Origin of the sequence: Thalassospira sp., from assembly GCF_030690045.1 — a bacterium.
In the GTDB taxonomy this organism is placed as follows: Bacteria; Pseudomonadota; Alphaproteobacteria; order Rhodospirillales; family Thalassospiraceae; genus Thalassospira.
In genome coordinates this window covers 516,851-574,521 of the sequence record NZ_JAUYHK010000011.1, presented here as the reverse complement: position 1 = coordinate 574,521, position 57,671 = coordinate 516,851, and the positions used below count along the sequence as shown (strand labels likewise).

50 protein-coding genes (1 of these 50 cut by a window edge) are annotated in these 57,671 nt (G+C 54.6%); 37 read left to right on the top strand and 13 right to left on the bottom strand.

What is annotated here, in order from left to right; all coding sequences use genetic code 11:
- The first annotated feature begins 13 nt into the window (after positions 1 to 13).
- Positions 14 to 973: a PaaX family transcriptional regulator C-terminal domain-containing protein gene (locus Q8O73_RS08610; protein ID WP_305557579.1), complete on the top strand. Its 960-nt coding sequence runs from the start codon at positions 14 to 16 to the stop codon at positions 971 to 973.
- Between the two features lie 64 nt (positions 974 to 1,037).
- Positions 1,038 to 1,910 (top strand): hypothetical protein, encoded by an 873-nt coding sequence (locus Q8O73_RS08605; protein ID WP_305557577.1) that lies wholly within the window; start codon positions 1,038 to 1,040, stop codon positions 1,908 to 1,910.
- Between the two features lie 6 nt (positions 1,911 to 1,916).
- Here the strand turns inward: Q8O73_RS08605 and Q8O73_RS08600 are convergent, their stop codons facing one another.
- Complete coding sequence (locus Q8O73_RS08600) at positions 1,917 to 3,365, bottom strand: PLP-dependent aminotransferase family protein (protein WP_305557575.1); 1,449 nt, start codon at positions 3,363 to 3,365, stop codon at positions 1,917 to 1,919.
- 79 nt (positions 3,366 to 3,444) lie between these two features.
- On the opposite strand from Q8O73_RS08600, the gene Q8O73_RS08595 reads away from it, so the two are divergent.
- The 10 genes from Q8O73_RS08595 to Q8O73_RS08550 all read left to right on the top strand — a co-directional run bounded on the left by Q8O73_RS08595 (position 3,445) and on the right by Q8O73_RS08550 (position 15,732).
- Positions 3,445 to 3,732, top strand: coding sequence for a DUF1127 domain-containing protein (locus Q8O73_RS08595; RefSeq protein WP_305557573.1), 288 nt, complete (start codon positions 3,445 to 3,447; stop codon positions 3,730 to 3,732).
- Positions 3,733 to 3,817: 85 nt separating this feature from the next.
- Positions 3,818 to 4,798: a threonine dehydratase gene (locus Q8O73_RS08590; RefSeq protein ID WP_305557571.1), complete on the top strand. Its 981-nt coding sequence runs from the start codon at positions 3,818 to 3,820 to the stop codon at positions 4,796 to 4,798.
- Entirely contained in the window at positions 4,779 to 6,185 is a 1,407-nt protein-coding gene (locus tag Q8O73_RS08585; RefSeq protein ID WP_305557568.1) for a pyridoxal-dependent decarboxylase, read from the top strand. The genes Q8O73_RS08590 and Q8O73_RS08585 overlap by 20 nt, the downstream gene beginning before the upstream one ends.
- A complete protein-coding gene (locus Q8O73_RS08580; protein ID WP_371135062.1) occupies positions 6,182 to 7,012 on the top strand; it encodes a PhzF family phenazine biosynthesis protein in 831 nt (276 codons plus the stop codon). The genes Q8O73_RS08585 and Q8O73_RS08580 overlap by 4 nt, the downstream gene beginning before the upstream one ends.
- Before the next feature lie 224 nt (positions 7,013 to 7,236).
- Positions 7,237 to 9,078, top strand: coding sequence for an SLC13 family permease (locus Q8O73_RS08575; RefSeq protein WP_305557566.1), 1,842 nt, complete (start codon positions 7,237 to 7,239; stop codon positions 9,076 to 9,078).
- 75 nt (positions 9,079 to 9,153) lie between these two features.
- Positions 9,154 to 10,335, top strand: coding sequence for a phosphoserine transaminase (locus Q8O73_RS08570; protein WP_305557564.1), 1,182 nt, complete (start codon positions 9,154 to 9,156; stop codon positions 10,333 to 10,335).
- Positions 10,336 to 10,447: 112 nt separating this feature from the next.
- Positions 10,448 to 11,614 carry an ATP phosphoribosyltransferase regulatory subunit gene (locus tag Q8O73_RS08565; protein ID WP_305557562.1) on the top strand — a complete coding sequence of 389 codons (1,167 nt, stop codon included), beginning with the start codon at positions 10,448 to 10,450 and terminating at the stop codon, positions 11,612 to 11,614.
- 33 nt (positions 11,615 to 11,647) lie between these two features.
- Complete coding sequence (locus Q8O73_RS08560; protein ID WP_305557558.1) at positions 11,648 to 12,943, top strand: adenylosuccinate synthase; 1,296 nt, start codon at positions 11,648 to 11,650, stop codon at positions 12,941 to 12,943.
- Positions 12,944 to 13,113: 170 nt separating this feature from the next.
- On the top strand, positions 13,114 to 15,246 hold the full coding sequence (locus Q8O73_RS08555) for a protein kinase family protein (protein ID WP_305557555.1): 2,133 nt from the start codon (positions 13,114 to 13,116) through the stop codon (positions 15,244 to 15,246).
- 9 nt (positions 15,247 to 15,255) lie between these two features.
- Positions 15,256 to 15,732 (top strand): hypothetical protein, encoded by a 477-nt coding sequence (locus Q8O73_RS08550; RefSeq protein ID WP_305557552.1) that lies wholly within the window; start codon positions 15,256 to 15,258, stop codon positions 15,730 to 15,732.
- 69 nt (positions 15,733 to 15,801) lie between these two features.
- Here the strand turns inward: Q8O73_RS08550 and rpoH are convergent, their stop codons facing one another.
- Together rpoH and Q8O73_RS08540 are read right to left on the bottom strand one after the other, a co-directional pair.
- A complete protein-coding gene (gene rpoH / locus Q8O73_RS08545; RefSeq protein ID WP_305557549.1) occupies positions 15,802 to 16,668 on the bottom strand; it encodes an RNA polymerase sigma factor RpoH in 867 nt (288 codons plus the stop codon).
- 115 nt (positions 16,669 to 16,783) lie between these two features.
- Positions 16,784 to 17,773, bottom strand: a complete 990-nt coding sequence (locus tag Q8O73_RS08540; protein ID WP_305557546.1) for an RluA family pseudouridine synthase — start codon at positions 17,771 to 17,773, stop codon at positions 16,784 to 16,786.
- A gap of 26 nt (positions 17,774 to 17,799) precedes the next feature.
- On the opposite strand from Q8O73_RS08540, the gene Q8O73_RS08535 reads away from it, so the two are divergent.
- Both Q8O73_RS08535 and Q8O73_RS08530 read left to right on the top strand, forming a co-directional pair.
- The gene (locus Q8O73_RS08535) at positions 17,800 to 18,144 is read left to right on the top strand and encodes a hypothetical protein (protein WP_305557543.1); all 345 of its coding nucleotides are present in this window, start codon (positions 17,800 to 17,802) and stop codon (positions 18,142 to 18,144) included.
- Positions 18,144 to 18,593 carry a Mov34/MPN/PAD-1 family protein gene (locus tag Q8O73_RS08530; protein ID WP_371135061.1) on the top strand — a complete coding sequence of 150 codons (450 nt, stop codon included), beginning with the start codon at positions 18,144 to 18,146 and terminating at the stop codon, positions 18,591 to 18,593. The genes Q8O73_RS08535 and Q8O73_RS08530 overlap by 1 nt, the downstream gene beginning before the upstream one ends.
- Before the next feature lie 32 nt (positions 18,594 to 18,625).
- Here the strand turns inward: Q8O73_RS08530 and hppD are convergent, their stop codons facing one another.
- Positions 18,626 to 19,729 carry a 4-hydroxyphenylpyruvate dioxygenase gene (gene hppD / locus Q8O73_RS08525; protein WP_305557537.1) on the bottom strand — a complete coding sequence of 368 codons (1,104 nt, stop codon included), beginning with the start codon at positions 19,727 to 19,729 and terminating at the stop codon, positions 18,626 to 18,628.
- 179 nt (positions 19,730 to 19,908) lie between these two features.
- Between hppD and Q8O73_RS08520 the strand changes: the two genes are divergently transcribed.
- On the top strand, positions 19,909 to 20,376 hold the full coding sequence (locus Q8O73_RS08520) for an Lrp/AsnC family transcriptional regulator (RefSeq protein ID WP_305557534.1): 468 nt from the start codon (positions 19,909 to 19,911) through the stop codon (positions 20,374 to 20,376).
- Here the strand turns inward: Q8O73_RS08520 and Q8O73_RS08515 are convergent.
- On the bottom strand, positions 20,373 to 21,566 hold the full coding sequence (locus Q8O73_RS08515; RefSeq protein ID WP_305557531.1) for a glycosyltransferase family 4 protein: 1,194 nt from the start codon (positions 21,564 to 21,566) through the stop codon (positions 20,373 to 20,375). The genes Q8O73_RS08520 and Q8O73_RS08515 overlap by 4 nt on opposite strands.
- Positions 21,563 to 22,063, bottom strand: a complete 501-nt coding sequence (locus tag Q8O73_RS08510; protein WP_305557528.1) for a MarR family winged helix-turn-helix transcriptional regulator — start codon at positions 22,061 to 22,063, stop codon at positions 21,563 to 21,565. Before Q8O73_RS08510 ends, Q8O73_RS08515 begins: the two co-directional genes overlap by 4 nt.
- Before the next feature lie 328 nt (positions 22,064 to 22,391).
- Here Q8O73_RS08510 and Q8O73_RS08505 point away from each other — a divergent pair, with 328 nt between their 5' ends.
- The 16 genes from Q8O73_RS08505 to rfbC all read left to right on the top strand — a co-directional run bounded on the left by Q8O73_RS08505 (position 22,392) and on the right by rfbC (position 42,788).
- The gene (locus tag Q8O73_RS08505; protein ID WP_305557524.1) at positions 22,392 to 24,176 is read left to right on the top strand and encodes a type I secretion system permease/ATPase; all 1,785 of its coding nucleotides are present in this window, start codon (positions 22,392 to 22,394) and stop codon (positions 24,174 to 24,176) included.
- Positions 24,173 to 25,555 (top strand): HlyD family type I secretion periplasmic adaptor subunit, encoded by a 1,383-nt coding sequence (locus Q8O73_RS08500; RefSeq protein ID WP_305557521.1) that lies wholly within the window; start codon positions 24,173 to 24,175, stop codon positions 25,553 to 25,555. Before Q8O73_RS08505 ends, Q8O73_RS08500 begins: the two co-directional genes overlap by 4 nt.
- A 351-nt stretch (positions 25,556 to 25,906) precedes the next feature.
- On the top strand, positions 25,907 to 26,701 hold the full coding sequence (locus tag Q8O73_RS08495; protein ID WP_305557519.1) for a calcium-binding protein: 795 nt from the start codon (positions 25,907 to 25,909) through the stop codon (positions 26,699 to 26,701).
- A gap of 150 nt (positions 26,702 to 26,851) precedes the next feature.
- A complete protein-coding gene (locus Q8O73_RS08490) occupies positions 26,852 to 29,011 on the top strand; it encodes a glycosyltransferase (RefSeq protein WP_305557518.1) in 2,160 nt (719 codons plus the stop codon).
- Positions 29,008 to 29,865: a class I SAM-dependent methyltransferase gene (locus Q8O73_RS08485; RefSeq protein ID WP_305557516.1), complete on the top strand. Its 858-nt coding sequence runs from the start codon at positions 29,008 to 29,010 to the stop codon at positions 29,863 to 29,865. Before Q8O73_RS08490 ends, Q8O73_RS08485 begins: the two co-directional genes overlap by 4 nt.
- Positions 29,862 to 31,127: a glycosyltransferase family 4 protein gene (locus Q8O73_RS08480; protein ID WP_305557513.1), complete on the top strand. Its 1,266-nt coding sequence runs from the start codon at positions 29,862 to 29,864 to the stop codon at positions 31,125 to 31,127. Before Q8O73_RS08485 ends, Q8O73_RS08480 begins: the two co-directional genes overlap by 4 nt.
- Before the next feature lie 15 nt (positions 31,128 to 31,142).
- Positions 31,143 to 31,913, top strand: a complete 771-nt coding sequence (locus Q8O73_RS08475; RefSeq protein WP_305557510.1) for a hypothetical protein — start codon at positions 31,143 to 31,145, stop codon at positions 31,911 to 31,913.
- Between the two features lie 10 nt (positions 31,914 to 31,923).
- Positions 31,924 to 32,832 carry a sugar nucleotide-binding protein gene (locus Q8O73_RS08470; protein ID WP_305557507.1) on the top strand — a complete coding sequence of 303 codons (909 nt, stop codon included), beginning with the start codon at positions 31,924 to 31,926 and terminating at the stop codon, positions 32,830 to 32,832.
- Positions 32,829 to 33,809, top strand: a complete 981-nt coding sequence (rfbA, locus tag Q8O73_RS08465; RefSeq protein ID WP_305557504.1) for a glucose-1-phosphate thymidylyltransferase RfbA — start codon at positions 32,829 to 32,831, stop codon at positions 33,807 to 33,809. Before Q8O73_RS08470 ends, rfbA begins: the two co-directional genes overlap by 4 nt.
- Positions 33,806 to 35,998 (top strand): hypothetical protein, encoded by a 2,193-nt coding sequence (locus Q8O73_RS08460; protein ID WP_305557501.1) that lies wholly within the window; start codon positions 33,806 to 33,808, stop codon positions 35,996 to 35,998. The genes rfbA and Q8O73_RS08460 overlap by 4 nt, the downstream gene beginning before the upstream one ends.
- Positions 35,985 to 37,307: a glycosyltransferase family 4 protein gene (locus Q8O73_RS08455; protein WP_305557498.1), complete on the top strand. Its 1,323-nt coding sequence runs from the start codon at positions 35,985 to 35,987 to the stop codon at positions 37,305 to 37,307. The genes Q8O73_RS08460 and Q8O73_RS08455 overlap by 14 nt, the downstream gene beginning before the upstream one ends.
- 43 nt (positions 37,308 to 37,350) lie before the next feature.
- Positions 37,351 to 38,538 carry a polysaccharide pyruvyl transferase family protein gene (locus Q8O73_RS08450; protein WP_305557495.1) on the top strand — a complete coding sequence of 396 codons (1,188 nt, stop codon included), beginning with the start codon at positions 37,351 to 37,353 and terminating at the stop codon, positions 38,536 to 38,538.
- Positions 38,539 to 38,622: 84 nt separating this feature from the next.
- Positions 38,623 to 39,618 (top strand): UDP-glucose 4-epimerase GalE, encoded by a 996-nt coding sequence (gene galE / locus Q8O73_RS08445; protein ID WP_305557492.1) that lies wholly within the window; start codon positions 38,623 to 38,625, stop codon positions 39,616 to 39,618.
- A gap of 79 nt (positions 39,619 to 39,697) precedes the next feature.
- On the top strand, positions 39,698 to 40,903 hold the full coding sequence (locus Q8O73_RS08440; protein ID WP_305557490.1) for a polysaccharide pyruvyl transferase family protein: 1,206 nt from the start codon (positions 39,698 to 39,700) through the stop codon (positions 40,901 to 40,903).
- Position 40,904: 1 nt separating this feature from the next.
- Positions 40,905 to 42,119, top strand: a complete 1,215-nt coding sequence (locus tag Q8O73_RS08435; protein ID WP_305557487.1) for a hypothetical protein — start codon at positions 40,905 to 40,907, stop codon at positions 42,117 to 42,119.
- Between the two features lie 12 nt (positions 42,120 to 42,131).
- On the top strand, positions 42,132 to 42,788 hold the full coding sequence (rfbC, locus tag Q8O73_RS08430; protein WP_305557484.1) for a dTDP-4-dehydrorhamnose 3,5-epimerase: 657 nt from the start codon (positions 42,132 to 42,134) through the stop codon (positions 42,786 to 42,788).
- Here rfbC and Q8O73_RS08425 read toward each other — a convergent pair.
- The 6 genes from Q8O73_RS08425 to proV all read right to left on the bottom strand — a co-directional run bounded on the left by Q8O73_RS08425 (position 42,734) and on the right by proV (position 49,414).
- On the bottom strand, positions 42,734 to 43,864 hold the full coding sequence (locus Q8O73_RS08425) for an HD-GYP domain-containing protein (protein ID WP_305557481.1): 1,131 nt from the start codon (positions 43,862 to 43,864) through the stop codon (positions 42,734 to 42,736). The two genes, rfbC and Q8O73_RS08425, sit on opposite strands and share 55 nt — an antisense overlap.
- A 91-nt stretch (positions 43,865 to 43,955) precedes the next feature.
- A complete protein-coding gene (locus tag Q8O73_RS08420) occupies positions 43,956 to 44,981 on the bottom strand; it encodes a glycine betaine/L-proline ABC transporter ATP-binding protein (protein ID WP_305557478.1) in 1,026 nt (341 codons plus the stop codon).
- On the bottom strand, positions 44,978 to 45,844 hold the full coding sequence (locus Q8O73_RS08415; protein WP_305557475.1) for a proline/glycine betaine ABC transporter permease: 867 nt from the start codon (positions 45,842 to 45,844) through the stop codon (positions 44,978 to 44,980). The genes Q8O73_RS08420 and Q8O73_RS08415 overlap by 4 nt, the downstream gene beginning before the upstream one ends.
- Before the next feature lie 214 nt (positions 45,845 to 46,058).
- Positions 46,059 to 47,072: a glycine betaine/L-proline ABC transporter substrate-binding protein ProX gene (gene proX / locus Q8O73_RS08410; protein WP_305557472.1), complete on the bottom strand. Its 1,014-nt coding sequence runs from the start codon at positions 47,070 to 47,072 to the stop codon at positions 46,059 to 46,061.
- 31 nt (positions 47,073 to 47,103) lie between these two features.
- Positions 47,104 to 48,216, bottom strand: a complete 1,113-nt coding sequence (gene proW, locus Q8O73_RS08405) for a glycine betaine/L-proline ABC transporter permease ProW (RefSeq protein ID WP_305557469.1) — start codon at positions 48,214 to 48,216, stop codon at positions 47,104 to 47,106.
- Positions 48,206 to 49,414: a glycine betaine/L-proline ABC transporter ATP-binding protein ProV gene (gene proV, locus Q8O73_RS08400; protein WP_305557466.1), complete on the bottom strand. Its 1,209-nt coding sequence runs from the start codon at positions 49,412 to 49,414 to the stop codon at positions 48,206 to 48,208. The genes proW and proV overlap by 11 nt, the downstream gene beginning before the upstream one ends.
- A gap of 227 nt (positions 49,415 to 49,641) precedes the next feature.
- Here proV and Q8O73_RS08395 point away from each other — a divergent pair, with 227 nt between their 5' ends.
- On the top strand, positions 49,642 to 50,121 hold the full coding sequence (locus tag Q8O73_RS08395; RefSeq protein WP_305557464.1) for a MarR family winged helix-turn-helix transcriptional regulator: 480 nt from the start codon (positions 49,642 to 49,644) through the stop codon (positions 50,119 to 50,121).
- A 13-nt stretch (positions 50,122 to 50,134) separates the two neighbouring features.
- Here Q8O73_RS08395 and Q8O73_RS08390 read toward each other — a convergent pair whose 3' ends face one another.
- Positions 50,135 to 51,175 (bottom strand): ABC transporter substrate-binding protein, encoded by a 1,041-nt coding sequence (locus tag Q8O73_RS08390; protein WP_305557462.1) that lies wholly within the window; start codon positions 51,173 to 51,175, stop codon positions 50,135 to 50,137.
- 244 nt (positions 51,176 to 51,419) lie between these two features.
- Here Q8O73_RS08390 and Q8O73_RS08385 point away from each other — a divergent pair, with 244 nt between their 5' ends.
- The 5 genes from Q8O73_RS08385 to Q8O73_RS08365 all read left to right on the top strand — a co-directional run.
- A complete protein-coding gene (locus Q8O73_RS08385) occupies positions 51,420 to 52,250 on the top strand; it encodes a 3'-5' exonuclease (protein ID WP_305557460.1) in 831 nt (276 codons plus the stop codon).
- Between the two features lie 252 nt (positions 52,251 to 52,502).
- Positions 52,503 to 53,519, top strand: a complete 1,017-nt coding sequence (locus Q8O73_RS08380) for a Fe(3+) ABC transporter substrate-binding protein (protein WP_305557457.1) — start codon at positions 52,503 to 52,505, stop codon at positions 53,517 to 53,519.
- A gap of 248 nt (positions 53,520 to 53,767) precedes the next feature.
- Positions 53,768 to 55,477: an iron ABC transporter permease gene (locus tag Q8O73_RS08375; RefSeq protein WP_305557454.1), complete on the top strand. Its 1,710-nt coding sequence runs from the start codon at positions 53,768 to 53,770 to the stop codon at positions 55,475 to 55,477.
- 63 nt (positions 55,478 to 55,540) lie between these two features.
- On the top strand, positions 55,541 to 56,839 hold the full coding sequence (gene glp, locus Q8O73_RS08370; RefSeq protein WP_305557451.1) for a gephyrin-like molybdotransferase Glp: 1,299 nt from the start codon (positions 55,541 to 55,543) through the stop codon (positions 56,837 to 56,839).
- An 83-nt stretch (positions 56,840 to 56,922) separates the two neighbouring features.
- Positions 56,923 to 57,671: the beginning of an MBL fold metallo-hydrolase gene (locus tag Q8O73_RS08365; protein ID WP_305557448.1), read on the top strand. It continues 826 nt past the right edge of the window; 749 of the gene's 1,575 nt are visible here — the first part of the coding sequence; the start codon lies at positions 56,923 to 56,925; its stop codon lies beyond the right edge, outside the window.

The window sequence follows — 57,671 nt, the reverse complement described above, 5'->3', positions numbered from 1 at the left end:
ACCGAGGGTGGCGATGGTACGATCCAAAATGGTCCGGGATCAGGGTGCGGACAGTCCGGTACAGCGAATTTGCGACGATATCCTGGCAAAGATTGATGTGCCGGGGCGAGCGATTATCGTGACCTTGCTGTGCGATGTTTTGCGCCCGCGCGGCGAGACGATTTACCTGTCCTCGCTGATTGGCATGTTGTCGGTTCTGGGGGTAAATGAACGGCTGGTGCGTACGGCGGTTTTTCGTCTGGCCCGCGATGGCTGGCTGGATGCCAGCCGCACGGGACGCAAGGCGGTTTATCGGGTCACGCAACAGGGATGGGGGCGAATTGATCCGGGTTGCTGTCAATTTTATCAGCCGGTCGGGTCGGACTGGGATGGTAAATGGACCCTGATTTTTCTCGATAATCAACGGACAACTGCGGAACAACGTCGGGCGGCTGCCCGTATTCTGGGCTGGCGCGGCTTTGGCATGGTGGCGGGCAATGTGTTTGCCCATCCGGGAATCGACCTGACACTGACTGGCGATATTCTGGGCGAAACCGGGCTGACCGGGGTGGCGATTGCCTTGCGGGCGGAGTCGCAGGATATTTCATATACAGCGGCTTTGGGCGATATGGTTGCCTCGACCTGGAAACTGGACTGGTTGCAGGCGGAATATGTGCGGCTTTTGGACCTTTTTGCGCCACTGGCGACCTGTGATCTGACGCGGGAATGCACGCCCGGCCTGGCCTTTACCGTACGTCTTTTGTTGATGCATGGTTTTAAGGAAGTCGTCTTGCGCGATCCGGGATTGCCGCCCCATTTGTTACCCGATGACTGGGCTGGATATCGTGCCAGAACCCTGATTCGCGATTTGTATTGGCGACTGGTGCCATTGTCCGAACCCTTTGTTACCCGGATGCTGGTCGATGGTAATGATGAAACTGCCAGAAAACCCGCCGAATGGTTCCATGACCGGTTGGGTGGTCCTGCCTTGTAATTTTAAATCACCATACCCATTAAACTTATAAGAATGATTTTGACAGTTGATCAGGATGCGCAGCATGTGGATGCGTATGGTGTGCGGATTCTGGATGGTAATGATGGTTGTGCCTGTTATTCAGGCGCAGGAAGTCGTTCTGACCTATCGTCCTTATTCCGATCAGGATGTGCGGTATCACTATCCCGAAGAATTGCTGCGTCTGGTGATGGCCCGAACCGAAGAAAAATATGGCGCAGCCATTGTGGTGCAATCGGACTTTTCCTTTTCCCGTGACCGGACAAAACTGGAAATCGAAAAAGGCCAATATCTCCATGTCATTGCCGAAGCCCCCAAGCCCGGCTGGGAAGAGGATTTGCTGCCGGTCAGGATTCCCATTCGTAAGGGCATTCAGGGATACCGGCTGTTTTTGATTCACAAGGATAATGTCGATGCCCTGAAACAGGTTCGGACATTGGAGGAGCTTAAGGCCTTTCCGACCGGATCAGGGGTGCAATGGTCTACACAGGTCGTTATGGAGCAGGCAGGTTTTGATGTTGTTGTCGGGGCCAGCTACGAAGGGCTGTTTCAAATGCTTGATATCGGGCGGTTTGTGACATTTGGTCGTGGGATGAACGAGATTTTTGACGAATATGACGCTCAGAAAGACATGTTTCCCGATCTGAGAATCGAAGAAACGCTGGCACTCTATATTCCCCTGCCGACCTATTTTTTCGTCACCCCGACTCGTCCTGAACTGGCACATCGCATCGAAGAAGGGCTGTTGGCGATGATTGCCGATGGCAGTTTTGATACGTTCTTTTTGCAATATCATCAGGAAATGATCGACAAAGCGCAATTAAGTCAGCGCCGAATATTCAGGCTGCCCAACTCCAATCTGAGCAATGAAACACCGTTGCTGAACCCGCAATTCTGGTATTTTCCCCCACAAAGCTAAGCGGGATTACATCACCGCAGCATCGCTGAATTCGCTGGTTTGCATCAGGCGGTCCAGAATCAGGGCCCCTTGTTTCAGGCGTTCGGTCGATTGTTCCGCCCCGAAGCTCAGGCGTAACCCACGCGGGGGGATGCCAACTGCAAATTGTTGGGCCGCTGTCAGTAAAACCCCGTTATTGGCGGCATTCATCACCAGTTCGCTGGTGTCGATATGGGTGGGCAGGGTCAGCCAGATGTGATAATTGGTTGGGTGAAAGCGTACATCATATCCCTTGAGCGTCCCAAGGATAACGCCCAGACGTCGGGCGGCTTCTTCGCGGTGCCAGGCTTCGTAGCGTGCAACACTGCCATCCTGAATTAGGCGCGATACCAGTTCGACATTAATTCCCGATGCCATCCAGCAGGTGGTACGGATGCCGCTGGCCAATTTGGCGGTCAGTTCAATCGGAGCATGAATATAGCCAACCCGCAGGCCACCACCGACACTTTTGGATACACCATCCAGATAAATCGCGCGTTCCGGTACAAAACATGACAGCGGCGGTGGGGCGTCCGGGTTCAAAAAACTGTAAATGCCGTCTTCGATCAGGATCAGATCATATTTGCGCAGGATTTCAGCAATCCGCATACGGCGTTCGTGGCTCATGGTGCAGCAAAGCGGATTGTGCAAGGTTGGCATCAGGTAGATGGCGCGCGGCGACTGGGTGCGACAGACAAGTTCCAGTGCGTCGGGGCAAATGCCTTCGTCATCCATGGTTATTCCACGCAGGCGGAACTGAACCATCGCCGCCAGACTGCGCAAATTCGGATAGGTCAGTTCTTCGCACAGGACCAGATCGCCGGGGCGGACAATCGTCATCAGCGATACCGTCATGCCATGCTGAACCCCGGCCGTTGGCAGGATGCGTTCCGGATTGTCATCCAGCCCAAGTTTCCCGGCCATGCTGGCAAGGGCGCGACGGTGATGGGGCATGCCATATTCGGTTTTATAGGCAATCAGATCATCAAGCGGTACCGTGCGCGACATGTCGCCCAGAACGTCGCGGATATGGTTTTCCCGCGGCGGCAGGGGGCAATTCATGCGGAAATTGATCGGGCCGCTTTCGGCCAGATTGTCATTACCCGCCACATCGTCGCGGGCTGAGCGTTTGCCGTGTTCGTTGCTGAATTGGGCGGCCTGTTGCGGTGTCATCATCGGTAACGTTACACCGGGATCGCCCAGAATATATGTCCCGCGACCAACTTCACCTGCCGCCAGCCCCAAACGTTCGGCCTCGCGATAGGCTCGGGTTACGGTGCCGACGGTCACCCCCAAATGATAGGCAAGGTCACGATGGGTCGGCAGCCGGTCGCCGGTGCGCAATTGCCCCTGTTCGACGGCATTTCGGATGGCATGGGCAATCTTGCGATAAACCGGACCATTGCCCGCCGGAAGCTCTGGAAATGACATTGTCATGGTGACAATGTTTAAATTGACACAATCGCGATGTCAATGACAAAAGGAAATCGATACAATTATTCGACAGGAGGATGTTATGGCAAATTGTAACGATACAATATCGGCGCCCGAAATCATGATCCGGGGCGCATCGCAGACCGCAACCACCGATGCGCAAGTGCGCAAATCCGGTTACATCGCGATTGCCAGCATTGTCACCTTTTTGGTCGCAGCATTGTATCATTGGCAAAAAAAATCGCGTGACCGCAATATGATGTCGCGTCTGGATGACCGGATGCTGAAAGACATTGGCATGACTCGCGCCGATCTGGATGGTGAATTATCGCGTTCGCTCTGGTCTGATTTTCCAGAGCGTCGACGGTAATTCCGGTTGGGCGGAAACGTTGCTCCCTCGCGTTTCCGCCCTTTTTTGTTTGGTGCCAGTTATCTCAAAAAAGGATACAATTGTGATGTTTGATCGCGCTGCTCTGATTGAAGCAACGGAATTTGTCCATCGTCACATCCTGCCAACTCCGACAATTCGCTGGCCGCTTCTGGATCGGGAAACCGGATTGTCCCTGTATGTCAAACATGAAAATCATACCCGGCTAGGGGCGTTCAAGCTGCGGGGTGGTTTGACCTTTTTACGTTATTTGCGCAGTTCTGTCGAAATTGGTTCTGGCATCGTCAGTGCGACCCGTGGCAATCACGGGCAAAGCCTGGCCCATGCCGCCAGCCTGTTTGGCATGCGGGCGATGATAGTCGTGCCCCGTGGCAACTCCGTTGAAAAAAATGCTGCCATGCGTGCCTGGGGTGCCGAGGTGATCGAATATGGGGATGATTTTCAGGATGCTGTTGGTCATGCCCGCGATCTGGCAACACAGCAAGACCTGATTATGGTGCCCGCCTTTCACCCGGAACTGATCCGGGGTGTTGCGACCTATGGTATGGAACTGTTTTCGGCCATTGACGGTATTGATCGGATTTATGTGCCGATTGGCATGGGGTCGGGCATTTGCAGTCTGATTACGGTGCGCGATGCCTTGGGTCTGAAAACTGAAATTATCGGCGTAGTTGCCACCGGTGCCGATGCGGTATTGCAGTCTTTCCGGCAGGGGAAGATTGTTGAAACCGTATCGGTCGCTACATTTGCCGATGGTATGGCGTGCCGTTGCCCCGATCCGGATGCTTTTGATATTATTAAAAAAGGGGTGGCTGATATCATTGCCGTCCGTGACGATCAAATCGCGGACGCGATCCGGCTTTATTTCAGTTGTTGCCATAACATCGCCGAAGGGGCCGGGGCTGCATCGCTGGCTGCCGCCATTGCAGATCGTGACCACAATATTGGTAAGAAAGTGGCCGTGATCCTCAGCGGCGGCAATATTGACCGCGCCCTCTATGCCCGCATTCTGGCCGGAGAAAATCCCGATGGCACACATGTTCGATGATTTGGCGCATCTTGATGACATTCTGGATGCGACCCGCAAAATAGCCCGCGACTATGTAAGGGGCGGTGATGACGCCCCGGTTACCTGTCGCGATATTTCGGCATTCGACCTTGAACGGCCTTTGCCCAATACCGGAACGGGGACGATGTCTGCCCTGCAACGGATCAAAGATGACATCGTGCCGTTACTAGCCTGTTCGATCGGGCCGCGGTATCTGGGCTTTGTGACCGGTGGAACAACGCCTGCCGCCCTTGCCGGAGACTGGCTTGCCAGTGCAATCGATCAGAACGCCACCGGACCGGAAGGCAGTGTGACCTCATCGGTCGAACAACAGGTGATCAACTGGATATGTGACATGGCCCGGCTGCCGCGCCACATTTTTGACGGCACCCTGACCACCGGGGCAACGGCGTCCAATCTTTTGGGAATTGTTACCGGGCGTCAGTGGTGCGGTGAGCAGATCGGAATTGATGTGGATGATAACGGGGCGGTGGCGTTGCCATCCTTTGCCGTTTTTGCCGCTACCCCGCACGCCAGCATGGTCAAGGATTTGTCGGTGGCCGGTGTGGGGCGCAATAATGTGATCAAAATTGCGACCCTGCCGGGAACCGAGGCGACCGATATCGCAGACTTGGCTCGAAAACTGTCCCAAAGTGATGCCAAGGCGAAGCTGGTGATTGCCAGTGCCGGGACAGTCAATGCCACTGATTTTGATGATCTGGTGGCAATTGCCGATTTGTGTGCTGCACATGGGGCATGGTTGCATGTCGATGTCGATGCCGCCTTTGGCATGTTTGCGGCCCTTGATGACCGCCGGGTCCATCTGATTGCTGGACTGGAACGTGCCGATTCCATTACATCGGACGGGCATAAATGGCTGAATGTACCCTATGACTGCGGTATTTTCCTGACCCGGCATATAGGCATTCTGGAAAAATGTTTCCGCGCCTTTGCGCCCTATCTGGATACCGGAACGGCGGGGAATCATTACATCAATCGCGGGGTGGAAAATTCCCGCCGGTTTCGGGCCTTGCCCTTGTGGCTGGCGATTGAGGCCTATGGTCGTGATGGTTTTGCCGGAATTATCCGACGTAATTGCGATCAGGCGTGCGATCTTGCCAATTGGGTGGCACAACACCCGAAGCTGGATTTGTTGCGCACACCACAACTTAATGTCGTGATGTTTTGTGCCAAGGGGAACGATGCCGCCAATCGTGCCTTGTTGAATCGAATCAATGCGACGCAAAAACTGTTTTTAACTCCGACGGTTTATGAAGGACGTTTTGGCTTTCGTGCTGCCTTTTCCAACTGGCGCACCGGTGCCAATGATCTTGCAATTGTGGTATCCACCCTTGAAGCTCTTTTATCAGATCAGGATGACGCATGATGACCCGTTATAATTTGCCAATTTATCAGGTGGATGCCTTTACCCCGAAAATGTTTGCCGGAAACCCGGCGGCGGTGGTGCCGTTGCTGGCATGGTTGCCCGATGCGGTTTTGCAGGCGATTGCGTTGGAAAATAATCTGTCGGAAACGGCCTTTATTGTGAAACTGGGCCCACAGGAAAATGCCGATTATCACATTCGCTGGTTCACTCCGACCGTTGAGGTGCCATTATGCGGTCACGCGACGCTGGCCAGTGCCTTTGTGCTGTTCACCGAATTGGGCTGCGCATTATCGACTCTGCGTTTGCGCAGCAAAAGTGGCATTTTAACCGCGCAGCGCGATGGGGATGCGATCATTCTGGATTTCCCGAAACAGCCGGTTGTACCTGTCACGGTAGCCGATAAGATCATTGCAGCCCTTGGTCCGGATCAACCATCGCAACAATTTCGGGTGCAGAGCCGCGATACCGATTTTGTTCTGGTTTATGATCATGCCGATGCGGTGCGCAAGATGACGCCTGATATGTCGGCATTGGGGAAACTGGCCGAACGCGGGGTGATCGTCACCGCCCCGTCGGACTGTGCGCAATATGACATGGTATCGCGGTATTTCCTGCCTGCCCTTGGCATCAATGAAGACCCGGTGACTGGTTATATGCATTGTGTCGTTGCCCCTTATTGGGCGCATCGTCTGGGCAAGGAAAGTGTCACCGGTTATCAGGCGTCGCAACGCGGTGGGGTAATCGAATGTCGTATTGCCGGTGAACGGGTCCATCTGAAAGGGGTCGCTGTTCTGTATCTGAAAGGCGAAATATATATCGATATTTGATCATAAATGCGGAATGTCATTTAAATAACAATGGGATAAGTGCGTGCGAAAAATTTGCAGGCTACGGGCTTTTGGAGCCCCTTGTCTTTTTTGTTGACCATGTCGTGGGCCTTTCGTCTAAGTAAGGACAAAATTCTGGCGGTGAAACCGTCACGGCCATGTACGGCAGGGGAGTTTAAAGTGTGCTAGACAGCGTTGTTGCAAATTCTGCGACGCCCCTTCAGATGTGGGTCGTTCTTGCGCTGGTTGTGGGGTCCCTCGTATTTTACGGATGGGAACGCATTTCGCTTGAACTGACCTCGATGACGATCATTGCCATTTTGCTGGTGTTTTTCCATCTGATGCCGCTTGATGATGGCGCGGGCAATAATTTGTTGGGTGCGGATACGCTGATGTCGGGATTTGCCAATCCGGCATTATTGACGGTTCTGGCGCTTTTGGTGGTCGGGCAGGGCATGGTTCTGACCGGTGGGGTCAGTTACGTGGCCGGGCTGGTGACCGAACATGGCGGCAAAAATCCCGGTGTTGCGATTCTGATCGGGTTGCTGGCGGTGATGTTGTTGTCTGCCTTTCTTAACAATACCCCCGTGGTGGTGATTTTTATTCCGATCATTCAGGCGCTGTCGGAACGAATTCAACGTTCACCCAGTGCCTTGATGATCCCGTTATCCTATGCCGCGATTCTGGGCGGGATGACGACGCTGATCGGGTCCTCGACCAACCTTCTGGTGTCCAGTTCCCTGATCGAACTGGGGATGCCTGCGCTGGAATTTTTTGAATTTACCGTGATCGGCACGGTTCTGGCCCTGTCAGGTTTCGCCTATGTGATGCTGGTTGCGCCCCATTTGTTGCCCGCCATGGCGTCAATGCGCAGCAAGCTGGCCGCACCGGATGGCAGCGGCAAACAGTTTATCGCCCAGATTACAGTCGGCCCGGCATCCTTGATGATCGGCAGTAAACCGGTGGCGGGTTTCTTTAAAAACTTGCCCAATGTAACCATTCAGATGATTGTCCGGCGCGAACATGCCGATTTACCCCCCTTTGATGAAAACATGGAAATCCGCCCCGGCGATGTTCTGGTGGTGGCGGCGACCCGCAAGGCATTGACTGAGGCCTTGCAAAAAGACCTAGGCCTTTTGCATGCCGAGGCTGCGGCTGTTTATGAAGAAGGCGGCGATGAAGGGGCAAACCGGGCCAGCCAGCTTTTGGCTGAAGTCATGGTGCCGCCGGGATCGCGCCTGATCGGGTTCAATCTGGAACAGATCGGGTTTCGCTATCAGTACAAATGTCTGGTTCTGGGTATTCAGCGCCGGTCGCGGATGATCCGCACCCAGATGACCGAAATCCGGCTGGAGGCAGGCGATGTCTTGCTGGTGCAGGGGCGGGCTGATGATGTCGAGGCGTTGCGCGTGATCCGTGATGTCGTGTTGCTGGAATGGTCAACCCGCGCCTTGCCGCGCCCCTTTCATGCCCGGCGGGCGGCATTCATCTTTTTGGGGGTGATTGCGGTTGCGGCGACCGGCATCTTGCCGATCATGGTTTCAAGCTTTATCGGTGCCGGTTTGATGATTGCATCCGGGGCGCTGAATTTGCGGCAGGCGTCGCGATCAATTGATCGCAAGATTGTCCTTCTGGTGGCCGCCGCTCTTGCTTTGGGTAATGCCCTGCAACTGACCGGCGGCGCATCCTTTGTTGCCACTCAGATGCTGGACGCGCTGAGCGGGGCACCAGCCCCGGTGATTTTGTCGTTGTTTTTTCTGGTGGTGGCGGTCTTTACCAATGTGCTGTCGAACAATGCCTGTGCGGTGCTGTTTACGCCGATTGGCATTGGTATGGCGCAGAAACTGGGCGTTGATCCGCATATTTTTGCCATTGCGGTTTTGATGGCGGCAAACTGTTCCTTTGCCTCCCCTGTCGGATATCAGACCAATCTTTTGGTGATGGGGCCGGGGCATTACCGGTTTGTTGATTTTCTGCGGGCGGGAACGCCGCTGATCATCTTGCTGTGGATCGTTTTTAGCCTGTTTGCGCCGTGGTATTATGATTTGCCGATGTCGGCGGGTTAGACACATTACCTTATGACAAGATTAATTTTGTTTGCTTTTGGGGGATATTTCCCCGGTTTTCCAGGAAAAAATCTGATGGTTGCGACCCCTGCCTTTGCCAAACCTGTCCAAAAACCGCAAAGCCCGCATTTTTCGTCGGGTCCATGCAAAAAACGTCCGGGTTGGTCGGCAGATGCGCTTGATGTGCGTGTTCTGGGGCGTTCGCACCGGTCCAAATTTGGTAAAACCCGGATGGCAGAGGTTATTGACCGGTCCCGCGATCTGTTGAACCTGCCCGAAGGCTATGTTCTGGGCGTGGTACCAGCATCAGATACCGGGGCGGTTGAAATGGCGCTGTGGTCGCTTTTGGGGCCGCGCGGTGTGGATTTGCTGGCATGGGAAAGTTTCGGGGCGACCTGGGTTTCAGATGTGAAAGTGCAACTGAAACTGGATGATATCCGTGTGCTGGAGGCCGATTACGGCAAACTGCCCGATCTGGGTGCTGTTGATTTTAACCGCGATGTCGTCTTTACGTGGAATGGCACGACATCCGGAGTGCGGGTGCCCAATGGCGACTGGATTGCCGATGATCGCAAGGGATTGACGATTTGTGATGCCACATCGGCGATTTTTGCCATGGAACTGCCGTGGCAGAAACTCGACGTTGTGACCTATAGCTGGCAAAAAGTTCTGGGCGGCGAGGGTGGCCACGGGATTATCATCCTCAGCCCTCGGGCGATTGAACGTCTTGAAAATCATGAACCGGCATGGCCGATGCCGAAAATATTCCGCATGACCAAGGGTGGCAAGTTGATGGATGGTATTTTCCGGGGTGAAACCATTAATACACCTTCGATGCTGGTGGTTGAAGATGCGATTGATGCTCTGAAATGGGCTGAAAGTCTTGGCGGATTGCCGGGGCTTTTGAAACGGACCCGCGAATCCCATGCCATTTTGCGGGCGTGGCTGACGGATAGTGACTGGGCGACCAATCTGGCCGATTTGCCAGAAACGGAATCAAATACATCGATGTGTGTGCGGATTTCCGATCCGTGGGCGCTGTCGCAAGATGAAGCGACGCAAAAATCCTTGCCCAAACGCATTGCACAGTTGCTGGAGGACGAAAATGTTGCCTTTGACATCAATGGTTATGTCAGTGCGCCGCCCAGCCTTCGTATTTGGGGCGGGGCGACGGTCGAACCGGACGATATTCGTGCCCTGTTACCGTGGCTTGACTGGGCTTATGGTGTTGCCAAGGCCGAGATTCAGAACGCCTGATACGTAATATTTGCGTATTTCGGGATTTACCGTTGCTCTGTCCGGTACAACGCGGTAGTAACCGCTACCGGACGCACCATTTCGTGCGTACAGTCCGGAAAGTCTGACACATATGACCGAACTCGCCAGGAAAGCGCTTCTCCCCGCCGGTTTGCAGGATGTCCTGCCTGTCGTTGCTGCGCGTGAATCCGAAATCCGTGAAAAGCTGATGGCAAGTTTTGGCCTTGCCGGATACGACCGGGTGAAAACCCCGTTGGTCGAGTTTGAGGAAAGCCTGCTGGATGGGGCCGCCCCCGAACTGGCACAACAAACCTTTCGTTTGATGGACCCGGTATCGCGCCGCATGATGGGTGTGCGATCCGACATGACCCCGCAGGTTGGCCGTATTGCAGCCACCCGCCTGAAAGATGCGCCGCGTCCGTTGCGGCTGTCTTATTCTGGCGATGTGTTGCGAATTCAGGGTACGCAATTGCGCCCGGAACGGCAATTTGCCCAGGTCGGCGCCGAACTGATTGGTGTTTCCAGTGCGGCGGCGGACACTGAAATCGTTTTTCTCGCCCTTGAGGCGCTTGAGAATATCGGCATGCCCGATGTGTCGGTTGATCTGAATTTGCCGACCCTGCCGGTGCGCCTGTTCGAGGCGTTTGGCGTTGCGCCCGATGACCGTGAACATCTGATCGAGGCACTGGAACGGCGTGATGTTGCCGCCCTCAGGGCCGCCAGCGGTCCGGTAACCGATGTTCTGGTGACCTTGCTGGAGGCCGCAGGCCCGGCGACAACCGCCTTGCCGCGGTTGAAAAAACTGGAATTGCCGCAAGGTGCGGCCGAGGAATTATACCGCCTGATTGAGGTTGCCGAACGCATTCTGGCATCCGATCATGATGCGGCATTGACGATCGACCCGGTTGAAATGGCCGGTTTCCGGTATCAGAGCGGCGTCAGTTTTACGATTTTCGGCAAACATGTCCGGGGTGAACTGGGCCGTGGCGGGCGCTATCGTGCCGGTGGTGCATCGGGCGAAGCGGCAACAGGCATGTCGTTGTTTATGGATACGGTTTTGCGGGGCCTGCCGGACCCGGAACCGGTTGCACGGGTTTATCTGCCGCTGGGTGTTGCCCAGCACGCGGCGCGGCAATTGCGTCGTGACGGCCATGTGACGGTTGCCGCCCTTGAGGGAGCCGCCGAGGCCAAAACTGCCGATGCGGCACGCAAGGAAGCAAAACGCATGGGCTGTGATTTCATTTATCTGGATGGCAGGGTAGAGCCGCTGTCCGCGTAAGACGCACACATATATCGCTTAAGGAGTTTTGCGATGACCAATGTCGCCGTGGTCGGTTCCCAGTGGGGAGACGAAGGCAAAGGCAAGATCGTTGACTGGCTGTCGGAACGTGCCGATGTCGTTGTGCGTTTCCAGGGCGGGCACAATGCCGGTCATACGCTGGTGATTGACGGTACGACCTACAAGCTTAGCCTGCTGCCGTCAGGCATCGTGCGGAAAAACAAATTGTCGGTGATCGGCAATGGTGTGGTGGTTGATCCTTGGGCCTTGCTGGCGGAAATTGACCGTCTTAAGGGGCAGGGGGTCAATATCACCCCGGAAAATCTGCGTCTGGCCGAAAATGCCTGTTTGATTTTACCGCTGCACAGCAATCTGGATAAGGCCCGCGAGGCCGCCGCTAGCGGTGGCAACAAGATCGGTACCACCGGTCGCGGCATCGGTCCTGCTTATGAAGACCGGGTGGGGCGCCGTGCGATCCGGGTGGGCGAACTGGCCGATCCCGAATTGCTGGAAGCCAAGGTTGCCAATCTTTTGACTCATCACAATGCGCTGTTGCGCGGTCTGGGTCAGCCCGAAGTGGACGGGGCGGAACTTCTGGCGCAGCTCAAGGAAATTGCGCCGAAAATCCTGCCGTTTTCCGATACGGTGTGGAAATCCCTGAACCAGTTCAAGGAAGCGGGCAAACGCATTTTGTTTGAAGGCGCACAGGGTACGATGCTGGATATCGATCATGGCACCTATCCCTATGTAACGTCGAGCAATACGGTGGCCGGTCAGGCCGCAGCCGGTTCAGGACTTGGCCCGTCGGGTGTCGGTTATGTTCTGGGCATTACCAAGGCCTATACCACCCGTGTTGGCGAAGGTCCGTTCCCGTCAGAACTGTTTGATGCGGATGGCGAAACACTGGGCGCACGCGGCCATGAATTTGGCGTCGTCACCGGGCGTAAACGCCGGTGTGGCTGGTTTGATGCCGCTCTTGTGCGTCAGTCGGTCAAGGTCAACGGCATTCATGGTATTGCCCTGACCAAGCTTGATGTTCTTGATGGCTTCGATGAAATCAAGATTTGTACCGGCTATGACATTGACGGCGAAATTTATGATTATCTGCCCGCCAATCAGCGTCTTCAGGCCAAGGCAAAGCCGGTTTATGAAACCATCGAAGGCTGGCCGGGGACGACACAGGGGGCACGCAGTTGGGCCGACCTGCCTGCGGCGGCGATTAAATATGTTCGCCGTATCGAAGAACTGATCGAAGCACCGGTGGCCTTGCTGTCCACCAGCCCGGAACGTGACGACACTATTCTGGTACATGATCCTTTCAGCGCCTGATTTGGCGTTGCGATGACATCTTCAAGCCGCCCGGTGCCTGCCGGGCGGTTTTTTGTTGTGATTGAAAGATTTAAGCGAAAACTGGCGGTTAGCCGAAATGCATAACAGCTTGCCCCGCTTCGCTATCAGAAGTATCGTTCCGCATTAAAACAAGAACGGTTGCGGGACCGATGGCCGAAAAAGCTGAGGCAATTTCTGATGAGGATTCGGTAACAGGCTCCGATGAGGCCGATCAGGATGATCGGGCCGAAGAGGATGCTGTTCTGAGACCCATATTGCCGCCCGATCTTCAATCCGGGGGCGGTGCTGCAGGCGCACGCCATATCGAGATTGGCAATTTCCGGGTTTTTAGCGAATTACGCCTGCCTGAATTTGATATGGGCGGTGGCAAGGCTTTTGTCGCCGAAAGCAACCGCCGCGATGAAGGGCAGGCTTTTGCTCTGGTCGCCGATCCAACCTTGCCATCGCGGGCCGATTTGTTGAAATTCCTGGTCGGGGTTCATGTCGGCGGACAGATCGACCTTCTTGATTATGAAGTTACCTATTGGCCGTTGCTGGGTCGCAATACCATTGTCTATTTTTATGAAAAGCCGGGCGGGGCAAGGGTTTTTGTCGAAGATCAGAAAAAACCGCCGATTGACGAACATGATATCGCAACGGTTGCCGTCATCCCGATTCTCAATACGCTAAGCGCCTTGGCCGACAAGGGCATGACGCACCGCAATGTGCGGGCGGACAATTTGTTTTTTTCCGATCCTGCGCGAACCGGGGTAGTTCTGGGCGAATGTCTGGCGACACCGCCGGGCTATATGCAGCAACTGGTCTATGAACCGATCAGCCGGATGACGGCAGAACGGGCCGGACGGGGAACCGGGTCCATTCTGGATGATCTTTATGCGCTTGGCATGACAATGGCTGCCCTGGGGATTGGTCATACGCCGCTTCGGAAATTGAACGAGAATGAAATGATAGAAATGAAACTGGCCAAGGGGTCATTTCAGACAGTCGTTTCAAACGAAAAATTACCGCTGACCCTGATCGAACCTGTTCGGGGGTTGTTATGTGACGATCCCGAAGAACGCTGGGGCCTGACGGAACTCAATAGCTGGATCGACGGGCGTCGGGCCAAGCCGGTTCATGGCAATACGGACCGTCGGGCGGCGCGGTCGCAAAATATTGCAGGCAAGGATTATTATACGGCGCGGGCGCTGGCCAATGGCATTTCCAATAACTGGGCCAATGCACTGGCACCGATCCGGGACGGGGTTGTCGAGGTCTGGTTGCGGCGGGGGCTGTCCGATAATGACCGGGCCAAGGCATTGGGCGATGCGATGCGTCAACTGACCTGGTCAGGCAGTGACAAACGCACCAGCGAGGATGTTCTGGTATCTCGAACCATCACCATTCTGGACCCGGCGGGGCCGATCCGTCACAAGGGTTTTTCGGCGATGGTGGACGGAATGGGCGGTATTTTGTCCTATGATGTTCAGCATGGCAAAGGCCCGCAACGGTTTGTCGAGGTGGTGTTGCGTGAAATTCCGGTTCACTGGTTCGCCCGCCAACAAGGTTACAAACCGGAATTACAACCCTATCAGCAGGCTTTCAAAAGCCTGAAATATTATCTTCAGCAACAAAGTGCCGGTTATGGATATGAACGGTGTCTTTATACGCTCAATCGAAACCAGCATTGTCTCAGTCCGCTGGTCGAACCCGAATATGTCATTCATATTTCGCAGCTTTTACCTGCGCTGGACAAAATTGCGGGCAAGGCACCGCAGGATAGCTGGCCGGTGGATCGGCATATCGCGGCCTTTATCGCTGCCCATTTGCAAGATGATGTCGAGGCACAATTGAATGCCTTGCAAAATCCGGGGGATGAGGTGGAATACAGCCGGGCCGTGATCAGCCTTTTGGCGCTAGTGCAATGGCGGCACGGCCCGGACAGTTTGCATCATCTGTCCCTGTGGGTGTCGCGTCTGATGGACCCTGCGGTCAAAGTATTTCATAGTAAGACCCGCCGGGAAAAGGTGGAAAAGGAAATCCCCAAACTGGCAAAGCGCGGCAATCTGGTCGAGCTTTACAACCTGATTAATGACGAAGAAGAACGCCGCAAGGATCAGGATGAATTCATCAAGGCGGTCGAGGAATATTCATCCTCCGAAAGCGAGGTGTTTGAACTTGATTCGTCTGGCCCCGCCCGTATGGAACTGGCCGAACAGATTGGACAGCAGGCCGCCGCATTTGCCTCGACGATGATTGCACTTTTGACGGTGTCCGCACTTTTTCTGATGTATATCTGGTAAGGACAGGCAATGGCGAGGCAGCGGGGCGGCGGACAAAAGGGACGTAGCGGAATGTCCGGGGTGGCGGTGATTGCCTCGGCCGTATTGCTGTTCATGGTGGCCTTGCCAACCTTTGTGATGCTGGCGGTCGGGCTTTTACCGTCCATGGTGGCTTTTATGTTTGACCGCGGGCCGGGACGCTATATGTCGCGCTGTATTTTCGGCCTGAATTTTTCCGGCGTTGCGCCCTATATCCTTGAAGTCTGGCAGAATGGAGGGCAAAGCGTATCGGTTGCTACCCAGCAATTGATCGATCCCTTGACGATTTCGATCATGTATGGGGCGGCAGGGTTGGGCTGGATCATGTATCTTGCGATGCCGCCAATTGTTGCCAATATTCTTAATCTGGCCGCACAACGCCGGATGTCGGAACTGCGCAAAAAACAGCGCGAACTGATCAAAAGCTGGGGCGACAGTCTGATCAAGGAAGTTGAAAACAGGGGATGATCCCGCAAACACACATATCAAAAAAAACGGACGGCATATGCCGTCCGCAGGTGTTCTCTGGCGGGAGATTCAGTGAGGCAATTCCACATGGATGGATTTGCGAATTTTTTCAAAGGCGCGTACTTCGATCTGGCGGATACGTTCGCGTGAAATACCATACGCCATGCTGAGATTTTCAAGGGTCACGGGGGATTCTGTCAGACGGCGTTGTGTCAGGATATCGCGTTCCCGATCATTAAGATGCGACATCGCCGATTTCAACATATTCATCCGCAACAAAAATTCTTCCCGCTTGCCATAAGAGGTTTCCTGACTGTCTTCGTCACTTTCAAGCCAATCCTGCCATTCGCCTTCACCGTCCATGCGGACAGGCGCATTCAGGGAATGGTCCGGGCCGGCAAGGCGGCGGTTCATCATGATAACATCGTCTTCGGAAACATTCAGTTTGGTGGCGATCAGCTCAACCTGTTCGGCCCGAAGATCACCATCATCAATGGCCTGCATCTGGCTTTTGAGGCGGCGCAGATTGAAAAAAAGCTTTTTCTGCGAGGCAGTCGTACCCATTTTGACCAGCGACCACGAATGCAGGATATATTCCTGAATGGCAGCGCGGATCCACCACATGGCATAAGTCGCCAGCCGGAAACCGCGATCCGGATCAAACCGTTTGACTGATTGCAGCAGTCCGACATTGCCTTCGGAAATCAGTTCATTGATTGGCAAGCCATAGCCGCGATATCCCATGGCGATTTTTGCGACCAGACGTAAGTGGCTGGTGATCATTTTTTCAGCGGCCGTTTCGTCACCATTGTCGCGATAGCTTTCTGCGAGTGACGTTTCCTCTTCAGGGGGCAGCATCGGATAACTGCGAATGCGTTGCAGATAGCCAGTTAGCCCATCCTGGGAAATGACCGGAATTGCGTTGCCCTGTTTCATCGGAAGCCTCCCAATTCGCTTCGTTCAAGTGCTGATATCCTTCTGCACTTGAAAAATCCTATACGGGAGTATTATGCCCCGTCAACAGGATTTTGCGAAATTAGGATAGTTGTTGTCACCTTTGGTATAGGTTTAGGGACCTGAGTACTTCCATAAGAGGGGTAGGGATCGGGGCGCTCAGTGAAATAAAGTTACCCGTTATGGGGTGTAAAAAGCCAAGAGTTTGCGCGTGTAGCGCCTGTTTTCCGAAGGCATTGAGGACGGATTTGGCCTCGTCATCCAGCCCCTTGAGAGAGCGGGTACTGCCATAAGCCGGATCACAAACAAGTGAGTGCCCGATATGGGTCATATGCACGCGGATCTGATGGGTGCGCCCGGTTGCAAGGCGACATTCCACCAATGATGCCAAGGAGTCGTCACGGCTTTTGATTGTTTTATACCGGGTCAGGGCATATTTGCCACCATGGGCGACCACGGCCATTTTCTTGCGATTGCGCGGGCTACGGCCAATAGCACCTTCGATTTCACCGGTAAGCGGGGTCGGACGGCCCCAGACGGCGGCGATATAGGTGCGTTCGATATTGTCTTTGTCTTCGGCAAACAGGGTGGACAGGGCGCGATGGGTGATGTCGTTTTTCGCCACCACCATCGCCCCGCTGGTATCTTTGTCCAGGCGATGGACAATGCCGGGGCGTTTGACCCCGCCAATCCCTGACAGGCTGTCACCGCAATGGGCCAGCAACGCATTGACAAGGGTGCCGGTCTGGTTCCCGGCGGCGGGATGAACAACCATTCCGGCCGGTTTGTTGATCACCAGCAGGTCGTTATCCTCATACAGGACTTCCAGTGTGATGCTTTCTGCTTCGGGTACGGCGGGTTCGGGCGGGGGAATGCGCAAGATTGCACGGTCACCCGGTTTGACGCGATAGGAGACGTCGGTTAAGGTCCGCCCGCCGATAGCAAGATGACCCGCCTCGATCAGACTTTTGAGACGTGAACGCGATTGATCGGGCCAGGCTTGTGCCAGTGCCTTGTCCAGACGCTGCCCGCCCTCATGCGATGGGATCGTGTAAACAAGCAGGTCGGATGATATGGTATCGGTCATCGTTTCAACATTTGTCCGGATTTATAATGCGCGTCGTCAAAGCACTGGTTGCAGTTATGGGCTTGCTGATTGTTATCGGCATCGCCTTGGTAGCGTACGGCCTGACACAGGAAAAGAACAAAACTGTTTCCGGGATGGCAAATCAGCCGGAAGTTTCAGTGCCGGTTACCGGTCAGAAAGATATATCGGCAGCAGTTGAGCCGTTTGGCACCATCAATATTGATCTTGTTAGCGGTGAAGAACTGAAATCCTTCACGATTGAAAGCGCGCGTGCTTATTTGCACATAGAAGGGCCCGATGGTGGGCGTCTGGTGGTGGTTTCCTTGCCGGATCGTCGAATGTTGGGGCAAATTCTGCTGGTTCAGCCGTGATGGGGAAAGGCGAACCTATCGATATTCCTGCCGGTTTAATGGTGGAAATGGGTCGGATCGCCACCGATTGCTGGCCGCAGGAATGTTGTGGTTTGCTGATTGGGTTGAAGGATACACCCGATTGCATTATGCGTTTTGTCGCGGCGGTCAATATCGCCGCCAGCCCGGGCACTGCGTTCGAGATCGACCCCGCAACCTTGCTGGCGACGCATCGGGAGGTGCGCACATGGGGAGAACGCATTGTCGGCTGTTTTCATTCCCATCCCGATGCCCCGGCAATTCCGTCGCGAACCGATTTGGCCCGTGCTGAAGAACCCGGGTTTTTGTGGCTGATTTTTGCCAGTTCTGCGAAAGGCGTTCGCGATGCGGCCCTGTTTCAGCGATTGCCTTTAACGCAGGATGGTGTGGGCGACCGGTACTTTATCGAACGTCCGATCCGTCAGGGTTAGCGCAGGTGGTAAGAAAAGCCGGATCCGGCTTGTTATGCGGTCTTGCCGTCCAGAACGCCGCGCCGGATTTGATCCAGTTCGATGCTTTCAAACAATGCCTTGAAGTTTCCCTCGCCAAAGCCGTCATTGCCCTTTCGCTGGATGATTTCATAGAAAATCGGGCCGATGCAGGTTTTGGTGAAAATCTGTAACAGCAATCCCTGATCATCGGGTGCGCCATCTATCAGAATTTGGTCTTTTTGCATCCGTGCCACATCTTCGCCATGGCCGGGGATACGTTTGTCGATCAGTTCGTAATAGGTATCGGGTGTGCTGAGAAATTCGATACCGCGTTTGCGCAGGGCTTCGACGGTTGCGAAAATATCATCGCTACCCAAGGCGATATGCTGTATGCCTTCGCCTTTATAGGCATCAAGATATTCCTGAATCTGACCTTTACGGTCTTTGGCACCTTCTTCGTTGATTGGTATGCGAATGGCACCGCACGGGCTGGTCATGGCGCGTGATTTCAGGCCCGATACCTTGCCTTCGATATCGAAATAACGAATTTCGCGGAAATTGAACAAATTTTTGTAATAATCCGCCCATTTATTCATATTCCCGAAAAAGACATTGTGGGTGACATGATCCAGCCCAGTCAGACCGGCCCCTTTGGGATGTTGGTTGACGCCGGGCAAAGGTGTGAAATCGACATCGTAAATCGATGTATCGCCATAACGGTCCACCAGATAAATTAACGCCCCGCCAATGCCGCGAATGGCGGGAATGTTCAGTTCCATCGGCCCAGCCCCGGCCTGCACCGGTTCGGCACCTCGTTCGATGGCATGGGCAAAGGCCAGTTGCGCATCAATCACCCGAAACGCCATCGCATTGACCGACGGGCCGTGGTCACGGGCAAAGCTGCTGGCCTGACTGTCGGGTTCCATATTCAAAATGAAATTGATGTCGCCCTGACGAAACAGCATCACATTTTTACGTCGATGGCGGGCGATGGCGGTAAAGCCCATCAATTCAAACAATGCTGCCAGTTTTTGCGGTTCGGGTGAGGCATATTCGATAAATTCAAAACCATCGGTTCCCATTGGATTTTCCCACAAATCATCGTGGTTTTTGCTGCGATTGATTGCCGTTCCCATGATGTTCCTCCGTCCTGATGGCCACAACCTGCTCTTTGCGATGATGGGGCGGTTGTGGTCCGGTTATGGTTGCAATCGCAATCATAACGCAGTTTGCGGGCGCAAAGTTTGCATTTTAGGCCCCGGATGACGTAATATATGCAGGAAAAATGCGTATAATCTAAAAGCAGGATGGAATCATGCATGATGCCAGATTGGATGATACAGACCGCCGGATTTTACGGGTGATGCAACGTGACGCCCGGATCAGCCATGTTGAATTGTCCGAGGCCATCAATCTGTCCGCCAGCCAGTGCCAGCGCCGGTTAAAGCGGCTGGAAGACCTGGGCGTGATTGATCGTTATGTCGCCTTGCTGGATGAGGAAAAGGCCGGGTTCGGGGTGATGGCCTTTGTCAATATCACGCTGGACAAACATGGTGAAAATCCTGCCCGTGCCTTTAATGAGGCGATTGGCCGATATCCGGCAATTCTGGAATGCTGGGCAGTAACCGGCGAGGCTGATTATGTCCTGCGGGTAGTGGCACAGGATTTAAAATCATTTTCCGGGTTTTTGATGCATGATTTGCTGGGCCTGTCGATGGTGGCCAGTGTTAAATCCAACATCCTGCTGGAAAAGGAAAAATTCACAACGGCCCTGCCGGTTTAGGTTTTGCACAGCCGTTCCAGCAATGCGGTTTGCCGGTCCAGACAATGCGAGAGGGCAAAATTTTCAACAATCGTTCGTCGGGCGGCCTTGCGGATGTCGATAAAACGGTCAGGCATATCTACGGCCTCAATCATCTGTTCAGTCAGATGTTCGGTATCGGCAAACTCGGTCAAAAGGCCGTTTTTGCCAGACCGGATGATCTCTTCGACCGGGGGGGTTTGTGATCCGATCACCAGTGCGCCACATGCCATTGCCTCCAGAACCGACCATGACAGCACAAACGGATATGTCAGATAGACATGCGCCCGGCTGATTTGGAACAGTCGGACCAGTTGATCATGCGGAATTTGCCCCAGAAAAATGATCCGTGCCGGATCGATACCGGTTTCCGTCATCATGACTTCGCGCCACGGGCGACCATCGGGGGCGGGTGTGCCGTAACTGACACCATCCCCCCCGGCAATGACAAACAACATATCGGGGTGCCGGGTGGCGGCCAGTGCGGCGGCGCGCATGAATTCCGGGAAACCGCGATAAGGTTCCAGATCGCGAGCGACATAGGTGATTACGGGTGTCTCGCGTGTCAACACCCGGCCATCGGGCAGGGGCAGCCGTGCTGTATCGTCCGGGCGGCAGCGATGTACGTCAATACCATCATGGCAAACACCAATGCGCGGTTGATAGGCAGCAGGATAAGCCGATTTTTGCCAGCGGGTCGGGCTGATCCCGGCATCAAGCTGATCAAGGGTCAGAAGCTGCCCGGCATTGCGCAACCGAAGATGTGTTCGTTTTGACAAGGGGATAGCTGCATCGGTAGCAAAGCCGACATCGCGGCCCTCGGCGTGATAATAATGTTCGCAATATCCGAGCAACGGCGTTGTCGGCAGGACATCGCGGATAAACATCATGCTGCCCCAGCCGATATGGCCAAAAACGATATGCGGTGCGCCTTCCTGTGTGACGAGGTTTTCCAGCGTGGTTGCGGCGTTCATGCCGACCGCACTGTGATATTCCGGGATTTGCGTTGCAGGCAGGACCGGGGCCGTTCGGTGTCGCAAGACGCGCACGCCGGGCAATTTGACATTCATCGTTTCGCATAGAAAGGATACCTGCCATCCGGTATTCGCCAGATGGCAGGCTAGATGTACAAATTGTCCCGGTCCACGACGATGGACAAAGACAATTTTCATCGGCGGTCGCGAGTGTCTTGCATCATTGCGGTTTCCGGCATTGGTATACCGCCGTAGCGCAATGTCAGGGTCCAGAATTCCTCCAGACGCCTGAGGGTACGAAGCGCAGTTTCCATTTCCTCTTCTGATTCGCGGCCATTTGACATGGCCTGATGGTACTCCTTGTGGAATTCCTGCAAGGAACGACACAGATCATGACCTTTTTCCGCCAGTTTGATTTTTGCCGACCGCCGGTCACGGGCAAGAACATGGCGTTCGATATAACCGGATTCTTCAAGTTGCTTCAGGTTATAGGATGCATTCGACCCCATGTAATGACCGCGATCCAGAAGATCGCGGACAGAAAGTTCGTCATTTCCGATGGTGAACAGTAAAGCCACCTGTGCGGGGCTGATATCGTCTTTGCCGAGTCGAATAAGATCCACACGCAAAAGGTCGGAAAACCGACGGTAGATCCGTTCGACTGTATTGGCGAGTTCAAGATGCGTTACGGTCATGACATTTGATCCGTTATCTGGTCCCAAAAGAGAGTGGCCTTCCCTGTCTGTGCAGGAAATTTGCCATTCATGATGAGAAGGATAACAGGGCATTGACCGTAAATGAATTTTACCAACAACCCATTCTCCTTCTGCAAATTTGCTCGTAATTTTGAAGTATTTTTGTTTTGTTTTGTAATTTTATATACTTCAAAATTTTATTTTTTATTTTGTCTAACCAAGAACATTAGATCGACATATTTGAGTTTATTTTACAGTCTCGTAGTTTCACGATTATGTGAGCAGATTACGGAAAAACTATGACTTTTTTCAAATTGGATGAAATTGCATGCATTTTCCCCGGAAAAGCGCGCCAAGTGCGTCCGTAGGTTCCACAGGTAATACTGTTCTGGATGCCCCGACATTGATCCGCGAAGTCCGGTTCACCTTTATTCGGGGGTTGACCTGGGCCGGTGTCCTCAGCGGTTTTATCAATGTTCTGCAACTGACTGTTCCCTTGTTCATGTTGCAGGTGCATGATCGCGTTATCAACAGTCAAAGCCTTGATACGCTTTCTCTTTTGCTGGTCATCGCTCTTGGGGCCATCATCCTGTATGGCATTCTGGATTTTATTCGCGCCATCACTTTTCAGGCGATGGCAAAATCGTTATTGCGACGGTTAAACCTGCCTGCGATTTCGGCAGCGATGAGTGTGGCGCTTGAAAAAGGATCGGTTCAGGGTACGCAGGTTTTACGTGATCTGAGCGATATACGCGGTTTTATCAATGGCAATACGGTTGCGGCTCCGTTGGAGGCAATGTGGGCTCCGATTTTCCTTGGCGTGATGTTCGCCCTCCATCCCTATTACGGTCTGGCCGGAACGGTGGCGGTAATCGTTCTGATAGGGCTTAGCCTGCTGGCTGATTTGCTGGTGCGGCGGGTAACCAAGGAAGCCAATGACGCCAATCTGAAAAATATTGGTGAAATCGGCGCGACAGTGTCCCATGCCGAGGCGATTGAGGCGATGGGCATGATGCCGGCTCTTGCGATGCGGTGGCGGTCGGCACAGCAACATGCCAGTGATGTTCTGGATATCGGCAATGCCCGCAGCAAGGGCATGTTTTCCCTGTCGCGTTCGGTCCGCTATGCCATGCAGGTCGGCGTGCTGGCGATGGGGGCGTGGCTGGTGATTCGGGGGGAAACAACGCCGGGGGCGATGATTGGTGGCACCGTGATCATGGGGCGGCTGTTGTTACCATTTGACAATGTGACGCGCGACTGGCGCGGATGGGTGGCGGCATTATCGTCGTGGAACCGGATTCGCGGTATTCTGGAAGAACGCCAATCCGAACGCGAAATTGAACCGACACCACGATCCGAAGGGGCGCTGGTGGTTGATAACCTGGTTTATGCTGTTCCCGGATCGAATGTGCCAGTCCTGAAGGGCATTTCATTTGAATTGAATCCGGGGGAAATCCTTGGCGTTGTCGGGCCGTCGGCGGCGGGTAAATCCACTTTGTCGCGTATTCTGGTCGGGGCGGCTAAACCGACGGCGGGCGGCGTGTTTCTGAACGGTCACAATACCTATTTGTGGGAACGGGGATCGTTTGGCGACATGGTTGGCTATTTGCCGCAATCGGTGTCGCTGTTGAACGGGACGATCCGCGACAATATCGCCCGTATGCGCGCTGGTGATCCGCGTCAGGTGATCGAGGCGGCCCGCGCCGCCGGTGTGCATGAAATGATTGGCCGTTTGCCGTTGGGCTATGACACTCCGATTGGCGGCAGTCGTCATACCCTGTCAGGTGGCCAGAAACAGCGCATTGCGTTGGCGCGCGCTCTTTATGGTTGGCCACGGTTTCTGGTGCTGGATGAACCTAATGCCAATCTGGATGCCGAGGGCGAGGCATCGTTGATCCGGGCGGTCAACCGTGCCGCCGATGACGGGGCGATGGTGGTTCTGATTGCCCACCGGCAAAGCATCATGCGCTTTGCACACAAGCTGTTGGTGTTGCAGGACGGACGGATCAAGCAATTTGGCGAACGGACTGATGTGGTGCGCAACATTGCCGAAAGCGAGGCGGATATGAAACGTTTGACCGATGCAGGTAAAATGTCCGGAGGTGCAGCATGAGTCGCGTAATCAATCTGGATGAATCCGGAAAAATGATTCCGCCAGGTGAACCGCAACTGGTCTGGCACCGGGTTCTGGCCGAGGAACGTCTGGCGTCTCGGCAAAGTTTGCGCGGGCCATTAATCGCCGGGATTTCGGTTATTCTGTTTGGTTTTGGCGGCTTTTTGGCGTGGGGCTTTACCGCCGAACTTGACAGTGCTGCGGTATCGTCCGGGTCGGTGATTGTCGATTCCCGTAAAAAAGTCGTCAATCATTATGAGGGTGGTATCCTGAAAGCCCTGTTGGTCGAAGAAGGCGAGCGGGTTGAAACCGGGCAGCCTTTGATGTTGCTGGATGGTACCAGACGTGAGTCGGAACTGGAACAATTGCGCGGAGAACTTCATGGGCAACAGGCGCGTCTTGCCCGGTTGCGGGCCGAACAGAACGGACTGGATGAAATTGCCTTTCCGGCTGTATTGGTGGGGGGCAATCAGGAATTCACCATGGATGTTCTGGCCGATGAACGCCGCCTGTTTATGAAGCGTCGCGAAGTTTATAATGCCAAGCAGAATGCGCAATCCAAACAGATCGAACAATTTGCTGCTGAGGCGCGGGCCCTTGATTCCCAGATTACGGCGCGAACCCGTCAGGAAAAAATGGTGGCCGAACAACTTGAAGGTATTCGCAGCCTTGCGACCAAGGGGTTTGCCACCCGCACCCAGTTGGTGGAGGTTGAAAATAACTGGAGCGACCTTGTTGGTGACATTGGTGAATTCAGGGCGCAACGCGCCGCCGCCGAACAACAAATGGCAGCTGCTGAAATCGAACTGGCGTCGATTGAAATGGAATGGCAAAGCGATATTGCCACCAATATTCAGGAGGCCCAGCTTGCCATCAATGACGTAACGCAGCGCATTCGCGCCAGCGAGGATGTCCTTAAACGTCTTGATGTACGTGCCCCGCAGGCCGGTATTGTCAGTAATATCCAGATCAGGACGCCGGGCGGGGTGATCAGCCCGGCCGAACCCTTGATGGATATTATTCCGGAAAATGAACCGATGGTGATCGAGGCGATGATCAATCGCCGCGATATTGATGCAGTTTATGTCGGGGCAAAGTCCACCGTGCGTTTGACGGCTTATAATCACCGGCGGCTTTCGCCGCTGCCTGCTGAAATCATTTATGTCGATGCCGATCAGACCGTCGATGAGCAGCGCGACAATTCCTATTATATTGTCCGGGCGCGGATTGATCCGGTTGAACTGGCAAAACATCCTGATGTTGCAATGCGGCCGGGGATGCCAGCCGACCTTCTGGTTCTTAACCGCCCGCGGACGGCAATTGATTATCTTTTGGACCCGATCACGCAGAGCATGGAGCGTGCTTTCCGCGAGGATTAGGGGCTTTTATTCAAAACAACAAGGCCGGTTTGATCTTGAGGCTGCAGGTTTCTCGCCTGCAGCCTTGTTTTTAAGTAAATGATAAAATAATTCTAAATTAGAAATAAACAAAAAATACAAATAACTAAAACAAAAACTAGTTAATGGTAAAATAAACAAACAAATAATAATGCAGTGCACAATATTGACACAATAATACCTTGATAATATCTTCCTATGATCGGAGAAAAAAATATAGGGTTGCTGTGTGGCCGGTTCAAGGTGGCCCGCTAGCTGCCTTGAGGGAACGGCCAGCCTCTGCGGGACAACAGTCCCGTACTGTCAATTACATGGGACACGAAGGAGGATTTCATGGCAACTCTCGAAGGCGGTGCCTTTGATGACACCCTGCTGGGATCGCGTTTTAGTGACGTGATTTTTGGACGCGGCGGTGACGACACAATTTTCGGACAGGGCGGTGACGATCTGTTGTTTGGTGAAGAGGGTAACGATGCCCTGTTTGGCGGCGGCGGTGATGATGCCCTGTTCGGTGGTGATGGGGATGATCTGTTGTTCGGGGGCTCCGGCGACGACATCCTGATGGGCGATGCTGGCAACGATATGCTGTTCGGTGGTTCCGGCGCAGATGTCCTGTATGGCGGCACCGGTTCGGACCTGCTTTCGGGCGGTGCTGGTGATGATGTTGTCGACGGCGGTGCCGGGGATGACATGCTTTTGGGTGGTGGCGGCGATGACGTCATGCTTGGGGGCGCTGGCGACGACGTTATGCTTGGCGGATCGGGTGATGACCTGATGCTGGGCGGTGACGGCGATGATATCATGCTGGGCGGCAGTGGTGACGATGTCATCAATGGTGGCGCCGGGGATGACATCATGATGGGTGGGTCTGGCAGTGATACCTTTGTCTTCACCGGTGGTGGTGGCAATGATGTCATTCTGGATTTCACTGTTGGTGAAGACATGCTCTCCATAACCCGGGGTATCAATGATACCGACATTGCATCTTCGGATGATGTGGCGGCCCGGGCGACACAGGTGGGGGCGAATACGGTCATTGATCTTGGTAATGGTGACAGTGTCACGCTCACCAATGTCAATGCCGATGATGTCCAGGACAACCCGGACAGCTTCTTTACCGTTCAGTAAGGCAACAGGGACCGTCCGCAACCTTGCTGTTGCGGACGGTTCCCCTTGTTTTCCATGTGAGTGACACGCCCCATGCTTGATCTTGCCTCATCCGATATGAGGCAGACGGACGGTAATTCACCGCACGTTTGCCTTCTCAATCCGGAAATCATGATTTTGGTCTGGAACATGCCGACCCGGTTATGGGCCGTTCCAAAACTTGAATCCGCCAATGGCGAAGCAGTTTCGCCCCAAGCCACCTTGCGGTTGCCGCTGGGTAGCGGCGGTACGCGGTTATTGCGCCTGATTTCCCGCCCCAAAGACGCCCCCCTGTCCTTGCTTGCCGAGGCAGGTACGCTGGGTCGCAAGGAAGAAATCAGCATCGATCCCGACGGCGATTACGACATGATCGATGCGTCGATGTTGATGGATGATGTGACGCCTGCCGGGCGTCTTGCTTTGTTATCGGCGATGTTTGGTGCATGGGGCAGTATGTTTCGCGCCCGCCGCAGCCGCAGCTATGCCCAGCTTTTGAACCGTCTGGTTGCCCGCATCGTGGATGAACCACAACGGGCCAAGGCCGTGGCGCGGCTGTCCGATCAGCAGATACTGATTGCAGCGGGAATGCCGGTGGCCTTTGGCGAGATCGAGGCAGTTTTTATTGTGTCGGCATTCGGATATCGTCGATTGCCAATGGAACCACATGGCGGGCGGGAAGCCCCGCAGGGGCAGAAACAAACCTGGTTTATAACCGAACGCGATGGCACGGAAAACGGGGCTTATCTTGTGGTGACCGGTAACCGGTCGCTGGCGATCCGTCACCTTGCAGCAACGCCGGTTTTGCCGTCGCTGTCACGATGGTGGCAGGCGCGCGGGCAATCGGATGCCGATTTACGAGAATACATCATTGCCGCACTGGCCCGCACTGATACCAAGTCGCGCAAGGCCGCCCTTGAATTTCAGTTGCGCTGCCCGTTATCGGCACAGCGCGTGAGCGGCGGCGGCGGTTTGCCCAGCGGTGAAATTGATCTTGCCGTTACCACGGCACGCGGCACCTTGATTGGCGGGTGGTATCGCGATCCCGTCGAAATGATTGCCGGAATTGATATCCTGGACAGTAACGGAACGGCACATGCGTTTGAGGGCGGTTTTTATCGTTATCCCGGTACAGTCGTTGAAGAAGACCGGACATCGTCCGCCACCGGGTTTGTCGGTTTCAGCACCGAAATTTGCAGTCAGGTGCCGGTCTTGCAGCCGCGCAGCATCATGCGGCTGACATCAGGTAACCGCCATTTGATGATACCAACCGCCCAGCCCGCCGACCCGGCCGAAGCACGGGCGCGGATTTTGCGGGCGGTGCCGCCGCAACATCTGAACGACGATATCATCGAACATTGCCTTGCCCCGATCCTTGGCGATTTGCAGAAAAAACTTTTGCATATGACTGGCAAACCACAAGTGATCGAAATTGGCACCCCGCATCGGGACCCGGCGGTGTCGATTGTGGTGCCGTTGTATCGTGTTCTGGATTTTCTGCGGGCTCAGGTAGGGGCATTTGCCTGCGATCCGCAAATCGTCCAGTCGTCCGAGATTATTTATGTTCTGGATTCCCCGGAACAGGCCGAAACGGTTGAACATTTGTTGCGCGGGTTGAACCTTTTATATGGTCTTCCGATCCGGCTGGTGATTATGGCGCGCAATGGCGGTTATGCCCGCGCCTGTAATGCCGGGGCAGGGATTGCCCGCGCCGATTTGCTGGCAATGATCAATTCCGATGTCATTCCCCATCAGACCGGTTGGCTTGCGAAAATGGTCGAGCGGATGGGCGGCCCCGATGACGTTGCCGCCGTTGGCCCGAAATTGTTGTTCGAGGACGGGTCCTTGCAGCATGCCGGTATGTATTTTGCCCGTAATGCCCGTGGACAGTGGTTGAACCATCATTATTTCAAGGGCATGCCTGAACAGTTTGCCGATGCCAATATCGAACGTTCCGTTCCCGGCATCACCGGTGCCTGCATGTTACTGCATCGCGGTGTGTTTGAGGAAGTCGGCGGTTTTACCGAGGATTATGTGATTGGCGATTACGAGGACAGTGATCTGTGCCTGAAAATCCGGGCGGCTGATTTCGACATCAAATATGTCCCGGATGCGACCCTGTATCACTTTGAACGCAAATCGATTTCCACCCACAGTGATTATATGCGCGGTGTGGCGACGCAATATAACGCCTGGTTGCATGCGACACGCTGGCGCGAGGTGATGGAAGACATCGCGGCCAATGGCTTGCCGCAAAACCGCAACATTCCCGATGTTCGGGGGGATGCGGCATGAATCAGGTCCTGTCAATTTCCGGCCATCGCCCGACCGTGCAAAGGCCGGATATTCCGGTTGATGAACATCATCTTGAATGGCTGTGCACGCAGATTGTCGCCAACCGGTTTTTGCCGGTGCCGCCCGAAGAAGCGGTTTTTGTCGGCGATGGCGATTACCGGGCGATCGGTGCTGAATTTCTGAGCCATTTTGTGCGGATGGGCGGATTGCAACCGCATCATGATGTGCTGGATATCGGTTGCGGGATTGGCCGGATGGCTGTGCCGCTGACGCAATATCTGGATGCCGGGCAGGCGCATTACGAAGGTTTTGATCCGGTCGCGGGGGGCGTCAAATGGTGTTCACATGCCATTTCACGGGTCTATCCCAATTTCCGGTTCCAGACGTTTGATGTACGCAACGCCCTGTATAATCCGCAAGGTGCGATTGATGAAGACGGGTTCCGTCTGCCGTTTGACGAAGGCGCGTTTGATTTTGCCGCAATGGTATCGGTCGCGACCCATCTGCCCCCGCGTGAAATTGAACTTTATTGCGCCGAAATTTCCCGGGTACTTCGCCCCGGCGGGCGGTTGTTCCTGACGGCCTTTATCATCGGTGATGCCACCGAACTGTCCGATCCGAAATGCGATCAGCGGTTGCGCGGGCTTGTCCCGGTCAAGGACCAGCCATGTTGGTATCTGGAGGGGGAGAATCCGATGGCCGCCGTGGGTTTTGATGATGGTTTCATTGATGGTGCGATCAAGGCGGCGGGGTTGGCCCTGCGCAAGAAAAGTTTCGGGTCGTGGCGCGGACATGAATCCGACCATTACCAGGATGTTCTGATTGCCGAAAAACCACGGAAGGAGGCAGCATGAACCCGCGTATTCTGGTGATTGCCCATAACCATCCCGATTTACATCCCGGCGGGACTGAAATTTTTGCTCATGATCTGTTTGGGGCCTATAAACGTGCCGGATGTGAGGCGCTGTTTGTCGGGGCAACCAACGATATTCATCGCACCCGCCGTCCTGGTACGAGTTTTCAGGCGGCGAACGATGCCGGGGATGAAATCCTGTTTTGGGCTGGGCATTTTGACCGGTTCAACATGTCGCAGACCGATCTTTATGCCGTGGCTCCGGATTTTGCCGAACTTCTGGAAAATTTCCGACCCGATATCGTGCATATCCATCATCTGGTGTTGTTTGGCATTGAATTGCCGATGTTGATCCGGCGTGTCTTGCCGGACTGCAAGATCGTCATGACCTTGCATGATTATTATGCGATCTGCCCCAATGACGGATTGATGATCCATCGCGAAACAAGACAACGTTATTTGCAGGCCGATAAAATCGGCAATAAATGTGGGCTTGAAGGCATTGCGCCGGACCGTTTTGCCATGCGAGCGATCAATATTCGCAACCATTTGTGCGCCGTTGATTTGTTCTTGTCGCCCAGCGCGTTTTTGCGGGACCGTTATATTGACTGGGGCATTGATGCCCGCCGCATTGAAGTCATGCATAACGGTCGCCCAAAGGTGGTTTCACCGGCTCCGAAACGCGACAATCTGGGAGGAATGCCCAATGTGTTTGGTTATTTCGGCAATCTTAATCCGTGGAAGGGTGCCGATATCCTGCTGGAATCGTGCAAAAGCCTGATTGCCGACGGGTTTGACTTTGAATTGCGCATTCATGGTGCTGCCCCGTTCCAGACGGCAGCCTTCAACGAACGGATCGACCGCCTGTTTGACGAAACGCGCAGCCATGTTGTGCGTGTCGGGTCATATGACCGTTCTGAAATCCCCGATCTGATGGCGGCGGTGGATTGGGTGGTTGCCCCGTCGATCTGGTGGGAAAACGCCCCGCTGGTCATTCAGGAAGCCTTCCAGCATGGCCGCCCGGTGATCACCAGCGGCATTGGCGGCATGGCCGAAATGGTTCGTGACGGGCAGGACGGATTGCATGTCCGACCCGATGATCCGGGCGAACTGGCCCGTGTGATGCGCGATTGTGCCACCAACCCCAAACTTTGGAAAAAATTGGCGGGGAATGTGCGCCCGCCTGCCGACATTGAGGATGTCGCACAGAACCATCTTTCGCGTTTTCGCAACCTGATCCGCCCCGACTTTGTCGCGGCCTGATCCAAGGAGGCAGTTATGGCGATAGCAGAAAAACAGGCCGTGAAAGTTTCGACAAAACCGGCAGCCAAAGAGGTCGCGGTCAAAGAAGCCCCCACGTTGGAAGGCAGGGTTGACGCCATTGATCAGGAACGTCTGTTTGGCTGGGTCTGGTGTCCGCAACGGGCCGAAGAACGGATTGAGGTTGTGATCCGGCTAAACGGTCATCGCCTGATGACGGTGAAAGCCGACAACGAGCGAATTGACCTGCGTCGGAACGGTATTGGCGATGGTGGTTATGCCTTTGAGGCGCAATTGCCCGAAGCAGCTCTGGCGTCGGTTGACAATCTGACGGTGGTGGCGATGACGCCGGAAACCGGGACCGAAGTGGTGCTGCGCATTCCATCGCAAAGCGAACAGGTGGCGCAATCGGCGATGACGGCCCCGCTGAGCAAGATTCTGGATCGGCTCGATCGGTTGCTGGCGGCGCAACATATTCTGCAAAACGGGCAACGCGAAGCCGCCAAACGCCTGATTGATGCTTCCAAACGCATGGATGAACTGGCATCGGCCGATGACGGGATCGAAGCCGGAGTGCGGTTGGTGCGCAATGGTCAGGAAGAACTGGCCAGTCGCGTCGGGGAATTGGAAGTATTTCTGATGCGGTTCGACAAATCGTTGGGCGGGTTTGATGAACGCCTGTCAGTACTGACCGAACGCCATCGTAATGATCTGAAAACGCCGTTGCTGTTGCTGGCGGTAATGGTTGGGTTGATTGCGGGAATCGGTCTTGGCGCGATGGTGTGGTGAGGGAAATATCATGGAAATGACTCCGAATATTACAACCACACCCGATTATGTGCTGTTACTGGGCGCAAGTGGTCGTCTTGGTCAGGAATGTGCGGCTTTGATGCAGGATGCCGGAATTGCCTTACAGACACCGTCGCGTCTGGAAACGACGATTGAAAATCTGGCAGACCTGCTGGCGGCGCGGCCACCGGCGATGATTGTCAATGCGGCGGCCTTTACCGATGTCGATGCCGCGGAAAGTCACCGGACGGTGGCGGCCCGGATCAATGCCGATCTTCCGGCGGCTTTGGCCAAAATGGCAAATATGCTTGATATCCGTCTTATTCACATTTCGACCGATTTTGTATTTTCCGGTCAGGCCGATAGCCCGTATCGCGAAGATGATGAAACCGGCCCGATCAACTGGTACGGCACGACAAAACGCGATGGCGAACGTGCCGTGATGATGATGGATCATCGGGCCATTATCCTGCGTACCGCATGGTTGCATGGCAACCGGCGCCCCTGCTTTATTCAGGCGATTGCCCAGCGGCTGGGCAATGGTGAAATGGTCGAAGCCATTGCGGATCGTTATGGTTCACCCACATCGGCGGCGGCCCTTGCCGGGCAGATAGTCACCCTGTGCCAGCGCGTTCTGGCCGGGGATGATATTCCTTCCGGAATTTTTCATGCCAGCGGTGTGGGCGCTGCCAGTCCCTTTGATATTGCGTTGGAAATTGCCGGGTTGATGGGGGTGGATCGCAATCTGGTGGTGCCGGTCAGTGCCTCTGACCGGCAGGAACGCGCCCTGCGCCCGGATTTTTGCGCCCTTGATTGCCAGAAAATGACCGATTTTCTGGGGTTGCGCTGTCAGCCGTGGCAGGCCGGTGTCGCCCATACCGTTTTGCAATCGAATATCAACGTGCGGAGGGTGGCATGAAGGGCATTATCCTTGCCGGAGGGACCGGCAGTCGTCTTTGGCCGATTACCCACGCCACCAGCAAACAATTGCTGCCGGTCTGGGATAAACCCATGGTGTTTTACCCCCTGACCACCCTGATGCTGGCAGGCATTCGCGATATTCTGATCATTACCGCCCGTGGACAGATGGATGCTTTTGTTGGCTTGCTGGGTGATGGTAGCCAGTTTGGCATCCGGATTTCCTATGTCGAGCAGCCAAATCCTAATGGCATTGCCGAGGCCCTGCTGATCGGGCGGGAATTTCTGGCAGGCGAACCTTGTGCCCTGATTCTTGGCGATAATCTGTTTCATGGTGACAATCTGGGGGAACGCCTGAAAATAGCGGCGGCCCGCCCGAAGGGTGCCACGGTATTTGTCCATGCAGTGCGGGACCCCGAACGTTATGGCGTGATGGCCTTTGACGGTCAGGGAGTGCCGCTTGATATCGTCGAAAAACCGGCCCATCCGCCGTCGAACCTTGCCGTTACGGGACTTTATTTTCTCGATGCGTCAGCCCCGGACCGGGTGGCGGATTTGCAGCCTTCCGCACGGGGCGAACTGGAAATCACGGATCTGAACCGGTCCTATCTGGATGACGGGTTGTTGCATGTTGAAATGCTGGGTCGGGGTTGTGCGTGGCTTGATACCGGAACCCCCGCCAGTTTGCTTCAGGCGGCGCAATTTGTACATTCGGTCGAAGAACGACAGGGGCTGAAAATCGGCAGTCCCGAAGAAACCGCCTTTCGGTTGGGCTGGATTGACGGGGCGTCTTTGACTCGCAGTGCTGGGTTCTGCGCCAACAGCGAATATGGCCGTTATCTGGGTGACATGGCGCGCATGGCAGCACGATCTGCCCCCGATGCGTCGAATTCGGAAACCGGGCGCAGCTTTGGCCTTGTCGCACCGACCCACATTTTTTTCAGATCGGAACAACTTAAAAAGGAGGGTCGGGCATGAATGAGCCGTCTGGAATGCCGCTGGATGGCAAAAAAGTCATGGCAGCACTGGTTGATGAGGAAATGGCGCTGATGGCCGGTGTCGGCAATGCGCTTCCGGCGACCATTGACGTATTCCTGAATGGCGATACCGAATCCCGTGTTCAGGCGTCTGTCATCAGCTGGCGGCGGGCCGATGGCCCGGCCGATGTGGCATATGGCTTTGTCGCCCTGTTGCCGATGAAGGAATTGCCGGGCGGGCGTTTGAAAAATGTTGTTTTCCGCCGCCCGGGCCATCCTGTTGAATATGGGATCGAAAGCCGGTCACAGGGGCTGGAATCCATCCTGTCGGCAGTGGCTGAACAATCGGGATCTGCATTTCCAACGGTGATTGACGGCGTGATCGAGGCCTTGCTGGCGGGGAAAACCACGGCCAAACGGTTGCGCATGGTTTCCGCCCTGATCCGGATTGCCTCACACAGCAACGGATTTATCGAAGTTCTGGGCGGTCTGGAAGAAGGCGAGCTTTATATTCAGGGTTGGTCAGGCAATTTTCCGTTCGGACAGGTAAGGGTGATTGCGGTCGAAGACAGCCCGGTTTTGGCCGAACTGACCAGTGCGGAATTTCAGCGAGATGATCTTGGCGAAAATGCATCGGGTGTGGTTGGTTTGTTGACGGCGGAACGCTCGATTAATCCGGCCAAATTGCAGCGCGTTTATTTTCGGTCACGCGATGGTTGGTTTTCGATAGAGGTGTATCAGCAACGTGTTCTGGTGGCACCGCGTGATGTGCCGGCGCATATCCGGTCGGTTCTGGGTCGTGTGAAGGCACCTGATACGGTTATGGAGCAGTTCCGTCTGGCAGCCCATCGTTTTGACGGGCGCGATACGGTGTCTGATCTGGACCGCCCTGTGCGGGTCGGGATCGATTTTTCACTGGTGATCGAAGGAAGCGGCGTTCTGATTTCCGGCTGGATGCTGGATCCGGATCGGTGTGTTGGTGCGATCAATTTGCGGGTTGGCAGTTTGTCCGAACGGATTGATAATTGCTGGACCCGGCAATCGCGCCCCGATGTGACCGAGGCCTTTTTGGGCGATGCAATGTTTGCCGGTATGAACCCGGCCCGCAACAGTCACGGTTTTTTGGTGTTTTGTGCCTTGCCGGAAACACCGCCGTCCGATCTGCCGGTCTATCTGGAATTTGATATTGCGAGCGCATTCCCGGCCTATTGCCCCCTGACCCCGACACGGGCATCGGCCAGGCAGGCCTTGTCACGTGTGTTGCCGTCGCTGGACCCACGATCTGTGGCGGCATCCAGCAGCATCGAACGGCAATTCGGGCCGATGTTGCAGCATATGGAAGCCCAAAGCCCCTATGCCATTGATATCCATGACATCGGTGATTTCGATGAAGATGCGCCGGTGACGATTGTTGTCGGCGTTGATGAAACGATTACCGATATCGGTGTCACCATTGCCTTGTTGGGACTGGATGAAGATACCCGTCATCTGCCCATCGTCATTGCCGGTCCAGTGGAAAGTTTTGATCAGGTTGGTAGCGACATGTTACGGCTGGCCGCCTTTTACAAACTCAATGTCCGTTTTGTCTTTGCCGAAGGGGTGGAGGATTTCTGCGATGCTTTGGAAGTCGGTGTCAACGCCACCAATTCCGAGGCCGTCGCCCTGATGTCGGTGCATATCCTGCCGCGCGATACCGGCTGGTTCACGCCGCTGTTTGCGGCTTTTCGCAAGCGCGGTGGCAAAAGTATCGTTTGCCCGACCATTCTGTTTGAAGATGATTCCGTGCGCTGGGCCGGAACATGGATCGAAGATGACGGAAACGGTCAATATCTGGCGGACCGTTATGTCGGTTATCCGCGTGCCGTTCTGTCCGATGCCGAACCGACCGAAGTCAGTGCCGGAACGGTTGAATGTTGCATTATGCCCCGCAGCGCCTTCATGGCAGTAGGCGGTTTTACGCGGGGGTATATCGGCCCGGCAGAGAAGGGGCTTGATCTTGCGCTCAAGCTGCGCATGGCCGGGACACCATCCTGGTGGCTTCCGGAAGTTGAAATACTGGGTAGCGAGCAATCCATAACATCCGCACCCGTTTGGGAGGAACTCTCGCATCGTCTGGACCGGTGGGCGTTTGATCGCCGCTGGTCTCTGGTCGTCTCAAATTTGCGGAGCCACAATCATGCCATCGACTGATTTGCGCGTCCTGGTCATATCGCACGCACATCCCAGCCTGTCACTGGGCGGTGCCGAAGTGGCCTCCTATAACCTGCATAAAGGGTTGAACGAAATCGACGGTGTCGAAAGTTTCTATCTGGCGCGAGTCGGCCATCCGGTGCCCCGTCACGGCGCATCAGCTTTGATGAGCCTGCGTCAGAAAGATAACGAAATTCTCTATCATTCGGAAAACTATGATCATTTTATGCTGTCAAACCGCAATACCGATGAAATAGACCGCGATCTGTTGCGTTTTGTTCGCGATTATAATCCCGATGTTGTTCATTTTCACCATATTCTGGGTCTGGGCCTTGAAACCATCTATGCGGTGCGCGAAGCCTTGCCGGATGCTGCGATTTTCTTCACCTTCCACGAGTTTTTGACGATTTGTCACAATCACGGACAGATGGTCAAAAGTGGCGGGGCGAAACTGTGCAACCGCGCATCGCCAATTGAATGCAATGGCTGTTTCGCCGGGATTTCCCCAGCCGCCTTCCTGCGTCGTGAACGGTTCATCAAGGCAATGCTGGAACTGGCCGATCATTATGTGTCGCCCAGCACTTTTCTGGCGGATCGTTTCATTGATTGGGGTCTTGATGCCGACAAGATATCGGTGATCGAAAATGGTCTTGATATCAAGGAACGTGCCGAAATCCGCCCACTGGGCAAGTCGCAGCAACGGCGGTCGCGTTTTGCCTATTTCGGGCAAATGACGATGTTCAAAGGGGCCGACATCCTTCTGGATGCGGTGGGACGTGTGCCGGAAAAAATCTGGGGCGAGGATGCCCGCATGATGATTTTCGGTGGCAATCTTGATCGCCAACCCCTTGAGTATCAGGAAAAAGTCAATGATTTGATCGAAAAGGCAGGAGACCGCGTGCGGTTTTACGGTGCCTACCAAAACAGCGAAATGCCTCGCCTGATGAAACTTGTCGATTGGACGATCATCCCGTCGATCTGGTGGGAAAATTCGCCAATCGTCATTCAGGAGGCCTTCTTTCATGGTCGCCCGATGATTTGCAGCAATATCGGCGGTATGGCGGAAAAAATCCGCGATGGCGTTGATGGCGTGCATTTTCGTGTCGGCAGTGCCGAAGACCTTGCTGACCGGCTGGTCGAAGCCCTGACTGACAACAGTTTGTGGGACCGGATGCGTGAGGGTATCCGAACGCCGCCGACCTACATGGATTGCGCAAATCAGCATCTTGCGCAGTACCGGGAGGTTCTGGAATCCCGCCCGCTGGCTGCTTCGCCAGCCCCGCATCATTCCGTGGCAAGCACGGCCTGATGGTTAACCAAACCCCGGCCCTACCAAAGTAAGGAGAAAGAGAATGGCGCGTGTCCTCGTAATGATCCCTTCGGGAGAAGTCTACGATCACGACTGTGTCCGCTGGTACAACTATCAGGATATTCAGCGAAGCATCGATCACTATCACAACATTGGTGACGCCTTTGTTTTTGATTCTTCGCTTAAACTTTTGAATTTTGACAAGCTTGGCGTGTTGCCGATTGCCGAGCCGAAAATGGAAGACATCGACCGCCTGCGCGAGGAATATGATTATGTCTTTCTGCGGGGATCGAACTATATCCATTCTCACATGGACTGGCGCAATACCATTGCGGTGCTTAAGCGTTTGAATCTTCCGGTTTTGGGATTTGGCATCGGCGCACAGGCCCCGGTCAAGGGCAAGCTGGAATTATCCGATCAGACCAAAACAGTGTTGCGAATGATGGCCGATTCAACTCCGTCCATTGGGGTGCGGGGTGCTTATACCGCACAGGTTTTGTGGGATATCGGCATTACCAATGTGCGGATTATCGGCTGTCCGACGGCGTTTCGCGCCAATAATCCCGATATGCGGATCAATCTTCCGGCACTTGATCAGGTTAAAAATGTTGGCGTTACCCTGCGCCGTGAGGTTTCACCGGCCTATGCGCAGGATATCAAACGCTATCTAACCTTCCATCGCGATCTGGTCAAGGAACTGGCCGGTCGTTTTGACGTCACCTTGATGGCGCAGGGCGAGCCGGAAGAAAAGAAACTGGTTTTTGGTTCCAACGCCCAGAAAGAAGAGGCAATGGCCTCGCTCAAGAACAATGACTGGGTCAAGAACTGGTATCTTGATGACACGATGGAAAAACTCTATCGCGAGAAGATGTTCTATTCCGATGTGGTATCGGATTACGAAGATCTGGTGCGGACCAAGGATTGCGTTCTGGGCTATCGCCTGCATGGCAATCTGATGGCGTTGTCCAATGGGGTGCCGTCAATCTATTTCACCTACGACAGCCGCACTGTCGAATTTGCCGAGACCTATCAGATCCCCAGCTATGACGTCTTTTCACAAAAAGACTTTGTGCTGGAGGATTACTGGGACCAGTCCCTGTTCGACAAATTCAATCGCGCCTGGTTCCAGACCTATCGTGAAATGCAGACCTTTCTGAGTGAAAACAACATCGACCACAAAATGGTTGATGTCATGGCCCGGCCGGGAAATCCCGTGCGCAAGGTCGCCTGATCTGAAAACCGGCGGTGCTGTCGCCATTCGGCGACGGCACCTTATTGCCGCCCCGATCACGGGGCGATTACAGGAGGCTACAAAATGACTGTACTTGTAACAGGCGGGGCTGGTTATATCGGCAGCCATACGGCACTGGCGTTGCTCGACACCGGGCGGGATGTGGTGATCCTTGATAATCTCAGCCAGGGGCATCGCTGGTCGGTGCCGGTCGGGGCGGCCTTTGTCGAGGGTGATTGTGGCGATTATGACCTGGTGATGAAAATCATCCATGATCATGATGTGACTGCGATCCTGCATTTTGCCGGATCAATCGTTGTGCCGGAATCCGTGGTTTATCCGCTGGATTATTATTACAACAACACGGTTAATTCCCGTGCCTTGGCGCAGGCCGCCGTGGATTCCGGGATCAAACATTTCATCTTTTCCTCGACCGCCGGGGTGTATGGCGAACCTGAAAAAACTCCGATCCTTGAGGATTTTCCGTCCAAGCCGATTTCGCCCTATGGCACGTCGAAAATGATGACGGAAAAGATGTTGCAGGATGCGTCGGTCGCCCATGACCTGAATTATATCGCCCTGCGTTATTTCAATGTTGCCGGGGCCGATCCCCAGGGACGGTCAGGGCAGACATCGCGCAAGGCCACCCATCTGATCAAAATTGCCAGTCAGGCGGCGACCGGCGGGCGCGGCCATCTTGAAATTTACGGCGAGGATTACCCGACGCCCGATGGCACGTGTGTCCGCGATTACATTCATGTCAGCGATTTGGCGAATGCCCATCTTTTGGCACTGGAATATCTGGAAAAGGGTGGCGAAAGCGATGTGATCAATTGCGGTTACGGACGCGGATTTTCGGTCCGCGAGGTCATTGATGCGGTCAAACGGGTTTCGGGTATTGATTTCCCGGTCAAACTGGCCGAACGCCGCCCCGGCGACCCGGCCGCTCTGATTGCCGGTGCGGATCGCATCCGCGCCAAACTGGCATGGAAGCCGCAATATGATGATCTTGATACCATCGTGCGTCACGCGCTGGACTGGGAAGAAAGTCTGAAAACCCGACAGGTCGATGCGGCCTGATTGCGGCCTGGATTTTGACGAGCAAACCCGTGGCCCGCAATGCTGAAAACAGCACAAGCCCACAGCAGGAGACCAGATCATGAGCGAAACTTCGCAAGCCAATGGCCGCAAACCGCATATCGGGGTTCTGATGCCGGCAGGCAAGGTGATCAACCACGATCATGTGGTGACCCATACCTTTAATGATCCGCAAAAAGCGACACAGCTTTTCACCAATATCGGCGATTGCTTTGTTTATGAATCATCGCTGCGTATTCTCGATTATGCCGAACTGTTTCCGATCTATGCCCCGGCGACCGGTGATCTGACGGAAAAGCAGGTCGATAAGATCAATACGCTTGATTACATCTTTTTACGCGGTTCCAACTACATCAATACCAACGGCCAGTGGGACCCGATTACGCGGGTTCTGGAAAAAACCAAGGTCCCGGTGATCGCCTTTGGCATTGGCGTGCAGGTGCCTGACAATTCCGAGGAATATGTCAACGAGTCAACCAAACGGTTCCTGCAAGTGGTGGCCGACCGGTCAGTCACGTTGGGGGTTCGCGGGGAATTGTCGCGCACGGCGCTGAAATCAATCGGGATTAACAATGTTCGCGTCTTTGGCTGTCCGACCATGTTCCGCCATTGCAAACCATCGCTGAACCTCAAACGGGTTTCGGCGGGGGACATCAAAAATCTGGGCTTTACCTTGCGGCGCAAGACCTATGGTTTCGCCACCCTGCAACGTTACATGCTGCGGACTTTGGCGGATCGCTATAACACCGAAATCCTGTGTGCGGGCGAACTGGAAGAAAAAACCATCTTCTATGCCAATCGCAAACAGATCCCGGATTCCGAAAAAGCCATGGCCGGTGCGGTCAAGGCGCTGGTCGAGGATAAATGGATTTACGGTGCCGAGGACCCGTTGCTGAAACTGTATCTGTCGTCACTCAGTGTCTTTGAAACCGTGCAGGATTTCGAGGAGGCCGAACAGAAACTTGATGCGGTGACCGGGTTCCGTCTGCACGGCAATCTGTTGGCGCTGGCCAATGAGATCCCCGCACTTTACGTCACGTACGACACCCGCACCCGGGAATTTGTCAAAACCTTGGGTATTCCGTTTGTCGATGGCCGCCATATGGATCGTTTCTCATTTGAAGAAGCATGGGATAGCGCGGATTTCGATCATTTCGAGAAAACCTATATCCGCCGGTTTGGCGAATTGAAGGCGTTTCTTGAGGAGAACAGCATGGCACATCGTCTTGGTGGCGACCCGACCCCAAACCTGATCAAGGCGGCGTGACATGACTGAGGACGCGCGAAGTGGCCCCTCACAACGCTTCGCGCGTCCATTGTTTCTGGCTGGATGCAGTGCGATTCTGGCGGTTGTCGGGGCGGTTTTTGCCGATGATCACCCGGCAAGCGCGCTGGAACTGTCGGTTGCTGGTGATGAAACCATTGTGTTTGATACCGTCACCGACGCCTGTGACAATTCGCATTTGCCCGATGCCCCGGCACGGGCCTTTCGCAATGATGCCGGTAAAATGGTGTTGTTTGCGCCCAATTTCCGCAACCGTGCCTTTGTCGGCGATGATCTGGACAGTCTGCAAAAGGATTGCCGGAGCCGATTTATGGCGGCTGGCAAAGCCGACCCAGATATGCTGGATGATCGCACATGGCTACATGCGATTTATACCGATGACGGCAAAAATGTGTATGCCTTTGCCAGTGCCAGTTTCATGCCCTATCGCCATGCGATGAAATGTCGGGCAGGGGACCAGCGCACTGATTGCTGGATCAACGGGCTGGTGACCCTGAAATCGACCGATGGCGGGCAAAATTTTCAATATCAGGCGGCACCACCTCATCATGCCCCGTTCCCGCCACCGGAAACCTATCGTGATGACCGCAACAATCCGCCCAGTTATGTCACCGCTACCAATATCGTGCGCTGGCAGGGATATTTGTATTCGATTGTCTGGCGGCGTGAAGCGACATGGCAGGAATCGCGCAATTGTCTGGTGCGGGCGGCCGAAGATGATCCATCAAGCTGGCAAATCTGGGACGGGCAGGAATTTCGCGATGCCGCCCGTCTGACCGATGCGGGCTGGCAGGTGATTGCGACCGATTGCGCCCGGATTGCCCCGTATGGCGTCACATCCATTCGCGGCCTGATCCACCATGAAGGAACCAACAGTTTCATCGCGGTTTATCAGCATCGTCGCAAAATTGATGGCGGTGGCAGCGAACGCGGCATTTATTATTCGACATCAGATGATCTGATCGACTGGTCGATGCCCAAACAATTGATGGCGGCAAATTTGAAACCTGATGCCGGGCCGGGCGATCCATATATCAGTTACCCGTCCCTGATGGATCAGGACAGCACAGACCGGATGTATGGCACAATGGATGATGATGCCAGTCTGCTGTTTGTGCGGTTCCGACCGGTTCGCGAGGGCGGCAAATGGGCTATGACCCGCCAACTGGTCCGGGTGCCTATCCGGGTCAGCAACTGAAAGGAACAGGATATGCAGTTTGACAGCTTTGAGATTGACGGACCGATGCTTTTTGTTCCCAACCAGCATCGCGATCCTCGCGGTATTTTTGCCGAAACCTTTCGCGAGGATGAATTTCGCACCGCGATTGGCGATGTGACGCTGGTGCAGGAAAACCAGTCGGTCAGCGGTCCGGCGAATACCATTCGCGGCCTGCATTTTCAGGTATCGCCGCGTGCGCAGGGCAAACTGGTGCGGGTTGCCCGTGGGGCGATCCTTGATATTGCGGTCGATATCCGGCCCGGGTCAAAAACATTCGGCCGTCATATCCGCATCGAACTGACCGATCAGAACTGGCATCAATTGTGGATTCCGCCGGGCTTTGCGCATGGTTTTCGCACCTTGATTCCCGATACTACAGTGATTTACAAGGTCAGCGATTATTATAGCCCCGACCATGATCGCGGTATTGCCTGGAATGATCCGGACCTTGCAATTGACTGGCAATTATATGGGCAAAATCCGGTCCTGTCGGACAAGGATCAGGCGCAACCGCCCCTGATTTCGATGTTCCCGCCCGACGATATTGCAAGGGTGTCTGCTGTGCCGAATGGCCTTCGGCGCGAGACGGCAAATTACCCGGCCTCGTTGGCCGACAGATATAGCGGGGCCATGTCGATTTCGTCCTGATCGGGCAGGGAGCTTGTACTGCTGGCCTTATTTTCAAGCGTGCGGGCCAAGGCATGGACCAGAACGGTTTCAATCTTGCCAGCCGAAGCCATATTCATCAGAATAGAGACGGATTGTTCAACCGAAAACGGCTCCTTGTAGGCGCGGCGTTCCAGCAAAGCCCCCATAATATCGCAAATGGTCAGGATGCGGGTCAGATCACGGATCTGATCACCGGCAAGCCCGTCGGGATAACCGCTGCCATCCAGAAATTCATGATGATGTAAAATCGCATCGAGGACATCGTCGCCAAGGTCGCGCTGTCGCGACAGCGACAGGTGCCCGGTACGCGGATGGGTGCGGATAATGTCAAGCTCGTCCGGTGTCAGTTTGCCCGGTTTGTCAAGGATTGCGGCGGGGATATCGACCTTGCCAATATCATGTAATAGCCCGGCAATGGTCAGCTTGTCGATATCTGCCTTACGCATGCCAAGCGACGTCGCAAAGGAACAGGCAAGCCCGGTGACGATCAAAATATGTTGAAACGTTGTCTGGTGATAGGCGCGTACGGTCGAAAGCCATTCCGCAATCCCGACATTGCCGATGCTTTTGGCGATTTCTGCCCCCGTCGCACTGACTTCGGCAAGATCGACCGGCTGTTTGGCGCGAAAGCGGGCAAAGCTATGTTCGAGTGTCCGGGCGGCGGCATTGACCGCCTTGCTGGCCGTTGGCGTCGTAATTCCGGCTGCATCGCGCAGCCCTTCGATAATCCGCGCAAGCCCGTTTTCGCATAACGGTTTTGTGATGGTCTGACGTGCGCCAAGGGTAGTAGCCTGCAATTCTTCCTGTAAATTGCCTTTGCCGATGGCAAAAATTTGTTTGCAGGTCGCCGGGGCCGTTTTGCGAAATGCCGCCAGCTTTGCAATATTGCGCGCATCACCAAGATCGATATCGAACACAATGGTTTTCGCTGCGGTGGGTATTTTTTCCGCAATCGACGATGTTTGTACCTCAAACCCCAATAATCTGGCGGGCATCAGGCGGGTGCGTTCGCCTTCGCAGACGACATGAAGGATGTTGGGGAAATGTGTGGTCAAGATTTTGCCATAGGATTGAAGGTGTTACATACACTCCTAACGTTGTTGGCCGCAGAACTTTTATCAAGAGGGTGATTGGATAAAATGTAATTTATACTGAAATTGCATCAATCACCTGTTGTCTGGTCAGAATGCCCACCGGTTGTTCGTGTTGGTCCATCACGGCGATAGATCCGTTTGTGGCAAGGGCGACGGGCAGGATATCCTCAAGGCGCATATCGCTTTGAACTTGCGGCCATATAGCATCGACAGCCTGCCCGCAGGGCAGTGAAAGGGGGGTCATCAATGATCTGGCGCGCAGAACACGGCTGCGGTTCACATCGCGGGTAAAGGCGCGAACATAATCATCAACCGGGCTCAGAATGATGTCTTCGGGGCGACCGACCTGTACCAGCATCCCGTCTTTCAGGATGGCAATGCGGTCACCCAGTTTCAGGGCTTCGTCCAGATCATGGGTGATGAAAACGATGGTTTTGTGCAATTCAGTTTGTAATGCCATCAATTCATCCTGCATATCGGCACGGATCAAAGGGTCAAGGGCGGAAAATGCCTCGTCCATCAACAAAACTTCCGGATCGGTGGTGAGCGCCCGTGCCAGGCCGACCCGTTGCTGCATGCCGCCGGATAACTGATCGGGGAAACTGTCCTCGTATCCGCCAAGGCCGACGCGCGTGATCCAATTGCGGGCGCGTTGATGGCGTATTGTGCGGTTGATCCGCTGTATTTCAAGGCCATAGGCAACATTTTCAAGAACTGTGCGATGGGGTAAAAGCCCAAATCGTTGAAATACCATACCCAATTTTGCCCGGCGAAAGGTATTCAAATCCGGGATCGACATTGACAAAATATCGGTACCGTCAAACAGAACCTCGCCCGATGTCGGATCAATCAGGCGGTTCAGATGGCGGATCAGGGTCGATTTCCCCGATCCGGACAAGCCCATCACCACAAATGTTTCACCGCGTTCAACCGACAGCGAAACATTCGACAGGCCCACGGTATGGCCGGTTTTGGCAAGGATGCTGTCCTTGTCATCGCCGGCCATCGCCATTTCAAGGGCGCGTTGGGGATGCGGGCCAAAAATTTTGTAAATATTGCGGATTTCAAGATAGCTCATGCGCCGTCTCCCGCCGGTTTGCTGCGCTGCGCACGCTTGCCATAGGATTGACCGATGCGGTCAAATACAACCGCCAGCAGGACAATCGCAATCCCTGCCTCCATCCCCGCACCGACATCAAGACGTTGAATACCGATCAGGACCTGTTCACCCAGCCCGCGTGCGCCGATCATCGAGGCAATCACCACCATCGAAATCGCCATCATCGTCGTCTGGTTGATCCCGGCCATGATATTGGGCAGGGCCAGAGGCAATTGCACGCCCCACAGGATTTGCCCGCGGCTGGCCCCAAAGGACCGCGAGGCTTCCAGAACCTCGCGGTCCACCAGCCTGATGCCCAGATCGGTCAGGCGCATCACCGGCGGGGCGGCATAGATCACGGTTGCCAGAATCGCCGGAACCTTGCCCAGCCCGAACAGCATCAAAGCCGGGATCAGATAAACGAAACTGGGCATGGTTTGCATGGTGTCAAGCACCGGCAACATCACGGCACGCAACCTGTTGGATAACGCCATGACAATGCCGACCGGAATGCCGATTGCAACCGACAGACTGGTGGCGACAATCATCAGGGCGAGGGTCTGCATCGCCTTGTCCCACAGGCCCAGCGACCCGATAGCGATCATCGCAATGCCCAACCCGGCGGCGATTTTCCAGCTTCGGCTGGCGTGAAATCCGATGGCAATAAGGGTCAGAACCACAAGCCACCACGGGGTGCCGCGCAAAATCTGCTCCAGCCACACCAGAAGGATCAGCAGGCTGTCGGCAAAGGCCGAAAACCCGTCGCCATAATTCACCACCAGCCAATCGACAAAACGATTGACCCATTTGCCCAAGGGCAGACTCAGTTCTTCTGGAAACATGGCGTGATCCGACCTGTCGTGATGAATAAATCAACGAGCATCAAAGCCTAGCAAGATCAAACCGCGAACGCACGGCCAAATGCCCCGGTGACTGACATCTCCTGACAGAATGGAGGGGTAGTAGGTAATAAAACAGCCCGCAAGGCATTCCCTGCGGGCTGTGTCGGTTCCGGTGATCTGGCCGGTAAGGCCGGATCGTCAGATAGGTATCGCGTTATTTTGCCGCAGCACGGGATTCTTCAAGCCAGTCATCGAATTTGGCGCGGTTGGCGGCAATCCATGCGTCGGCGTGGCGGGCAATGTCGTCAGCCGATTTCTCACCATCACGCATGCGCAGGTTTTGCGCACTGATGTCGTTGGCCGAGATTTCCATGATGGCAAACAGTTTCGCCGCCGCCGGGTTGGCTTCGGCAAATGCGAGATTGGCTATGATTTGCTGGTTATTTACCTGAAAGCCGTAATTTTTGCCATCGGGCAGGGCGGTGTCCATCTCGGACTGGGCACCCGGCAGGGATGAAAACGGCACTTCCAGCCAGATAACATCTTCGTTGGGGACCAGAACGCCACTGACCCAATACGGAGTCCAAGTGTAATACAGCACAGGTTCGCCCTGATTGTAACGGGTGATGGTATCGGCGATGATGGCGGAATAGGAACCCTGATTATGTGTGATGGTATCGCGCAATCCATAGGCGTCCAGATGGTGTTCAATCACCGCTTCACAGCCCCAGCCGGGATTGCAACCGGCCAGATCGGCCTTGCCATCGCCATTGGTATCAAAAATTTTGGCGATTTCCGGGTCTTTGAGCTGATCAATGCTGGTGATATTGTGTTCTTCGGCAGTTTTCTTGTCGATCAGGTAACCCTGCAACGCGCCGGGGGAATAAACCCCTTCGCGATAGAGTTTTTCATCCCCGCCAGCCGCATTGTAAAAATCAGCATGCAGCGGGTTCCAGTGATCGGCCATAAAGGTCGCATCGCCATTGCCAAGGGCAACGTGTCCGGCGGCATATTCGATTTCCTGGATGCTGTTGACGTCATAGCCCAGTTCCTCAAGCCCCTTGGCGACCAGCAGGGTCTGAAAGGTTTCTTCGGCGATGGAGCTTTGCAGCGGCTGCACTTCAACGCCGTCGCCCGGTTTGTCATTGGCGAAGGCCGCACCTGTTACCAGCAGGCTGCCTGTCACTGCAATCGCGGCACCCGAGGTCAGTTTTTTCAAAAATGTCATAAGCTTCTCCTGTTTTTCATTTTGGCTGTTTTCAGCCATTTTTCGCAGTCGTCGTGGCGTTGTTTCCACCCTTGCCAAGCAAGGAGCGGATCACACCGGCCGGGCCGGTTTCATACCAGTGACGGCTGCCTTTCGAGCGTTCATCGCGGCCCAGTGCCTGGGTCATGCGGTCCAGCACAATCGCCAGTAGAACAATGCCAATGCCGCCAACCGTCGCCAGCCCCATGTCCAGGCGGCCAATGCCGCGCAAAACCATTTGCCCCAATCCGCCAACCGCGATCATGGACGCGATCACCACCATCGAGAGGGCCAGCATCAGGGTCTGATTGACCCCGGCCATAATGGTCGGCATTGCGAGTGGCAATTGCACGCGAAGCAAAAGCTGACGCGGATTTGCGCCAAAGGATCGGGCGGCCTCGATTAGATCGGGCGGCACCTGCCGGATACCCAGAATGGTCAGGCGGATCAGCGGTGGCAGGGCGAAAATGATGGTCACCACCACGCCCGGCACATTGCCAATGCCAAACAGCATGACAATCGGCACCAGATAGACAAAGGCCGGGGTGGTTTGCATGGCATCCAAAATCGGGCGCACCGCATTGGCGGCCCGTTCATTACGCGCCAGCCAGATGCCGGTCGGAAGTCCGATCACCACACAAAACAACACCGATGTCAGGACCAGTGACAAGGTTACCATGGCCTCGGACCATGCGCCGATCAGGCCTACCACAATCATCGAGATCAGGGTGCCAATCGCCAGTTGCCGTCCGGCAATCTGCCAGGCGATCAGGGCCATAATGACAATGATGACAAGGGCAGGGGTGGCTTGTAAACCGGCTTCGACCGCGCTTAATGTGCCGTCAATCGGCCAGCGCACGGCCTGAAAAAATCCGCGAAAATTATCAACGACCCAGCCCAGCCCGTCATTGACCACATCGTCAATCGGAATCAGGGTGTTATTGAACGGATCAAGGATATTGAAAGGTTCTTCGACCGCCGGGGTGGCATTGGACAGCCAGTCGCCCGCCGTATCGGTAGCAGGTTCGTCGCCAGTGCCCCACGGATTGGCAGGCGCGCCTTCGGCATTGGCCGGGGCGGCGTCTTCAGTCGGAGCTGTGGCCCAGGGGTTGGTATCATCCGCCATGCAAACTGTCTCCTTCGCGGTCAAGCGTTGCCAGCAGGTTGGCTTTTTTAATCACGCCCAGATATTTGCCATTTTCGGCAATTACAGGCACACCGCACGGCGCATGCGCCACGGTTCCGATCAGATCGGAAAGCTGGGTATCGGCCGATACCGGCGTGACATCGGGCAAAAAGGCTTCGTTGAATTTCTGTGCCCCGGCCTTGATTGCGGCATCAAGGCTGTCAACCGAGACAACGCCATGAAAATCAAGCTGATCCCCGACGATATAGCCAAATTCGCGGTCTTCGGCGCGCAGGCGGTTCAGGGCGGTTTTAAGGCCAACCCCGGCGCGTTCAATCACGGTTACCTGTCGTTTCGAGGCAATGTCTTTGGCGCTAAGCACGGTTGAGACATCGACACCGCGAAAGAAGGATTTGACGTAATCATTGGCCGGATTATTGAGGATTTCCTCGGGCGTTCCGATCTGTACGACCACGCCGCCTTCCATGATGGCGATGCGGTCGCCAATCCGCATGGCTTCGTCCAGATCGTGGGAAATAAAGATGATGGTGCGTTTGTGTTCGCGCTGAAGTGTTAGCAATTCATCCTGCATTTCCGCCCGGATCAGGGGGTCAAGGGCCGAAAAGGCCTCGTCCATCAGCATCACCGCCGGATCATTGGCGAGTGCGCGGGCCAGACCGACCCGTTGCTGCATCCCGCCCGACAATTCATCGGGATAGGACGCGGCATGGGATTTCAGGCCAACCTGTTCCAGCGCGTTCAACGCGCGGCTTTGACGTTCCTCGACCGCGATTCCGGCCAGTTCAAGACCAAAGGCAACATTGTCGGCCACCGATAAATGCGGCATCAGGGCAAAGGATTGAAACACCATCGCCATATCGCGGCGGCGCAGTTGCAGCAATTCCTTGTCCGACATGGCCGCAATATCGACACCATCGACCATAACCTGTCCGGCGGTGGGTTCGATCAGACGGTTCAGCAGTCGTACAAGGGTTGATTTACCCGAACCAGACAGCCCCATAATGACGAAAATTTCGCCTTTATTGACGGTAAAGCTGGCGTCACAGACGCCCACGGTCTGGCCGGTCTGTTCAAAAATATCAGCCTTGTCGATACCTTGTTCAATCATGCGCATCGCCTGCTTTGGGCGGTCGCCGAACACTTTATAGAGGTTTTTTACAACGATTTTTTCGGTCATGGGCCTTTGTCAGTTTTATCGGCGAACGCATTAAAAATGCGGACATCATAGGATGTCACAGGAAGGCCGGTTTTGCCGGAAAACAGTTCCGATCCCCCGTTTGCACAGATTTGGCTTCCCCAAATATCGCCACAATTCGCTGGAGCAATAGTTACAAGTCAAATCATTTGATGTCAAACTATAACCTCGATAAATTGTCCTGGATACAGACAAGGAAAGTACCGGATATGGCCTCGGATCAGGGAATAAACCGCGAATTTCTGGATGTTTTGGTTGCATTGCGGCAAATCATCCGGGCCACAGATTTGCATTCAAAGTATATCATGAAGCTTTGTGGACTTACGGTTCCGCAATTAATGGTGCTGCTGGCGATTGATGAATTGGGTGATGTGACGGGGCGCAAAATATCAACTCATGTGTCGCTCAGTCAGGCCACGGTAACCAGTATTCTAAACCGTCTGGAAAGTCGGGGGTTTGTCCGGCGTAGCCGCAATGCAACCGACCGACGTGTTGTCAATGCCTGCCTGACCGATAAGGGGCGCGATATTGTCGGCGATACGCCGCCGCTGATGGATGGAGCGTTTATGAAGCGGTTTGAAATTTTGCAAAAATCCGAACGCAACGGCATTCTGGAAACCCTGCAAAAAATCGCCAACCTGATGGTGACGCAAAAGGGGGCAGAACCAAATCTGCCCCCAAAACAGTGAGCGTGGTGAGGATTTACAGGCTGTTTTCAACCTGCTGTGCCACGGTTTCAGGTACCCATGATTTCCAGATATCGTCATGGTTTTGAAGGAAATAAAGGGCGGCTTCTTCGGGTGTTTTTTCGTTATCCTGCATATAGGCCAGCATTTCCGATACCAGTTCATTACTGGTTTCATAATGGGTCAGAAATGCGATCAGGTGCGGTGCTGATTTCATGAAATCGTTATTTACGCCGACCGTCACCGTGCTTTGCGGATAGGCGGTGGCTTTGGTCGGGTTTTCGTCTTCTTTCAACTGGTCAAAAATCGATTTGTCATAGGTCGGCTCTTCAAGTTGATAGCTGTCATAAAGCCCCATCACCCATGTCGGGCCCCAGTAATAATAAAGGGCGGCTTCGCCACGTTTATGCGCCGATGCGATGGCGGCAGACAGGGCCGCCCCAGTGCCGGGTCGGAAATTGGTGAAACTGTTATCAAGTCCATAGGCGGTAAGCTTGCGTGAATTGATCACTTCACACACCCAGCCCGCCGGGCAGTTATAAAAACGGCCTTTGCCGGGTTCTTCGGCATCGCGGAACAATTCGGCATATTGCGGCAGGTCTTCGACCGATTTCAGGTCGGGGGCCATCGGTTCAATTCCCCGTTTTGCATCGCCTTCGACAACGTAACGCGGCACAAACCATCCTTCGATGGCATCATCGAAATTCACCCCGATCTGGGTGACGGTTCCGGCTTCTTCAGCTTTTTTCCAGGCATCGGCGACATTGTCGCGCCAGATTTCCATGACGACATCAATGTCGCCTTTGCCCGCCCCGGTCAAAAGCGGAATGACATCGCCGGGCAGGGCATCGGTCTGACAGCCATAACCCGCTTCAATGATCCGGCGGGCAACCGCGTTATGAAACAGTGCGCTGTCATAATTCAACCCGGCAAACATCACAGGTCGGTCGATTTCGCATTCCGGCCCGGCGGCCTGTGCCGGATAAAAGGGCTGGGCAAGGCCGATTGCCATGACCATGCCGCTGATAAGACCAGTGCCAATAGACAGGGTTTTCATCGTTTCATCCCTTTTGAGTGTTTTTACCATCTGAAGGAGAAAGCCAGCGTAAAGTTTAAACGCGATCCAAAAGATGGCGCAACCCGTGAAGGTCCTTTCACTGACAGGAGATGTCAGCAGTGATCCTCTTTTCAAGCAGGTTGGTCCAGGCACAAGGCAGAAACTGTGACGAAAACAGTGATAGTATGCGGTTTTGCCGCTATGGTAACTTTTTTGCGATTCCGCTGGTGATGGAGTACGCCCGATGCATGATAGCCTGTTCGTTTTTGATATTGAAACCATCCCCGATATCGATGTGTTGCCGCAATTGACCGGGGAGACGGCTCTTGATGCAGTGATCGGGCGTGACATGCTGGCGCAATACCATCTGAAAATTACAGATGGCAAAAATGCCTTTCCGCGCCAGCCCTTCCACAAGGTGGTGGCGATCAGTTTTCTGCGCGCCAATATTGTGCGCGATGGCAATACCGAAACCTATGAGATCGAGGAATTGCGATCCGGGGGCGAGATCGCCAGTGAAGAAAAACAACTGGTCGCCGGGTTTTTTGCGCATTGCGGCAAATTGCATCCGCGGTTGGTCAGTTTTAACGGACGGGGGTTTGACCTGCCGGTTTTGAAATATCGGGCGATGAAATATGGCGTGTCGGCGCGCTGGTTACATCAGGCGGCCAATAAATGGGAAAACTACACGGCGCGTTATGCGCCCAACTGGCATTGCGATCTGGCCGAAGTCCTGTCGGATTACGGCGCATCGGCTCGGATCAAGATGAACGAGGTTTGTGCCGCCCTTGATCTGCCGGGCAAGACCGGGGTCGATGGCAGTCAGGTAGCCGATATGTATGACCGGGGGGAGGTCGATGCCATTCGCCGATATTGTGAAACCGATGTTTTGAATACCTATCTTTTATATTTGCGTCATGTCCTGCATACCGGCCAGACCGATCATGACGGCTATAACCATGCCATCAATCTGACAGTGGCGTGGCTGGAAGAACGGGCCGGGGATGTTCCGGCATGGCTGGAATTTCTTGAGGCATGGCGAGACGCCAGCAAGGGCAGCTTTAACCTTCTGTAAAAACCGTGGCTTCACAGATATAAATCCAATGCCCCTGATGATAGTCGGGTTTTATCCGGTTACTTGCGCCAATTTGAATGTATGTGCAGCAATATAGTATTGGGGTGATCCAGATCACATATTTGTGTTCAGGGTAACTGCAATTCACTTGCATCTACATTTGCAAATGGTTAGCTTTGCGCCGTGCGAATGGTAATCATCCGTGTTCGCAATTCAAATTTTAAAACCCAGTATCCTTAGGGGGATGTCCTGATGAGCGTGAAGAAAACAGTTTTTGGTGCCGCATTTGCGGCGACGGCGCTGGCCGGGTTTTCGGCCCAGGCGCAGGAAGTGAATGTTTATTCGCTGCGTCAGCCCTTTCTGGTGGAACCACTGTTTGATGCCTTTACCGAAGAAACCGGCATCAAGGTCAATGTGATTTTCGCGGAAAACGGCCTGGTTGAACGCATCAAGCAGGAAGGCGCAAACAGCCCGGCTGACTTGCTGTTGTCGGTTGATATTGGCCGTATTCAGGATGCGGTTGATGCTGGTGTAACCGCCCCGGTGCAAAGTGACGTTCTGAGTGCCAATATCCCGACCCATTTGCGTGATGACAATGGCCAGTGGTTCGGCCTGACCCAGCGTGGCCGTGCGATTTATGCTTCCAAGGAACGTGTGGCACCGGGTGAAATCACTTCGTACGAAGAACTGGCCGATCCGAAATGGAAAGGCAAAATCTGCACCCGTTCGGGTACCCACGTTTATAACGTCGCCCTTGTTGCCTCGATGATTGCGCATCATGGTTACGAAGATGCGAAAATCTGGCTGGAAGGCCTGAAAGCCAATCTGGCCCAGAAACCGCAGGGCAATGACCGAGGTCAGGTCAAGGCGATCATGGAAGGCGTTTGTGATCTTGCGCTGGCCAATACCTATTATTACGGGGCGATGCTGGCCAACGAGGAGCAGCGCGCCTGGGCAGAGTCGGCAAACCTTGTTTTCCCGAATCAAGCGGATCGGGGCATGTCGATGAATATTTCGGGTGTATCGCTGATCGCTTCGGCACCGAACAAAGACAATGCGGTCAAATTGATCGAATTCCTGTCGGATGACAAAGCCCAGCATATCTATGCCGACCTTAACAACGAATATCCGGTTAAGCCGGGTGTTGAATGGTCGGATACCGTCAAGGCATGGGGCGAATTCAAGGCCGATGATTTGTCGCTGACGCAATTGGCGGCCCTTCGTTCGGATGCCATCCGCATGATCGACGAAGTGGGTTACAACGAATAGAAATTTCGAGCCATGCGCCTGAAATAACCGGTACTTTTTCAAAAAGGGGTGAGGCAAGAGCTTCGCCCCTTTTTTGTCTTTGATCAAGTCGTTGTGAAAGGTGGGACCTACAAGGCAATTGAGCCTTGCAAGAACAGGGTGCCGGACTGTAGTTTCGCCACCTTGCGAATGTTTATCATTCGTGTCATGTCGAATGCCATGCGATGGTGGGGCCATTGCCCGGATAGTCACAACAGGATGTCTGTTTATTGAACACGACCGAAACACTTGACCCGCTTGGCCGCAAGGAGCCGGTTACATCGATGCGCTGGTGGCCTCGCGGGCAGTCTGCGGGATGGACGATGGGGGCATTTCTGATTGCTCTGCTGGTATCGGCCCCGATTTTGGCGGTTTTGTATCTGGCGTTGTTTCCGAGTGAAAATATCTGGCCGCATCTGGCCAGCACCATGTTGCCCCGATATCTGAAAAATACCGGCATTATCATGCTGGGTGTCGGGATCGGGGTGGCGCTGATCGGGGTTTCGTCGGCATGGGTTGTGACGATGTGCCGCATTCCCGGCAAACGGTTCTTTGAATGGGCGATGTTGCTGCCCATGGCGGTTCCCGCCTATATCGTTGCCTATGTCTATACCGATCTTCTGGAATTTGCCGGGCCGGTGCAACGCATGTTGCGCACATGGTTTGGCTGGCAATCGATGCGCGATTACTGGTTTCCCGATATCCGAACCAAGGGCGGGGCGATTATCGTGCTCAGCCTGACGCTGTATCCTTATGTGTATATGTTGGCGCGAGCGGCATTTCTGGCGCAATCGGTCTGTGCGATCGAGGCTGCGCGTGTTTTGGGGCGCGGCCCGTGGAATTCCTTTGCCACCGTGGCCTTGCCTTTGGCGCGACCGGCAATTGTGGTCGGTGTGATCATTGCGTTGATGGAAACACTCAATGATTTTGGTACGGTTGATTTCTTTGCCGTGCATACCCTGACTGCCGGGATATTCAATGTCTGGCTGGGTATGGGCAATGCCGGCGGGGCGGCCCAAATTGCCGTGACCATGCTTGCCGTGGTGATTGTGCTGATTTTGACAGAACGTTATTCCCGCCGACGTCAACGGTTTCACGATACCACCACCCGGTTTCAGCAATTACCAGGATATGAACTGGGTTGTGGGGCGAAATGCGCGGCGGTTGCGGTCTGTGCCTTGCCAATCTTGCTGGGCTTTGTGATCCCGTCTTCGGTTCTGGTCTATTACTCGATCAATTATTTCGACCAATCCTGGACCAGCAGCTTTTTCGCCTTTGCCGGCAACAGTTTGCTGGTATCAGGGGCCGCAACGGTGGTGACTGTGGTCTGCGCACTGTTTCTGGCCTATGCCTTGCGCCTGTTTCCGGGGTCGTTATTGCGGTTTTCGGTGCGGCTGGCATCGGTGGGCTATGCTGTGCCCGGTGCGGTTCTGGCGCTGGGCGTGCTGATTCCGCTTGCGCGGTTTGACAATGCGGTTGATGCCGTGATGCGCGAGGTTTTCAATTTTTCAACCGGCCTGATGCTGAGCGGGACGGTATTTGCGATTATTTTTGCCTATGCGGTGCGGTTTATGGCGGTCGCCCATGGTGCGGTCGAGGCCACTCTTGGCAAGGTTCGCCCCAGCATGGATGATGCGGCACGGACGCTTGGCGAAACCCCTTTTGGCACCCTGAAACGCATCCATTTTCCGATGGTGCGCGGCGGGATTCTGGCGGCCGGAGTGCTGGTATTTGTTGATTCGATGAAAGAATTACCAGCGACCCTGATTTTGCGGCCGTTCAATTTCGATACGCTGGCAACCCATGTCTATCAATTTGCCAAGGATGAAATGATCGAACGGGCGGCCCTTGGTTCGTTGACGATTGTACTGGTTGGGGTGATCCCGGTGATTATGCTCAGCCGGGCGATTTCAAAATCCCGCCCGGGACATGGTGATTGACCAGGACATTTTCGCCGCCCACTATCGCCCTCGATCATTCTTCCTGATTGCGAGTATGCACCGATGCGTGATGACCATAAAACCCTTGTCGATCTTTGCCATCAACCGGGCCTGACGCCGCTTGACATGGCGCTGACCTGTGCCTGTGACGAGGTTGCGGTAAGCAATGCGGTGCAAACCCGGCCTTTGACGGATTGTTTTGGTGCGGTCCTGCGCCGTGATGTGATTGCCCGTGTTGATGTGCCATCGGTTGATAATTCTGCGATGGATGGTTATGCGCTACGCTATGATGATCTGCGCGATGTGGGTGGGGCGAGTGACCTTGTCTTTCCGGTGGAGGGTGCCTCGCTGGCCGGTCATCCTTTTGAGGGGACGATACCCGCCGGGTGCGCCATTCGTATTGCGACCGGGGCGTCGATCCCGGTCGGGGCAGATACAGTGGTGATGCAGGAAAATATCATCGCCAATGACGATGAAAGCGAAATTACTATCACAGCTGATGCCGCCCGCAACATCCGGCGGCAGGATCATATTCGCCGGGCGGGCGAGGATGTGCGGAGTGGGGCGGTTGTTCTGGCGGCGGGCAAACGCCTGCGTCCGCAAGATGTGGCCGTGGCCGCCGGACAGGGATATGAAAGTCTGGATGTTGCCCGGCCCCTGAAAGTTGCGGTGTTTTCAACTGGTGATGAACTGGCTATTCCCGGCGATCCGTTGCCGCCGGGTGGATTGTATGACAGCAACCGTTTTGCGATCATTGGTATGTTGCGCGCCGCCGGGTGCGATGTCACTGATTTGGGATTGTTGCGCGATGATTTTGATGTTCTTAAATCTGCGCTTGCCGGGGCGGCACAATCGCATGATGTGATCATGACATCGGGCGGGGTATCGGTGGGCAAGGCGGATCTGTTAAAGCCGGTGGTGGACAGTCTGGGTGCGATCCATGCGTGGAAACTGGCGATCAAACCGGGCAAGCCACTCATGCGCGGGCAGATCGGCGATTGTGTGGTGATTGGTCTGCCGGGAAACCCGGTGTCGGTTATGGTGTCGGCCTTGCTATATGCTGTGCCGTTGTTGTTGCACATGATGGGCGCACGGGCAGAGGATCAAATGGTGGTGCGCCTGCCGGTAATTGCCGGGTTTGATTTGCGCCGTTCCACTGGACGACAGGAATGGTTGCGCGCCCGACTTGAACGCGACGAAGACGGGCAATGGCGTGCCATGCCGTTTCGGTCGCCCAGTTCTGGCATGTTGTCCTCGATGGTGTGGGCCGAAGGTCTGATTGAAATTGCGGCGGATCGGGGGGCGGTATCGGCGGGAGAAAGGGTTGATTATTTACCCTTTGGCGGATTGCAGGCGTTTTAGACAAATGATCCAGATCATTGAAAGACCTGCATTCTTCCGGTAGCGAGAAGGATCAGACCTATAAAAATAAAGAGGAGGGACGAATGACGGTTTCAGTGACATTCTGTGGCGCGGCAGGCGGTGTAACCGGTTCCTGTTATCTGGTGCGCAGTCATGCAGGCAATTTTCTGGTGGATTGCGGCATGTTTCAGGGCAGTAAAACCGTCAAGGAACTTAATTACGGCCCGTTTCCCTTTGCCGCCCGCGATATCAGCGCCGTGTTGCTGACCCATGCCCATATCGATCATTCGGGGTTGGTCCCCAAACTGGTCAAGGCCGGGTATGCTGGGAATATTTTTGCCACCGAGCCGACCTGTGATCTTCTGACCTATATGTTGCCAGATTCCGGTTACATTCAGGAAACCGAGGTTGAACGCCTGAACCGTCGCAACGCCCGGCGGGGCCGGGCCGCAGTCGAGCCGATTTATACCAAGGAAGATGCCGAAACCACCTTGGAGCAATTGCGCCCGGTTGATTATCATGAGTGGATTGAGATTCTGCCCGGTGTCCGGGCGCGGTATTGGGATGCAGGACATTTGCTGGGATCGGCGTCGATTGAAATCGAGGTGACCGACGAAAACAATGGCGGTCAAACGGCGCGATTGCTGTTTTCCGGTGATCTAGGAACCGGGGAATCCGTTTTTAACGATGCGCCCGAAGGACCGGTGGATGTCGATTACCTGTTTGTGGAATCGACCTATGGCGATCGCAATCGCGAAGATATGTCTACCGAAGAACGCCGTGAGATGCTGGCAGTTGAAGTGCGCGAGGCGATGTCTGCCGGGGGGAATCT

Excerpts from the sequence above, each read along its gene's own strand:
- Q8O73_RS08610 (WP_305557579.1), top strand. The coding sequence starts at position 14 with ATGGTACGATCCAAAATGGTCCGGGATCAGGGTGCGGACAGTCCGGTA.
- Q8O73_RS08605 (WP_305557577.1), top strand. The coding sequence starts at position 1,038 with ATGTGGATGCGTATGGTGTGCGGATTCTGGATGGTAATGATGGTTGTG.
- Q8O73_RS08600 (WP_305557575.1), bottom strand. The coding sequence starts at position 3,365 with ATGACAATGTCATTTCCAGAGCTTCCGGCGGGCAATGGTCCGGTTTAT.
- Q8O73_RS08595 (WP_305557573.1), top strand. The coding sequence starts at position 3,445 with ATGGCAAATTGTAACGATACAATATCGGCGCCCGAAATCATGATCCGG.
- Q8O73_RS08590 (WP_305557571.1), top strand. The coding sequence starts at position 3,818 with ATGTTTGATCGCGCTGCTCTGATTGAAGCAACGGAATTTGTCCATCGT.
- Q8O73_RS08585 (WP_305557568.1), top strand. The coding sequence starts at position 4,779 with ATGGCACACATGTTCGATGATTTGGCGCATCTTGATGACATTCTGGAT.
- Q8O73_RS08580 (WP_371135062.1), top strand. The coding sequence starts at position 6,182 with ATGATGACCCGTTATAATTTGCCAATTTATCAGGTGGATGCCTTTACC.
- Q8O73_RS08575 (WP_305557566.1), top strand. The coding sequence starts at position 7,237 with ATGTGGGTCGTTCTTGCGCTGGTTGTGGGGTCCCTCGTATTTTACGGA.
- Q8O73_RS08570 (WP_305557564.1), top strand. The coding sequence starts at position 9,154 with ATGGTTGCGACCCCTGCCTTTGCCAAACCTGTCCAAAAACCGCAAAGC.
- Q8O73_RS08565 (WP_305557562.1), top strand. The coding sequence starts at position 10,448 with ATGACCGAACTCGCCAGGAAAGCGCTTCTCCCCGCCGGTTTGCAGGAT.
- Q8O73_RS08560 (WP_305557558.1), top strand. The coding sequence starts at position 11,648 with ATGACCAATGTCGCCGTGGTCGGTTCCCAGTGGGGAGACGAAGGCAAA.
- Q8O73_RS08555 (WP_305557555.1), top strand. The coding sequence starts at position 13,114 with ATGGCCGAAAAAGCTGAGGCAATTTCTGATGAGGATTCGGTAACAGGC.
- Q8O73_RS08550 (WP_305557552.1), top strand. The coding sequence starts at position 15,256 with ATGGCGAGGCAGCGGGGCGGCGGACAAAAGGGACGTAGCGGAATGTCC.
- rpoH (WP_305557549.1), bottom strand. The coding sequence starts at position 16,668 with ATGAAACAGGGCAACGCAATTCCGGTCATTTCCCAGGATGGGCTAACT.
- Q8O73_RS08540 (WP_305557546.1), bottom strand. The coding sequence starts at position 17,773 with ATGACCGATACCATATCATCCGACCTGCTTGTTTACACGATCCCATCG.
- Q8O73_RS08535 (WP_305557543.1), top strand. The coding sequence starts at position 17,800 with ATGCGCGTCGTCAAAGCACTGGTTGCAGTTATGGGCTTGCTGATTGTT.
- Q8O73_RS08530 (WP_371135061.1), top strand. The coding sequence starts at position 18,144 with ATGGGGAAAGGCGAACCTATCGATATTCCTGCCGGTTTAATGGTGGAA.
- hppD (WP_305557537.1), bottom strand. The coding sequence starts at position 19,729 with ATGGGAACGGCAATCAATCGCAGCAAAAACCACGATGATTTGTGGGAA.
- Q8O73_RS08520 (WP_305557534.1), top strand. The coding sequence starts at position 19,909 with ATGCATGATGCCAGATTGGATGATACAGACCGCCGGATTTTACGGGTG.
- Q8O73_RS08515 (WP_305557531.1), bottom strand. The coding sequence starts at position 21,566 with ATGAAAATTGTCTTTGTCCATCGTCGTGGACCGGGACAATTTGTACAT.
- Q8O73_RS08510 (WP_305557528.1), bottom strand. The coding sequence starts at position 22,063 with ATGACCGTAACGCATCTTGAACTCGCCAATACAGTCGAACGGATCTAC.
- Q8O73_RS08505 (WP_305557524.1), top strand. The coding sequence starts at position 22,392 with ATGCATTTTCCCCGGAAAAGCGCGCCAAGTGCGTCCGTAGGTTCCACA.
- Q8O73_RS08500 (WP_305557521.1), top strand. The coding sequence starts at position 24,173 with ATGAGTCGCGTAATCAATCTGGATGAATCCGGAAAAATGATTCCGCCA.
- Q8O73_RS08495 (WP_305557519.1), top strand. The coding sequence starts at position 25,907 with ATGGCAACTCTCGAAGGCGGTGCCTTTGATGACACCCTGCTGGGATCG.
- Q8O73_RS08490 (WP_305557518.1), top strand. The coding sequence starts at position 26,852 with ATGATTTTGGTCTGGAACATGCCGACCCGGTTATGGGCCGTTCCAAAA.
- Q8O73_RS08485 (WP_305557516.1), top strand. The coding sequence starts at position 29,008 with ATGAATCAGGTCCTGTCAATTTCCGGCCATCGCCCGACCGTGCAAAGG.
- Q8O73_RS08480 (WP_305557513.1), top strand. The coding sequence starts at position 29,862 with ATGAACCCGCGTATTCTGGTGATTGCCCATAACCATCCCGATTTACAT.
- Q8O73_RS08475 (WP_305557510.1), top strand. The coding sequence starts at position 31,143 with ATGGCGATAGCAGAAAAACAGGCCGTGAAAGTTTCGACAAAACCGGCA.
- Q8O73_RS08470 (WP_305557507.1), top strand. The coding sequence starts at position 31,924 with ATGGAAATGACTCCGAATATTACAACCACACCCGATTATGTGCTGTTA.
- rfbA (WP_305557504.1), top strand. The coding sequence starts at position 32,829 with ATGAAGGGCATTATCCTTGCCGGAGGGACCGGCAGTCGTCTTTGGCCG.
- Q8O73_RS08460 (WP_305557501.1), top strand. The coding sequence starts at position 33,806 with ATGAATGAGCCGTCTGGAATGCCGCTGGATGGCAAAAAAGTCATGGCA.
- Q8O73_RS08455 (WP_305557498.1), top strand. The coding sequence starts at position 35,985 with ATGCCATCGACTGATTTGCGCGTCCTGGTCATATCGCACGCACATCCC.
- Q8O73_RS08450 (WP_305557495.1), top strand. The coding sequence starts at position 37,351 with ATGGCGCGTGTCCTCGTAATGATCCCTTCGGGAGAAGTCTACGATCAC.
- galE (WP_305557492.1), top strand. The coding sequence starts at position 38,623 with ATGACTGTACTTGTAACAGGCGGGGCTGGTTATATCGGCAGCCATACG.
- Q8O73_RS08440 (WP_305557490.1), top strand. The coding sequence starts at position 39,698 with ATGAGCGAAACTTCGCAAGCCAATGGCCGCAAACCGCATATCGGGGTT.
- Q8O73_RS08435 (WP_305557487.1), top strand. The coding sequence starts at position 40,905 with ATGACTGAGGACGCGCGAAGTGGCCCCTCACAACGCTTCGCGCGTCCA.
- rfbC (WP_305557484.1), top strand. The coding sequence starts at position 42,132 with ATGCAGTTTGACAGCTTTGAGATTGACGGACCGATGCTTTTTGTTCCC.
- Q8O73_RS08420 (WP_305557478.1), bottom strand. The coding sequence starts at position 44,981 with ATGAGCTATCTTGAAATCCGCAATATTTACAAAATTTTTGGCCCGCAT.
- Q8O73_RS08415 (WP_305557475.1), bottom strand. The coding sequence starts at position 45,844 with ATGTTTCCAGAAGAACTGAGTCTGCCCTTGGGCAAATGGGTCAATCGT.
- proX (WP_305557472.1), bottom strand. The coding sequence starts at position 47,072 with ATGACATTTTTGAAAAAACTGACCTCGGGTGCCGCGATTGCAGTGACA.
- proW (WP_305557469.1), bottom strand. The coding sequence starts at position 48,216 with ATGGCGGATGATACCAACCCCTGGGCCACAGCTCCGACTGAAGACGCC.
- proV (WP_305557466.1), bottom strand. The coding sequence starts at position 49,414 with ATGACCGAAAAAATCGTTGTAAAAAACCTCTATAAAGTGTTCGGCGAC.
- Q8O73_RS08395 (WP_305557464.1), top strand. The coding sequence starts at position 49,642 with ATGGCCTCGGATCAGGGAATAAACCGCGAATTTCTGGATGTTTTGGTT.
- Q8O73_RS08390 (WP_305557462.1), bottom strand. The coding sequence starts at position 51,175 with ATGAAAACCCTGTCTATTGGCACTGGTCTTATCAGCGGCATGGTCATG.
- Q8O73_RS08385 (WP_305557460.1), top strand. The coding sequence starts at position 51,420 with ATGCATGATAGCCTGTTCGTTTTTGATATTGAAACCATCCCCGATATC.
- Q8O73_RS08380 (WP_305557457.1), top strand. The coding sequence starts at position 52,503 with ATGAGCGTGAAGAAAACAGTTTTTGGTGCCGCATTTGCGGCGACGGCG.
- glp (WP_305557451.1), top strand. The coding sequence starts at position 55,541 with ATGCGTGATGACCATAAAACCCTTGTCGATCTTTGCCATCAACCGGGC.